Source organism: Brachybacterium sp. SYSU DS0246 (genome assembly GCF_059391765.1).
Window position 1 is genome coordinate 1 of record NZ_JBZXYT010000023.1, and the last position, 55492, is coordinate 55492.

55 protein-coding genes, 1 other RNA gene and 2 pseudogenes (1 of these 58 cut by a window edge) are annotated in these 55492 nt (G+C 69.9%); 21 read left to right on the forward strand and 37 right to left on the reverse strand.

Translation table 11 applies throughout. The features are described from left to right. Positions 1-699, forward strand: a 699-nt coding sequence (locus AC5020_RS12000; RefSeq protein ID WP_464988470.1) for an IS1634 family transposase, incomplete at its 5' end; no start/stop codon positions are given. 38 nt (positions 700-737) lie between these two features. Here the strand turns inward: AC5020_RS12000 and AC5020_RS12005 are convergent. From AC5020_RS12005 to AC5020_RS12015, 3 genes and pseudogenes are all read right to left on the reverse strand, one after another. Beyond that, complete coding sequence (locus AC5020_RS12005) at positions 738-1217, reverse strand: DUF4383 domain-containing protein (RefSeq protein WP_377017498.1); 480 nt, start codon at positions 1215-1217, stop codon at positions 738-740. Positions 1218-1439: 222 nt separating this feature from the next. Further along, entirely contained in the window at positions 1440-1625 is a 186-nt protein-coding gene (locus AC5020_RS12010; RefSeq protein ID WP_377017496.1) for a hypothetical protein, read from the reverse strand. 202 nt (positions 1626-1827) lie between these two features. After that, positions 1828-3018, reverse strand: a pseudogene (locus tag AC5020_RS12015) (IS3 family transposase). 259 nt (positions 3019-3277) lie between these two features. Between AC5020_RS12015 and AC5020_RS12020 the strand changes: the two are divergent. The 7 genes and pseudogenes from AC5020_RS12020 (at position 3278) to AC5020_RS12050 (ending at position 6770) form a co-directional block, all read left to right on the forward strand. Next, positions 3278-3889, forward strand: a complete 612-nt coding sequence (locus AC5020_RS12020) for a dihydrofolate reductase family protein (protein ID WP_464988511.1) — start codon at positions 3278-3280, stop codon at positions 3887-3889. Positions 3890-3918: 29 nt separating this feature from the next. Beyond that, positions 3919-4398, forward strand: a complete 480-nt coding sequence (locus AC5020_RS12025) for a GNAT family N-acetyltransferase (protein ID WP_464988471.1) — start codon at positions 3919-3921, stop codon at positions 4396-4398. Between the two features lie 74 nt (positions 4399-4472). After that, complete coding sequence (locus AC5020_RS12030; RefSeq protein WP_377017489.1) at positions 4473-4844, forward strand: nuclear transport factor 2 family protein; 372 nt, start codon at positions 4473-4475, stop codon at positions 4842-4844. A 47-nt stretch (positions 4845-4891) separates the two neighbouring features. Then, complete coding sequence (locus AC5020_RS12035; RefSeq protein WP_464988472.1) at positions 4892-5164, forward strand: hypothetical protein; 273 nt, start codon at positions 4892-4894, stop codon at positions 5162-5164. Between the two features lie 79 nt (positions 5165-5243). Beyond that, a pseudogene (locus AC5020_RS12040) lies at positions 5244-5393 on the forward strand (integrase core domain-containing protein); the annotation flags it as partial. A 163-nt stretch (positions 5394-5556) separates the two neighbouring features. Continuing rightward, the gene (locus AC5020_RS12045; RefSeq protein ID WP_464988473.1) at positions 5557-6231 is read left to right on the forward strand and encodes a histidine phosphatase family protein; all 675 of its coding nucleotides are present in this window, start codon (positions 5557-5559) and stop codon (positions 6229-6231) included. Next, positions 6228-6770 carry a DUF4916 domain-containing protein gene (locus AC5020_RS12050; protein ID WP_464988474.1) on the forward strand — a complete coding sequence of 181 codons (543 nt, stop codon included), beginning with the start codon at positions 6228-6230 and terminating at the stop codon, positions 6768-6770. The genes AC5020_RS12045 and AC5020_RS12050 overlap by 4 nt, the downstream gene beginning before the upstream one ends. Before the next feature lie 39 nt (positions 6771-6809). Here the strand turns inward: AC5020_RS12050 and AC5020_RS12055 are convergent, their stop codons facing one another. The 7 genes from AC5020_RS12055 to clpS form a co-directional block, all read right to left on the reverse strand. Next, positions 6810-7883, reverse strand: coding sequence for a phosphotransferase (locus AC5020_RS12055; RefSeq protein ID WP_464988475.1), 1074 nt, complete (start codon positions 7881-7883; stop codon positions 6810-6812). 19 nt (positions 7884-7902) lie between these two features. Then, a complete protein-coding gene (gene rdgB, locus AC5020_RS12060) occupies positions 7903-8541 on the reverse strand; it encodes an RdgB/HAM1 family non-canonical purine NTP pyrophosphatase (RefSeq protein WP_377017472.1) in 639 nt (212 codons plus the stop codon). After that, the gene (gene rph, locus AC5020_RS12065; protein WP_464988476.1) at positions 8538-9305 is read right to left on the reverse strand and encodes a ribonuclease PH; all 768 of its coding nucleotides are present in this window, start codon (positions 9303-9305) and stop codon (positions 8538-8540) included. The genes rdgB and rph overlap by 4 nt, the downstream gene beginning before the upstream one ends. Before the next feature lie 22 nt (positions 9306-9327). Further along, complete coding sequence (locus tag AC5020_RS12070; protein WP_377792853.1) at positions 9328-10110, reverse strand: MBL fold metallo-hydrolase; 783 nt, start codon at positions 10108-10110, stop codon at positions 9328-9330. Then, positions 10107-10919, reverse strand: a complete 813-nt coding sequence (gene murI, locus AC5020_RS12075) for a glutamate racemase (RefSeq protein WP_377017466.1) — start codon at positions 10917-10919, stop codon at positions 10107-10109. Before murI ends, AC5020_RS12070 begins: the two co-directional genes overlap by 4 nt. 220 nt (positions 10920-11139) lie before the next feature. Continuing rightward, complete coding sequence (locus AC5020_RS12080) at positions 11140-11772, reverse strand: DUF2017 domain-containing protein (RefSeq protein ID WP_377017464.1); 633 nt, start codon at positions 11770-11772, stop codon at positions 11140-11142. Then, on the reverse strand, positions 11772-12095 hold the full coding sequence (gene clpS, locus AC5020_RS12085; RefSeq protein WP_377017462.1) for an ATP-dependent Clp protease adapter ClpS: 324 nt from the start codon (positions 12093-12095) through the stop codon (positions 11772-11774). Before clpS ends, AC5020_RS12080 begins: the two co-directional genes overlap by 1 nt. A 112-nt stretch (positions 12096-12207) precedes the next feature. On the opposite strand from clpS, the gene AC5020_RS12090 reads away from it, so the two are divergent. Further along, positions 12208-13587, forward strand: coding sequence for a nicotinate phosphoribosyltransferase (locus AC5020_RS12090; RefSeq protein ID WP_464988477.1), 1380 nt, complete (start codon positions 12208-12210; stop codon positions 13585-13587). A gap of 21 nt (positions 13588-13608) precedes the next feature. Here the strand turns inward: AC5020_RS12090 and AC5020_RS12095 are convergent, their stop codons facing one another. Beyond that, on the reverse strand, positions 13609-15414 hold the full coding sequence (locus AC5020_RS12095) for a DEAD/DEAH box helicase (RefSeq protein WP_464988478.1): 1806 nt from the start codon (positions 15412-15414) through the stop codon (positions 13609-13611). Positions 15415-15485: 71 nt separating this feature from the next. Continuing rightward, entirely contained in the window at positions 15486-15860 is a 375-nt protein-coding gene (locus tag AC5020_RS12100) for a DUF3039 domain-containing protein (RefSeq protein WP_377017455.1), read from the reverse strand. 89 nt (positions 15861-15949) lie between these two features. Between AC5020_RS12100 and AC5020_RS12105 the strand changes: the two genes are divergently transcribed. Beyond that, on the forward strand, positions 15950-16432 hold the full coding sequence (locus AC5020_RS12105; RefSeq protein WP_464988479.1) for a VanZ family protein: 483 nt from the start codon (positions 15950-15952) through the stop codon (positions 16430-16432). 31 nt (positions 16433-16463) lie between these two features. Here AC5020_RS12105 and AC5020_RS12110 read toward each other — a convergent pair whose 3' ends face one another. From AC5020_RS12110 to hrpA, 3 genes are all read right to left on the reverse strand, one after another. Beyond that, positions 16464-17921: an NAD-dependent malic enzyme gene (locus tag AC5020_RS12110; RefSeq protein WP_464988480.1), complete on the reverse strand. Its 1458-nt coding sequence runs from the start codon at positions 17919-17921 to the stop codon at positions 16464-16466. Positions 17922-18006: 85 nt separating this feature from the next. Further along, a complete protein-coding gene (locus AC5020_RS12115; RefSeq protein ID WP_464988481.1) occupies positions 18007-18654 on the reverse strand; it encodes a hypothetical protein in 648 nt (215 codons plus the stop codon). A 495-nt stretch (positions 18655-19149) separates the two neighbouring features. Next, a complete protein-coding gene (hrpA, locus tag AC5020_RS12120) occupies positions 19150-23034 on the reverse strand; it encodes an ATP-dependent RNA helicase HrpA (protein ID WP_464988482.1) in 3885 nt (1294 codons plus the stop codon). 174 nt (positions 23035-23208) lie between these two features. On the opposite strand from hrpA, the gene tdh reads away from it, so the two are divergent. Further along, positions 23209-24273 (forward strand): L-threonine 3-dehydrogenase, encoded by a 1065-nt coding sequence (tdh, locus tag AC5020_RS12125; RefSeq protein ID WP_464988513.1) that lies wholly within the window; start codon positions 23209-23211, stop codon positions 24271-24273. A gap of 37 nt (positions 24274-24310) precedes the next feature. Continuing rightward, positions 24311-25525, forward strand: coding sequence for a glycine C-acetyltransferase (locus tag AC5020_RS12130; RefSeq protein ID WP_464988483.1), 1215 nt, complete (start codon positions 24311-24313; stop codon positions 25523-25525). 182 nt (positions 25526-25707) lie between these two features. On the opposite strand, the gene AC5020_RS12135 is transcribed toward AC5020_RS12130, so the two are convergent. The 3 genes from AC5020_RS12135 to AC5020_RS12145 form a co-directional block, all read right to left on the reverse strand. Further along, a complete protein-coding gene (locus tag AC5020_RS12135; RefSeq protein WP_494564433.1) occupies positions 25708-26613 on the reverse strand; it encodes an endo-beta-N-acetylglucosaminidase H in 906 nt (301 codons plus the stop codon). A gap of 126 nt (positions 26614-26739) precedes the next feature. Further along, positions 26740-27276 carry a hypothetical protein gene (locus AC5020_RS12140; protein WP_464988484.1) on the reverse strand — a complete coding sequence of 179 codons (537 nt, stop codon included), beginning with the start codon at positions 27274-27276 and terminating at the stop codon, positions 26740-26742. A gap of 84 nt (positions 27277-27360) precedes the next feature. Continuing rightward, the gene (locus AC5020_RS12145) at positions 27361-28572 is read right to left on the reverse strand and encodes a Gfo/Idh/MocA family protein (RefSeq protein ID WP_464988485.1); all 1212 of its coding nucleotides are present in this window, start codon (positions 28570-28572) and stop codon (positions 27361-27363) included. A gap of 246 nt (positions 28573-28818) precedes the next feature. On the opposite strand from AC5020_RS12145, the gene AC5020_RS12150 reads away from it, so the two are divergent. Beyond that, a complete protein-coding gene (locus AC5020_RS12150) occupies positions 28819-29688 on the forward strand; it encodes a sugar phosphate isomerase/epimerase family protein (RefSeq protein ID WP_464988486.1) in 870 nt (289 codons plus the stop codon). 123 nt (positions 29689-29811) lie between these two features. Here AC5020_RS12150 and ssrA read toward each other — a convergent pair. Beyond that, positions 29812-30182: a transfer-messenger RNA gene (gene ssrA / locus AC5020_RS12155) on the reverse strand. 212 nt (positions 30183-30394) lie between these two features. On the opposite strand from ssrA, the gene AC5020_RS12160 reads away from it, so the two are divergent. Then, positions 30395-30958, forward strand: a complete 564-nt coding sequence (locus tag AC5020_RS12160; RefSeq protein ID WP_464988487.1) for a hypothetical protein — start codon at positions 30395-30397, stop codon at positions 30956-30958. 12 nt (positions 30959-30970) lie between these two features. Here AC5020_RS12160 and AC5020_RS12165 read toward each other — a convergent pair whose 3' ends face one another. The 14 genes from AC5020_RS12165 to AC5020_RS12230 form a co-directional block, all read right to left on the reverse strand. Beyond that, positions 30971-31945, reverse strand: a complete 975-nt coding sequence (locus tag AC5020_RS12165) for a hypothetical protein (protein WP_464988488.1) — start codon at positions 31943-31945, stop codon at positions 30971-30973. 70 nt (positions 31946-32015) lie between these two features. Then, positions 32016-32522, reverse strand: coding sequence for an SsrA-binding protein SmpB (gene smpB, locus AC5020_RS12170; RefSeq protein WP_464988515.1), 507 nt, complete (start codon positions 32520-32522; stop codon positions 32016-32018). 189 nt (positions 32523-32711) lie between these two features. After that, entirely contained in the window at positions 32712-34019 is a 1308-nt protein-coding gene (locus AC5020_RS12175) for a murein hydrolase activator EnvC family protein (RefSeq protein WP_464988489.1), read from the reverse strand. A gap of 2 nt (positions 34020-34021) precedes the next feature. Further along, positions 34022-34939 (reverse strand): permease-like cell division protein FtsX, encoded by a 918-nt coding sequence (ftsX, locus tag AC5020_RS12180; protein ID WP_377017428.1) that lies wholly within the window; start codon positions 34937-34939, stop codon positions 34022-34024. Next, on the reverse strand, positions 34936-35844 hold the full coding sequence (gene ftsE / locus AC5020_RS12185) for a cell division ATP-binding protein FtsE (RefSeq protein ID WP_494564434.1): 909 nt from the start codon (positions 35842-35844) through the stop codon (positions 34936-34938). Before ftsE ends, ftsX begins: the two co-directional genes overlap by 4 nt. A 248-nt stretch (positions 35845-36092) precedes the next feature. Then, positions 36093-37208, reverse strand: a complete 1116-nt coding sequence (gene prfB, locus AC5020_RS12190) for a peptide chain release factor 2 (RefSeq protein WP_377017424.1) — start codon at positions 37206-37208, stop codon at positions 36093-36095. Between the two features lie 72 nt (positions 37209-37280). Beyond that, positions 37281-38486: a glycerate kinase gene (locus AC5020_RS12195; protein ID WP_464988490.1), complete on the reverse strand. Its 1206-nt coding sequence runs from the start codon at positions 38484-38486 to the stop codon at positions 37281-37283. Further along, positions 38483-38890, reverse strand: coding sequence for a pilus assembly protein TadG-related protein (locus tag AC5020_RS12200; RefSeq protein WP_464988491.1), 408 nt, complete (start codon positions 38888-38890; stop codon positions 38483-38485). Before AC5020_RS12200 ends, AC5020_RS12195 begins: the two co-directional genes overlap by 4 nt. A gap of 68 nt (positions 38891-38958) precedes the next feature. Continuing rightward, on the reverse strand, positions 38959-39393 hold the full coding sequence (locus tag AC5020_RS12205) for a hypothetical protein (protein ID WP_464988492.1): 435 nt from the start codon (positions 39391-39393) through the stop codon (positions 38959-38961). Continuing rightward, on the reverse strand, positions 39390-39734 hold the full coding sequence (locus tag AC5020_RS12210) for a TadE family protein (RefSeq protein WP_464988493.1): 345 nt from the start codon (positions 39732-39734) through the stop codon (positions 39390-39392). Before AC5020_RS12210 ends, AC5020_RS12205 begins: the two co-directional genes overlap by 4 nt. A gap of 139 nt (positions 39735-39873) precedes the next feature. Then, positions 39874-40158 (reverse strand): hypothetical protein, encoded by a 285-nt coding sequence (locus tag AC5020_RS12215; RefSeq protein WP_464988494.1) that lies wholly within the window; start codon positions 40156-40158, stop codon positions 39874-39876. Between the two features lie 121 nt (positions 40159-40279). Further along, on the reverse strand, positions 40280-41224 hold the full coding sequence (locus AC5020_RS12220; protein ID WP_377792845.1) for a type II secretion system F family protein: 945 nt from the start codon (positions 41222-41224) through the stop codon (positions 40280-40282). Further along, a complete protein-coding gene (locus AC5020_RS12225; protein WP_464988495.1) occupies positions 41221-42093 on the reverse strand; it encodes a type II secretion system F family protein in 873 nt (290 codons plus the stop codon). Before AC5020_RS12225 ends, AC5020_RS12220 begins: the two co-directional genes overlap by 4 nt. Further along, a complete protein-coding gene (locus AC5020_RS12230; RefSeq protein WP_377792842.1) occupies positions 42090-43316 on the reverse strand; it encodes a TadA family conjugal transfer-associated ATPase in 1227 nt (408 codons plus the stop codon). The genes AC5020_RS12225 and AC5020_RS12230 overlap by 4 nt, the downstream gene beginning before the upstream one ends. Before the next feature lie 206 nt (positions 43317-43522). Here AC5020_RS12230 and AC5020_RS12235 point away from each other — a divergent pair, with 206 nt between their 5' ends. The 5 genes from AC5020_RS12235 (at position 43523) to AC5020_RS12255 (ending at position 50353) form a co-directional block, all read left to right on the forward strand. After that, complete coding sequence (locus AC5020_RS12235; RefSeq protein WP_464988496.1) at positions 43523-44704, forward strand: YihY/virulence factor BrkB family protein; 1182 nt, start codon at positions 43523-43525, stop codon at positions 44702-44704. A gap of 124 nt (positions 44705-44828) precedes the next feature. Further along, positions 44829-46184 (forward strand): sensor histidine kinase, encoded by a 1356-nt coding sequence (locus tag AC5020_RS12240; RefSeq protein WP_464988497.1) that lies wholly within the window; start codon positions 44829-44831, stop codon positions 46182-46184. A 61-nt stretch (positions 46185-46245) separates the two neighbouring features. Continuing rightward, entirely contained in the window at positions 46246-46935 is a 690-nt protein-coding gene (locus AC5020_RS12245) for a response regulator (protein ID WP_464988498.1), read from the forward strand. Positions 46936-47102: 167 nt separating this feature from the next. Beyond that, a complete protein-coding gene (locus AC5020_RS12250) occupies positions 47103-47840 on the forward strand; it encodes an ABC transporter ATP-binding protein (RefSeq protein ID WP_377792836.1) in 738 nt (245 codons plus the stop codon). Beyond that, on the forward strand, positions 47840-50353 hold the full coding sequence (locus AC5020_RS12255; protein ID WP_464988499.1) for an ABC transporter permease: 2514 nt from the start codon (positions 47840-47842) through the stop codon (positions 50351-50353). The genes AC5020_RS12250 and AC5020_RS12255 overlap by 1 nt, the downstream gene beginning before the upstream one ends. Positions 50354-50475: 122 nt before the next feature. On the opposite strand, the gene AC5020_RS12260 is transcribed toward AC5020_RS12255, so the two are convergent. Then, positions 50476-50931: a hypothetical protein gene (locus AC5020_RS12260; RefSeq protein ID WP_464988500.1), complete on the reverse strand. Its 456-nt coding sequence runs from the start codon at positions 50929-50931 to the stop codon at positions 50476-50478. 428 nt (positions 50932-51359) lie between these two features. Here AC5020_RS12260 and AC5020_RS12265 point away from each other — a divergent pair, with 428 nt between their 5' ends. After that, entirely contained in the window at positions 51360-51608 is a 249-nt protein-coding gene (locus tag AC5020_RS12265; protein ID WP_377017376.1) for a WhiB family transcriptional regulator, read from the forward strand. Positions 51609-51692: 84 nt separating this feature from the next. Here AC5020_RS12265 and AC5020_RS12270 read toward each other — a convergent pair whose 3' ends face one another. Continuing rightward, positions 51693-53183 carry a sensor histidine kinase gene (locus AC5020_RS12270; protein WP_464988501.1) on the reverse strand — a complete coding sequence of 497 codons (1491 nt, stop codon included), beginning with the start codon at positions 53181-53183 and terminating at the stop codon, positions 51693-51695. Positions 53184-53279: 96 nt separating this feature from the next. Between AC5020_RS12270 and AC5020_RS12275 the strand changes: the two genes are divergently transcribed. Beyond that, positions 53280-53792 (forward strand): DUF2505 domain-containing protein, encoded by a 513-nt coding sequence (locus AC5020_RS12275; RefSeq protein WP_464988502.1) that lies wholly within the window; start codon positions 53280-53282, stop codon positions 53790-53792. 130 nt (positions 53793-53922) lie between these two features. Here the strand turns inward: AC5020_RS12275 and AC5020_RS12280 are convergent, their stop codons facing one another. Together AC5020_RS12280 and AC5020_RS12285 are read right to left on the reverse strand one after the other, a co-directional pair. Beyond that, positions 53923-54384: a DUF6912 family protein gene (locus AC5020_RS12280; RefSeq protein WP_464988503.1), complete on the reverse strand. Its 462-nt coding sequence runs from the start codon at positions 54382-54384 to the stop codon at positions 53923-53925. 12 nt (positions 54385-54396) lie between these two features. Next, positions 54397-55492: the 3' portion of a CpaE/TadZ family protein gene (locus AC5020_RS12285; RefSeq protein WP_464988504.1), read on the reverse strand. 131 nt of this gene lie beyond the right edge of the window; the window shows 1096 of its 1227 coding nt (coding positions 132-1227); the start codon falls outside the window, past its right edge; its stop codon occupies positions 54397-54399.

A 55492-nucleotide genomic window follows, 5' to 3' on the forward strand; every position in this document is an offset into this window, starting at 1 on the left:
GATCTCGCGAACCACTTCCACTGGCACGGGGACGCCTTCACCGATGGGCAGATCATCGACACGATCACCCCGCGCCACGGCAAGACCCGCAGCCAGGGCACCAGTCAGCGGGCCGAACCCGTCTGGGACCCGGGCGAGCATCCCGGGCATTGGCGAGCCGTGTGGGCCTACTCCCGCAAGCGCGCCGCCCGCGACGGCCGCACGCTGACCGCGCAGGAGAACCGGGCGAAAGCTGTGATCGACGGTGACGCGGCAGTGAAATCGACACGGTTCGTGAAGACCACCGCTGCTGGCCGGACCCTCGATGTCGCGTCGCTGGAGAGGGCCCGGGCACTGGTGGGGCTCAAGGGCTACGTCACCAACATCCCCGACGAGATCATGCCCGCCCCGGAGGTGATCTCCAGCTACCACGACCTGTGGCACGTGGAGCAGTCCTTCCGGATGAGCAAAACAGACCTGCAGGCCAGACCCATGTTCCACCGGCAACGCGACGCGATCGAAGCCCACCTGACCATCGTGTTCACCGCCCTCGCCGTCGCACGGCACACGCAGAAACAGACCGGCTACTCCATCCGCAAGATCACCCGCACGCTACGGCCCCTGCAGGACGTGACCATCACCCTCGCCGGCCAGCAGATCACAGCCACCCCCGAACTCACCGACGACGCCCGAACCATCCTTGATGCACTGACACACTAAAGAGGTCCAACTCAGGTCAGGCGTCGAAACCCTCTCGATTACCCGTCGTGCTGGGTCGCGGTGACGGCGCGGCCTGGTCGACGGCGAGGGAGGAACGACAGCGCGATCATGGTGACGCCGAGGACGAAATGGAGCCAGTTATCGGCGGTGTTCAGCGGCACGAAGTTGGCCATCGACTCCTCGCCGATGACGAGGCCGTAGATCCACAGCACCAGGTAGACGATGCCGCCGATCAGCAAATAGAGGCGGGCGAGGGATGCGCGGCTGGCTAGGGCGACCCCTGCGACACCGTACAGCAGGTGCACGACGTTGTGCAGGATCGATACCTGGAAAATGCCCAGTAGCATCGCTTCAGAATGATGCCCCGCAAACTGCATCGAGCCGACGTCGGTGGTCAGGCCGGGGATAAACCCGGCTATCCCGACGAGGAAAAACACGACGCCGTACACCAGAGCCGCGATCTGTACTGGAGTACGGCCGAGATCATTCACAGTGGGAGAGCGGTCAGGGGTATTCATCAACAATCCTCCGATCGCGTGACTCTCGCTCAGGTGCCGCGAGGGCACGAGAAGCGTGACGTCTACGGGAGCTTCGATGACAGCGAGTGCACACTGATCATCCTGTCGACTGCGTGTACTGAGTCACAACCTAGCCCCAGGTGGGCGGTGGGCTCAAAGGAGCCGACCGATCGGAATGAAAACGAGCCGGAAGACTGGAGATCCGGGGGCGGCCGGGAGACCTCACTGCAAGCCGACAGGGTCCAGGTCGTTGCCCTTCGGGTGGACGCACGAGATCACGTGCTGGAATCGTCCAGCGGCGGCCCCTCGGGCGAGCCAGTACGCCTCGATCAGTAGCAGCACAGCACCGAGCACTACGATCGCCCAGACAAGCAACATCGTCAGTGCCCCTACGAGTGCGGGATCCATGACGCGATCATAGCTCCACCACGCAGGACACCCCCGCTCTCCCGGCGGGGGTTCGGAGAGCGGGGGCTTCCCGGAGGACGACTCGGTCGTCGAGGGGGGGGAGACGAGTCGCACCCGCAAGAACGGCTCCGTCCTCACCGCTCTGCTGGTGCCTGATCATCGCTGGAAGGGACTGCTGCACGGATAGGTGACAGTTGCGGTGTTATGCCGCCAGGGTGACGGTCGGGTTCATGATGGTCTCGTATTCGATGGGGGTCAATCGGCCCAGGCGGGCCTGCCGGCGGCGTCGGTGATAGGTGCGTTCGATCCAGCTGATGATCGCGATCCGGAGCTCCTCGCGGGTCCGCCAGCGACGCCGGTTCAGCACGTTCTTCTGCAGTAGAGCAAAGAACGATTCCATGGCCGCGTTGTCCCCGGCGGCACCGACTTGGCCCATCGATCCGATGAGGTGATGACAGTTGAGAGCGCGCACGAACTTCCGCGCCCGAAACTGCGACCCGCGGTCGGAATGCACGATGCATTCCACTGTGTCACCGCGTCGCGATGCGGCGCTGTCCAGGGCGTTCACTGCGAGGCGGGCTTTCATCCGCGAGTCCATCGAGTAGCCGACGATCCGCCCGGAGAACGCGTCTTTGATCGCGCAGAGGTAGAGCTTGCCCTCATCGGTGGGGTGCTCGGAGGGGGCACCTCCCGCTTGCGGGAGAACGTCGGTCAGCCACAGCTCGTTGACGTCATCGGCGGTGAAGTCCCGCTTGACGAGAGGTCATCGTGCACGGGCGGGCCCGGCCTCTTGCCATTCTTCCCCCGCTTTTCCCGAAGGCGGAGTACCACTGATTGTCCCGGCAGGTCCTCCACGCGGTCCGCTCACAGACGACCTCGCCACGCTCGGCCGCTTCACCGGCGAGGAATCTGTGCCCGAACTCGGGGTCGTCGCGGTGCGCGTCGAACAGCGCGTTCGCACGGTAGGCCTCGATCAGCTCGGTCTCGGTGACCTGTTGTTTCCGCCAGCGGTAGTAGGGCTGGCGGGAGAGCTTCAGCACCCGCAGGGACACCGCGACACGGATCTTGTCGGCGGCGAGCTCGCTCACGAGCGGGTAGAGCCTTTTGACGGCAGGTTCGCCTGGGACAGCTAGGCCGCTGCGTGGCGGAGGACCTCGTTCTCCTGCTCCAGCAGCCGGATCCGGTTACGGGCATCACGCAGCTCGGCCGACTCCTCGCGGGTCTTGCCGGGCCGGTTGCCGTCCTCGATGTCGGCTTGGCGCAGCCATTTCCGCAGCGTCATCTCGTGGACGCCGAAGTCCTTGGCGATCTGCGCGATCGTGACGCCGTCCTCGCGGGACCGGGCCACTCGGACGACATCGTCGCGGAACTCCTGGGGATAGGGAGCGGGCATGGTGCACATCCTTCCAGGCCGCCCAGCGGGCAAGCCAGATCAGATGTCACCTATCCGTGCAGCAGTCCCGTGCGGCAGTCCCAGCAGTGCTTCACTATCGCCCGATTGGGGGATGCTGATCGACCTTGATGGCGGATGTTCCGGTGCGTCGCTTGCCTCAAAGTGTAGGAGCGACGTCCGTTGTGTCGCTGCGGCGATCGCGGCATGGTGTACGGCACGGCTCTCATCCAGAAGGAGTTCCACAATGAAGTTGACCGTTATGCAGTTCGTGAGTCTAGACGGGGTCTCGCAAGGCCCAGGCTCGCCGCAGGAGGATCCCAGCGGAGGATTTACACGAGGCGGGTGGCTGGTACCGCACATGGACGCAACATTCGTGGATCAGGCTTCCGACTGGTTGGAGCATGCCGATGCGCTCCTGCTCGGCAGACGCACCTACGAGGCGTTTGCTCGTGACTGGCCCCAGATCACTGATCCCGCGGACCCCTTCGCAGTGCGGATGAACAATCTGCCGAAGTATGTCGCTACGCAGACCCTTGCTGACGGCGAGTGGAGCCCCACCACCATCGTGACCGGGGATGTTGAGGCGCAGATCGCTGGCCTCAAAGCCCAACCAGGCCGCGACCTGCAGGTGCACGGTAGCTCGTCGCTGGCCCAGAGCCTATTCTCGGCCGGCCTCGTCGACGAGCTGCGGTTGGTCGTAGCGCCCGTGGTCGTAGGGCAGGGCCGACGGCTGTTCCCCGATGGCGCGGCCCCGCTCGGCTTCGAACTCATGAGCAGCCGCACGACACCTCAGGGGTTGACCATCCAGGTCTTCGAGACGCGGGGGAGGCCGGATTTCGCGGCCTACGAGGGTGTCTCGGCAGTAGGGTGAGTTGTCTCGAAGCCGCTCACGGTGCTCAGTTGCCGCTGAAGATCAGACGATATCGCGGCGCGGATGCACAGCACACCCTCAAGGTCTACGTGCGCGCCATCCGAGAGACCGCGTCGGCACACTACCGCCCCGATCAGATCAACGCATGGTGTCCTCCACAACTGGATGTGGCAACTTGGGCCCCTGCTCGCTCGCGTGCCTGGACGATCGTGGCCGAGTGGGAGGGCGCGCTCGTGGGTTTCTGCGACCTAACCGACGAAGCCGAGGTGGACATGCTGTTCGTCGCTCCCCGAGTCGGCGGACGCGGCGTCGCCCAGGAGCTGATTGCGGCGGCGCTGGCTGAAGCGCGACGGCGTGGGTGCACGCGTGTCACCACCCGAGCGAGTCGTGGCGCACGAGCTGCCTTCGCGCGGAGCGGCTTCGTGGTTGACCGTGAGAACCGTATCAACATAGTCCGTGGCATCCTGGTGCCAAACTTCGAGATGCATGTCGATTTGAACGGCGCATGAGTTGTGCCGGACACCTTTCGGCAGCCCGGTGACGACGAGGCAGCATAATCGCTGCGACGAGGAGGAAGAATCACATGGAAACGAGTCCTAACAAGCAGACCGTAGAGCGTTATCTCGATGGTTTCCGGCGCACGGATCATGATCAGATCTTGGCCTGCTTGACCGATGACATCCGTTGGACGGTATTTGGCGCTTTCGTACTGGAAGGAAAGGCTGCCTATGATGCCGCCATCGAGGGCCCGGGGTTTGCTGGAGACCCCGAGCTGGAGGTGGTGCGGATGGTGGAAGAGCACGAGACGATCATGGCTGAGCTTCGGGGGCGTGTGCCCCAACCGGATGGATCGATGAAGCGGTTGGCCATGGCAGAGGTCTTCGTGATGCGAGAAGGTCTGATCTGTGAGCGCCGGGCCTGGGTCGTTCCGCTGGCCGAGGGGGACGTCTGGTGAGTGTGGCACCCGAACTCTCCGGCGCGCGATTGTTCGCAGGCTTGGCCGTGAGCGACCTCGATGTCGCTGAAAGCGGGTGCGAGGCGTTCTTTGGTGCTCCGGCATTCGCGCCGAATGAGACCGGGCGCGTCTGGACGATGTCTGATCTATGTCACATCTACACCGAGCTCGATCCAGAAGGTGCGGGGCGCTCTCGAGTCACGCTCTTCGTCGGGGATCTGCCGGGCTTCACCGCTCGTGCGGCTCGCTACGGGATCTATGCCGCTTACGTCGCCCGTCGGGCGGCCGAAGGCAGGAGCAAGCGCGACGTCGTCCGTTGACTGAAGCGCTACGTCATCCGCGAGGTCTACCACCTCATCAAGGTCAACCCCTGAACCGGCGAGATCGCGGTTTTACAACTACCGCACCCTCGCAGGCGTCGAGAACGCAACGGCCGGATGGGTTAACTGGTACAACAACCGGCGCCTCCACGGCTCTCTCGGGATGCTCACCCCGATAGAGTTCGAGACGCTTTACTACGAGGCCCTCACCCGAGGGCCCGAACCCGCAAACCAGTGGCAGAGAACCCGGCCGGTTCACGGAGAACCCGGGGGAACGGCAGGGAGGCGTGAACCCACGGTGCCGGGCGTATACGCTGGTCCCGACGATGTGGGAGCAGGGTTCGAGTCCCTTCTCGCGCACGGAACACACCCCTTTTCCGAGGAGACGCTTCATGACCCTGTTCGGGCTCGTCCGCCATGGGCAGACGGACTACAACCGCCACAACCTGTTCCAGGGCTCCTCGGACATGCCGCTGAACGAGACCGGTGTCGAACAGGCCCACCGCGCCTTCGACGAGCTGCCCGACATGGTCTGGGACGTGGTCGTCTCCTCGCCGCTGCAGCGAGCCGAGCACACGGCGCGGATCATCGCGGCGGACCACGGCATCCCCTTCGGCGGCACCGAGGCGAAGCTGGTGGAGATCGACTGGGGCGAGGCCGAGGGCCGGCCGGTCGAGGAGATGCAGGAGCTCTACCCCGACCGGTCCTTCCCGGGCCGCGAGGACTACCAGGCCGTCGCCGATCGCGGCTATGACGCGCTCGAAGCGCTGGAGGAGCGCTTCCCCGGTCAGAAGGTGCTCGTCGTCGCGCACGGGACGCTCATCCGGTTCCTGCTGTCGGGCATCATCGAGCGGCCCCTGCCCTCGATCCCGAACGCGACCCTCTCGGTGATCGAGCTCGAGGACACCACCTGGCGGATCCGCATGATCGCGGGCAGGGCGGTCGACAACGAGGTGGAAGTCCCCTCCCGCGACCGCAACCCCCGATTCTTCGCCGAGAAGCCCGAGGCGGCCCAGGCCGTCGCCGACCAGGACCCGACCGACGCTCTCCAGGGAGGTACCCGATGACCAACCGCACCGCCGTGGACACCGAGGGCGCATGGTTCGAACCCGAGGGCATCGAGGAACTGCGTCGCCGTCTCCCGATCCCGTACGTGGACATCGTGCCGGTGCGCACCGACCTGGACGGCAGCGTCGTCGAGGTCGGACTGCTGCTGCGGGCCGACGGGGGCGGGCAGATCGTGCGCGCCATCGTCTCCGGGCGGGTGCTGATCCACGAGACGATCCGCGAGGCCATCTCCCGGCACATCGAGAAGGACCTGGGGCCGATGGCGCTGCCGCGCATCCCCGTCTCCCCCGTGCCCTTCACGGTCGCCGAGTACTTCCCCACCCCGGGGATCTCGCCGTTCCACGATCAGCGCCAGCACGCCATCTCCATGGCCTACATCGTCCCGATCGACGGGGAGACGGCCCCGCAGGAGGACGCGCTGGAGATGGCGTGGTTCGGGCTCGACGAGCTGCTGGCGGAGCCCTCTCCGCTCGAGGAGATGACCGGTGGCCGCGACCTGATCGTGCGCCGTGCCCTCGCCTACGTCGGCGCCACCTGAGGCGCTGACGGCCCGCTCGCGGGAGCTGACCTCGACCCTCTAGAGAACGCGTCGGGCCGCATCCAGCAGGATGCCGACCAGCTGCGTGAGCTCGTCGAGCGCCTGCTCGGGAGATTCCTCCGGCGCGCTCCCCCGCCGCGCCGGGCGGCCCTCCAGGGCCGTCTCGGCGACGTCGGCGGCGAGCTTCCAGCGCAGGCAGATCGCGGCGTCGCGCCCACGGCGAGCAGCAGCGACGCCGGCCTCCCCGTCTTCGGAGCGCAGCCCCTCGACGTAGGCGTCGAAGGCGTCCTCGACGAGCGAGCGGACCACGTGCGCCGACGCGTCGCCGCGCCGGACGGAGGCGAACAGCAGGGACGCGAGATCCGCGCCCACCGGGCCCGGCCCCACCGACTCCCAATCGATCAATACGCTGCGACCGCCGCTGCGCAGAGTGTTCGCGCCCACCGCGTCGTGGTGGCACAGCGTCTGCGGAAGCGCCTCGAGAATCGTGCGCACACGGGGCTGCGCGCGGATCAGCTCCTGTGCCTCGCCCACGCGGCCGGTCCACGAGAGGCTCGATGGCGTCCTCGCGCGCTCCAGAGTGGCCAGTCCGGCCTCCATCGCCTCCGGCTGCGCGTGCCGGTCGATCCAGCCGGTGAACAGCCAGGGGTGAGACGGGACCCGGTCCAGCCACCGTCCCGCCATCGCGCCGAGATCTCGCGAGATCGCCAGCAGCGACCCGGCATCCAGGGGCCGGGGCGCCTCGTCGCGGATCTCTTCGAGCCACAGCGTGATCCGGCCGTCGGCCTTGACCTGCGAGCCGTACAGGCGCGGCGCCACCAGCGACGGTGCCAGGTCCTCGAGCAGGCCGGAGGTGTAGGCGGCATGCTCGCGTCGGCCGTTGTCCAGCAGGTACGGCGAGGCCGTCGCCGGGCCCTCTGTCACCTTCTCGATCAGTGACCAGGGCCGGCGTCGAGTCCCGGTGACGGCCGCACCGCGCAGCCGGTGCACGTCACGGTGGGCCAGGAACGCGTCGTAGCCCAGGGGTTCGCGTCGAACGTCCTCGAGATCGACGCTCGAGGTGCCGATCATGGCAGCGACGGCCTCGCGCCACGGCGCCTCCGCTGGGTTCACGCCGTGCGCCATGGACTTCTCAGCCCAGGAGCTGGGCGACGTGCTCGGCGATGGCGCGGAAGGCTTCGCCGCGGTGGGAGATCGCATCCTTCTGCTCGGGGGCGAGCTCGGCGGCCGAGCGTCCCTCCCCGTCGGGCAGGAAGATCGGGTCGTACCCGAAGCCGCCCTCGCCGTGGCGCTCGCGAAGCAGCCGGCCGGTCATCACGCCGCGCTCGACGATCTCGGTGCCGTCGGGGGCCACCAGCGCCGCCGCGCACACGAACCGTGCCGTGCGGTACTCGTCGGGGATGTCCGCGAGCTGGGCGAGCAGCAGGTCGTTGTTGGCCTCGTCGTCACCGTGGCGCCCGCTCCAGCGGGCCGAGAAGATGCCCGGGCAGCCGCCGAGCACGTCGACGGAGAGACCGGAATCGTCGGCCACCGCCAGCAGGCCGGTCGCCTCGGCGGCGGAGTGCGCCTTCAGCAGGGCGTTGCCCTGGAAGGTGACCGCTTCCTCCACCACGTCCGGCAGGTCGATCCCCGCCGAGGAGATGACGGCTTCGGCCTCCAGGCCGGGGACCGCGGCCACCAGGATGCGCTGCAGCTCGTGCAGCTTCTTGGCGTTGTGGGTGGCCAGGATGACCCGGGCTCCCTCGGGCACGCCGGCGACGCTCGCGCTCATCGCGGCTGGTCCAGGGCCTCGCGCTGGAGGCCGGCGAGGGTGGTGCACCCGCCGGTGGCCAGGTCGAGCAGGGATCCGAGCTCGGTGCGGTCGAAGGGGGCGCCCTCGGCGGTTCCCTGGATCTCGACGAAGGACCCGGCGCCGGTGACCACGACGTTCATGTCGGTCTCGGCCTCGACGTCCTCGCGGTACTCCAGGTCCAGCAGCGGACGCCCGCCGACGATGCCGACGCTGATGGCGCTGACGGAGTCGGTGAGGATCTCCCGGGCGGCGGGGAGGGAGGTGTGGCGCTTGCCCCAGGCGATCGCGTCGGCCAGGGCGACGTAGGCGCCGGTGATCGCGGCGGTACGGGTGCCGCCGTCGGCCTGGAGCACGTCGCAGTCCAGCTGGATCGTGTTCTCACCCAGGGCGTCGAGGTCGATGACCGCGCGCAGGGAGCGGCCGATCAGGCGGGAGATCTCGTGGGTGCGGCCGCCGATCTTGCCCTTGACGCTCTCGCGCTGGGAGCGGGAGTTGGTCGCGCGCGGGAGCATCGCGTACTCGGCGGTGACCCAGCCCGAGCCGGAGCCCTGCTTCCACCGCGGCACGCCCTCGGTGAAGGAGGCGGCGCACAGCACACGGGTGCGGCCGAACTCGATCAGGGCGCTGCCTTCGGCGTGGTCGAGCCAGTCGCGGGTGATGCGCACCTCGCGCAGCTGATCCGGGGTGCGGCCGTCGACGCGGTCACCGGCCGGCGCGGGCTCGGTCTGGGTCTGTGAGCTCACGGAGCTCCCTTCGTGGGGATGTTCAGGCGGACACGTCGAGGATATCCATGGGACGGACCACCTGGATCGGGCCGTCGTGGGCGGCGCGGGCCTCTGCGAGGGTGACAGCGGGCTCGGTCCAGGCCGGGATGTGGGTCAGCGCCAGCTGCCCGACGCCGGCGCGGGTCGCGCACTGCCCGGCGCGGCGGCCGGTGAGGTGGACGCCGCTGAAGCGGTCGTCGCGGCCCTCGATGTACCCGGCCTCGCACAGGAAGAGGTCCGCGCCGGCGGCCAGGTCGTCCAGGGCCGGGCAGGAGTCGGTGTCCCCGGAGTAGGCGAGCACGCCGCCCCCGCCGGTGATCCGGAAGCCGTAGGCCTCGACGGGGTGGGTCACCGCGCGCACCTCGATGTCGAGGGGGCCGATGGAGAAGTCCCGGCGGTCGGCGAGGGCGTGGTAGGCGAACGGCACGCCGTCGACGCCGGCGGGGACGTACCCCTCACGGCACAGCACCGCTGAGAGCCGGTCCGGCAGCGGCTCCGGGGCGTGGATCGGCAGCTGCGGGAGGTCGTCGCGCTCGTGGTAGGCCCAGAACACCTCGAGACCGGTGAGGTCGAGGTAGTGATCGGGGTGGAGGTGGGAGATGATCACCGCGTCCAGCTCCGCCGGGTCGATCACGCGCTGGAGCGGGCCGAACGCGCCGGAGCCGAGGTCCATCAGCACCCGCCAGAGGCGGCCGCTGGAGTCCTCCTGCTCGATGAGGTAGCTGGAGGCGGCGCTGTCGGGGCCGGCGAAGCTGCCGCTGCAGCCGATGACGGTCAGCCTCATGCCGAGACCACCGGCAGGGAGGCGGTCATGTCGAGCGTCGGCCCGAGGAAGCGGCGCGAGAGGCGGGCGAAGGACTCGCTGCCGTCCCCGTCGGCCGTCTGGGCGAAGACGTGGCGCGGCGAGCGCTCCGACTGACGCAGCTGGTCGGTGCCGCGCAGCTGGCGGTAGACGTCCAGCGCGGTCTCCTCGGCGGAGGAGACCAGGGTGACGTCCGGTCCCATCGCGTAGCTGATCGGGCCGGCGAGCATCGGGTAGTGGGTGCAGCCCAGCACCAGGGTGTCCACGCCGGCCTCACGGACCGGGGCCAGGTACTCCTCGGCGACCTCCGCGACGACGTCGCCCATGGTGACCCCGTTCTCGACGAACTCGACGAAGCGGGGGCAGGCCTGGGTGACGATCTCCAGATCGGGCGCCGCGGCGAACGCGTCCTCGTAGGCACGGGAGGTCACCGTGCCCTGCGTGCCGATCACGCCGATGCGGTTGTTGCGGGTGGCGGCGACGGCGCGGCGCACAGCGGGCTGGATCACCTCGACCACCGGCAGCTGATAGCGCTCGCGGGCATCGCGCAGCACGGCGGCCGAGGCGGTGTTGCAGGCGATCACCAGCAGCTTCACGCCGTGCTCGACGAGATCGTCCATGATCCCCAGCACCAGCGCGCGCACGTCGGCGATGGGTCGGGGCCCGTACGGACTGTGCGCGGTGTCGCCGATGTAGACCAGCTCCTCCTGCGGCAGCTGGTCGAGGATGGCTCGGGCCACGGTCAGCCCGCCCACCCCTGAGTCGAGGATCCCGATCGGCGCGTTGTTCATCCCGGCAAGGCTAGTGTCGCGGGGTCCCCGAAACACTCGTGGCGCGCTCACTGGGTGCAGTTTCACAGTCGCGCCCCTGCGCGGCCCGCTCGTTCCTCGCGGACCACTGCGGGTTCGCCGGTCGTCGTTCAGTCCTCTCTCCAAGCGACTGAGCTCCTCCCGCTCACCCCGCGCGGCCCGCTCGTTCCTCGCAGACCACGACGGGCTCACAGTTCGTCGCTCAGTCCAACGCCCGCAGCAGGCTCTCCTGCAGCCACGACAGCAGCTCGTAGACGGCGATGACGATGTCGGAGCCGACGGTGTCGTCGTCGGTCTCGCTCGCCCCCTCCACGCGCTCGCCGATCTGCTGCAGCATCCGCACGGTGTCGAAGTCGCCGTCGCGCTGGAGGTCCAGACGGTCCGCGAGCACGATCCGCACGTCGTTCAGCGCGCGCAGCACCGCCAGGGCGTCGTCATCGTCCAGCACGACCTCGCTGTGCTCGCTGCCGCTGGCGTCCAGGATCGCCATCACGCGGCGGAGGTCGGCGAGCTTGCCGTCGGCGAGGTCCTGCTGACCCAGCCGGCGGTACTCGGCGGCGAGCGTCGGATCCTCCGAGGCCGCCGGGAACAGGCGCTTGACGGCGGAGTCCGCGGGCTCGCGGGCATCGCGGCCTGCGAACTCGGCCTCCAGCCGGCGCAGCGGGTCCTCGCTCTCGGCGGCACGACGCAGCGGATCGGCATCCGAGTCGATCCCGAGGTCGCCGCGGATCAGCTCCGCGGTCTCCTGGGCGACCTGGGCGATGATCGCCTTCTCCTCGCCGTCGAGCCGGCAGGCCAGGGAGCCGTCGGGCCGACGGCGGAACGCATGCGCCATCAGTCCTCCTCCGCCTTCTCCAGCGTGGCCCGCAGGCCGTAGGAATGCATGGCCTGCACGTCGGTCTCCATGCGTTCGCGGGACCCGCGCGAGACGATCGCCCGCCCCTCCTCATGGACCTGTGTCATGAGCTGCTCGGCGACCAGGCGCGAGTACCCGAAGTAGCGGCGGAAGACGAAGGTGACGTAGCTCATCAGGTTCACGGGGTCGTTCCAGACCACCGTGCACCAGGGCCCCTCGGCATCCATCGTCAACTGGTTGCTGTGGGAGAGATCGGTCAGCGAGCCCGTGTCGGGCTCAGCCCGCGGCAGCTCGACCGGCATTCGTGCTCCTCCTGTGTCCCGCCACGTCCCGATCTGCCGGGACGCGGTGCCCGTCGAGTCTACGGGGCGCGCCCGGCGATCTGCTGGCCCGGCACGCATTACGGTGGACACTGTGACTTCCGCCCTGCTCACCGACCTCTACGAGCTGACGATGGTGCAAGCTGCCCGCCGGGCCGGCACCGCGTCGCGACGCTGCGTCTTCGAGGTGTTCACCCGTTCCCTGCCCGAGGGCCGCCGCTACGGCGTCCTCGCCGGCACCGGCCGCGTGCTCGACGCGATCGCCGACTTCCGTTTCGACGACGCCGATCTGCGCTATCTGCGCGGGGCGGGCGTGCTGGACGAGGACACGCTGGAGCATCTGGCCCGGTACCGCTTCTCCGGTGACGTCCACGGCTACGAGGAAGGTGAGCTGTTCTTCCCCAGCTCCCCCGTGCTGCGCGTCGAGGGCACCTTCGAGGACGCGGTGATCCTGGAGACGGTGGTGCTCTCGATCCTCAACCACGACAGCGGGATCGCCTCGGCCGGCTCGCGCATGATCACCGCCGCCCGCGGCCGCCCCTGCATCGAGATGGGTGGGCGCCGCGTCCACGAGGACGCCGCCATCGCCGCCGCTCGAGCCGCCTACGTCGTCGGCTTCGCCTCCACCTCCAACCTCGCGGCCGGGGCGCACTACCGGATCCCGGTGGCCGGGACCGCGGCGCACTCCTTCACGCTGCTGTTCGACAGCGAGGAGGAGGCCTTCCGCGCCCAGCTGGTCTCCCAGGGAACCGGCACGACGGTGCTGGTGGACACCTACGACGTGGAGACCGCGATCCGCACCGCGGTGGACCTCGCCGGGCCGGAGCTCGGAGCGGTGAGACTCGATTCCGGCGATCTCGCCGAGCAGGCCGGCGAGGTCCGTCGACTGCTCGATTCGCTCGGGGCGACGACGACCCGCGTCACCGCCACCGGGGATCTGGACGAGTACCGCGTCGAGGAGCTGGCCTCCTCCCCGCTGGACGGCTACGGCATCGGCACCCGCCTGGTCACCGGCGGCGGCCACCCCGCGCCCGGGTTCGTGTACAAGCTGGTCGAGCGCGAGGGGGCCGACGGGCAGATGCACCCCGTCGGCAAGCAGTCGCTGGACAAGGCGACGCTCGGCGCCGGCAAGCGTGCCTTCCGGATGCTGGTGGGCGACCGCGCCCACGCGGAGCTGGTGCTGCCCGGCGAGGCGGAGATCGCCGAGTTCGAACGGGAGCTGACCGCGGAGCTGCTGGCGGCCGAGGCCAACCCGGACTGGAGCCGCACGAATCTGCGCCCCCTGCAGGTCCCGATGATCCTCGGCGGCGAGCCGACGGACCCGTTGCCTCCCCCGGAGCGGGTCGAGAAGGCGCGTCAGCGGCACGCGGACTCAATCCGCGAACTGGATCTGCCGGCCGACGACGGGCCCGACGGCCCGATCGCCATCCCCACCGTCACCGACGGCGTCGAGGCGGCACGGGTTCTGCGCTGACGGGCTGACCGGCAGCGCCCCTCAGCGACGGCCGACGAACCAGCCGCGCACGATGTCGATGCGCGCCTGGATCTGCTCGGCACTGGCCTGGGCGACCGCCGGCCCGCCGCTGCGGCTGCGCAGCGTGTTGTGCACCGAACCGTGGGGAGTGCCGGACTTCCGCGACCAGGCCGAGACCAGGGTGCTGAGCTCCTTGCGCAGTTCCATGAGCCGGCGATGATCCACCACGCCCGGCGTCTGCGGCTGCTCGGCGGGCCCGCTGCGCTGACGGCGGGCCTGCTGCTCGGCCTGCTGCTGCTGGAGGACGGTGCGCATCTGGTCCGCATCCAGCAGGCCCGGGATGCCGAGGAATCCTTGCTCGTCCTCGCTGCCGGCCACGCCCCCGGCGCCGTACTCGCCGCCGTCGAACAGGACCCGGTCGAAGGACGCCTCGGACTCCAGCGCCTCGAAGGACATCTCGAGGTCCTCGCTGGCCTTCTCGGAGCGGTTCGCCTGCTCGATGAGGCTCTCGTCGAGGCCCGTGACCTCGTCGCCCTCGTCGGGCCGACGGTCCAGCACGTGATCGCGCTCGGCCTCGAGCTCGCCGGCGTGGGCCATCAGGATCGGCACCGTCGGCAGGAACACGCTGGCCGTCTCGCCGCGGGTCCGAGAGCGCACGAAGCGGCCCACGGCCTGGGCGAAGAACATGGGGGTCGCCGTGGAGGTGGCGTAGACGCCCACGGCCAGGCGCGGCACGTCCACGCCCTCGGAGACCATGCGCACCGCGACCATCCAGCGATCGTCGGACTCGGAGAAGGCCTCGATGCGCCGGCCGGCGCCGGCATCGTCGGACAGGACGACAGTGGGTTCCTGGCCGCAGATCTCCTGCAGGGTCGCGGCGTAGGCGCGGGCGGCCTTCTGGTCGGTCGCGATCACCAGGCCGCCGGCGTCGGGGACGTGGCGGCGCAGCTCGGTCAGCCGTCGGTCCGCGGCCGAGAGCACCGACTGGATCCACTCCCCCTTGGGGTCCAGCGCGGTGCGCCAGGCCTGCTGGGTGATGTCCTTGGTCTCCATCGCCCCGAGCTGCGCGGAGACCTCGTCACCGGCCTTGGTGCGCCAGTGCATCCGGCCCGAGTAGGTCATGAACAGCACGGGGCGGACCACGTGATCGCGCAGCGCCTCCCCGTATCCGTAGACGTAATCCGCCTTGGAGCGCAAGAAGCCCTGGCCGTCGTCCTCGTAGGTGACGAACGGGATCTGCGAGGAGTCGGAGCGGAAGGGCGTACCGGTCAGCGCCAGGCGCCTCGTCGCGGGGTCGAACGCCTCGCGCACGCCGTCGCCCCAGGTCAGTGAGTCGCCGGCGTGGTGGATCTCGTCGAGGATCACCAGGGTGCGATCGGCCTCGGTGCGGGCCCGATGCAGCGCGGGATGCATGCCCACCTGGGCGTACGTCACCGCGACGCCCTGGTAGTGGGAGCCGTGAGCGCCCTGGGCATTGGTGAAGTTCGGGTCCAGGGAGATGCCGACGCGGGCGGCGGCGTCGGCCCACTGCGTCTTCAGATGCTCCGTCGGCGCGACCACCGTGATGCGCCGGACGGTGCCCTCGGAGAGCAGGCCGGCGGCGACCTGCAGGGCGAAGGTGGTCTTACCGGCGCCCGGGGTCGCGACGGCCAGGAAGTCCTTCGGGGCGGTGCTGCGGTAGAGCTCGAGCGCCTCGGACTGCCAGGCGCGCAGCTTGGGAACCGTGCCCCAGGCGGCGCGTTCGGGGTAGGCCGGCGGCAGCGATCGCGCGGCCGCCTCGGAGGGCTGGCGGGGATCGTTCGCGGAGAACAGGGGGGAGGTATTCACAGCGTGCACCACGGTACCGCCGCAGTATGACGACCCGCCGCCGGGTCCGGTGTGAGGAAGTCAGCTCTCCCTCAGCGCCGCCCGCCGAAGAAGCCGCGGAAGCCGCCGCCGCGCCCGGAGCCGCCCTTGCCGTCGCCGCCGCCGTCCTGCGGTTCGCGCATGCCCTCGTAGATCTCCTTGCACTCGGGGCACACCGGGTACTTGTCGGGCGAGCGCCCGGGGACCCACACCTTGCCGCACAGCGCGATCACGGGCGTGCCGTCCAGCGCCGCCTGAGTGATCTTGTCCTTGCGCACGTAGTGGGCGAACCGGTCGTGGTCACCGTCGTCGGTGGTCTGCTCCTGCTCCTGCAGCTGCCGGTCGAGGACCGCGGTGCTGCCCGGTGACGCGCCCGGGTCATCGCTGTACGGGTCCATCCGGGACGGATCGGACGTGCTGGAGGACATGGCAACTCCCTCGGTCGATGTCGTGCTGGGGCGAGCTTAGCGGCCCAGCCTCCACGGAGACAGGCGTCACCCCTGGAACAATGCCCGCCATGGACGCTGTCGCCGAGTTCCTCCGCCGTCTCCCGCACGAGGTCCGACGGGTGGGCGGCTCCCTGCCGTGGCGCGTCGGCCTGCTCGCCCTGGCGATCGTGGCGAACGCCAGCTTCTATCTGCCCTCGATCCCCGCGGGCACCCCGGGCGCCGGCGTCCCCGGCCTGGACAAGGCAGTCCACCTGCTGCTCTTCGCCCTGCTCGTGTGGACCGCCGGTCGCCTACTGGCACCGCACAGACGATTCCCCATGGGATGGGTGGTGATCGCCGCGTTCGTCCACGCGCTGCTGATCGAGCTCATCCAGCTGATCGCCCTGCCCGAACGCGCCGCGGAGGGCGGCGACCTCCTCGCCGACGTCATCGGCATCGCCCTCGGCGTGGGCCTGTGGCTCGCAGAGCGTCGGCGCCACCGGGACGCCGCGCAGCACGATCCTCGCGGCGAGAGGGACCAGGAGCGCGGGGAGACCGCCTCCCAGCACTGACGCCTCGGCGGAGGGTCAGCCGTTCGGCAGCTCAGCCGTTCAGCGTGATCTCGTCCGCGTAGACCGTGGGCATAGCGCCCGTGATCGTGTCCACCGTGCCGGCGTCCTCCCGGGCCACCTGCTCCACCGCCCCCGCGACGGACTTGGTGACCCCGTCGTGGAAGACGCTGGGCACGATATAGGTCGGATTCAGCTCCTCGGCGGTGACGACGTCGGCCAGGGCGTTGGCCGCCGCCAGCAGCATCCGGTCGGTGACCCGCGTGGCATGGGCATCCAGCAGTCCCCGGAATACCCCGGGGAAGGCGAGCACGTTGTTGATCTGGTTGGCGAAGTCACTGCGGCCCGTGGCGACCACTTCGGCGTACTTCGCGGCCTCGGACGGGTCGATCTCCGGGGTGGGGTTGGCCATCGCGAAGACGACCGAGCGCTCGGCCATGGTCGAGACGTCCTGTGCGGTGAGGATGTTGCCGGCACTGACGCCGATGAAGACGTCGGCCCCCTCGATCGCGTCACCGATGGTCCCGGTGAGCTCGCGAGGATTGGTGACCTCCGCGATCCACGGCAGGCGACCGGCGAGGTTCTCACGGCCCTCATGGATGATGCCGTCGATGTCGGTGACCACGACGTCGCGCGCGCCGGCGGCGCGCAGCAGGCGCAGGATCGCGGTACCGGCCGCGCCGGCCCCGGCCAGGACGATGCGAGCGGTGGTCAGGTCCTTCTCGACGACGCGGAGGGCGTTTCGCAGGGCGGCCACGACGACGATCGCAGTGCCGTGCTGGTCGTCGTGGAAGACGGGGATGTCCAGCTCGGCGCGCAGACGGTCCTCGATCTCGAAGCAGCGCGGGGCGGAGATGTCCTCGAGGTTGATGCCCGCGAACACGGGGGCGATCGCCTTGACATGGGCGACGATGTCGTCGACCGAGTGCGCGTCCAGGCAGATCGGGAAGGCGTCGATGCCGGCGAACCGCTTGAACAGCGCGGCCTTGCCCTCCATCACGGGCATCGCGGCCAGCGGGCCGAGGTCTCCCAGCCCGAGGATCGCGGAGCCGTCGGAGACGACGGCGACGGTGTTGCGCTTGATGGTCAGTCGCCGGGCGTCCTCGGGGTTCTCGGCGATGGCCTTGACCACGCGGGCGACGCCCGGCGTGTAGACCATCGAGAGGTCGTCGCGATGCCGGATCGGCATCTTCGACTCGACGGTGAGCTTGCCGCCGAGGTGGGCCAGGAAGGTGCGATCCGAGACCTTGCCGAGCTCGACGCCCTCGATCGTCCGGAGATCATCGACGACCTCCATGGCGTGGTCATGGCCGGCGGTCAGCACGGTGATGTCGGCGCGCATGCGCTCCGGCCCGGAGGCGGAGACATCGAGCGCGGTCACGGAACCGCCGTGTTTCTCGATGCGCCCGGTGATGTCGCTGACCGCGGCGGATCGCGCCGCGAACTCGAGGCGGATGGTGATGGAGTAGCTCACGGAGGGCATCGGTGACATGAGGCACAGCCTAACGATGTCGGCGGCTCAACGGCGCACGCACCGACCCGCGGCGGAGCGACGGTTCCGGCCGCCGCTCACGATCTCAGGCGGTGAACGGCGCGACCTTGCGCGAGTACCGGTCCATGATCGTCCGTGCGCTGGTGACCTGCTCGGCGTAGCGCTCGGGGTGGGCCGAGGCCTGCACCGTCTGAGCGGCCTGACCGGGCTCCCAGTTCGCGACGTCCGGCACCGCCTGGAGGAGGCCCGGCGCGGACGAGATCTCGCCGAGGCCGAGGAAGGCGTCGATGGCCTTCTTCTTGTGCCGCACGTCGGCCGCGCTCCCCCAGCCCATCGAGGGCCGCTGCTGGAACAGACCGCCGGAGTCGAGGTCGACGGCGGGCTCGTAGTTGTACAGCCAGGACTCCACGATGGCGGTGATCAGCGTGACCGTGGTGACTGCCTCCTCGAGGCCGTGGCCCTTGCAGACGGCGATGATGAACTGCGCGTTCTCCACCTGCCACTGGTCCATGGCACCGATCTCGAAGCCCTCGCGGGTCTCCTCACGGGTCATGAACGCCTCTGTCCACGTCTCGCCCTGCGCGGAGGCGGGTGCGGCGACGGCGAGAGAGGTCAGCGAGGCGAGCCCGACCGTCCCGGCGGCGAACAGGCCGCGGCGGGACAGCGGTGCGGAGGCCGCGGCGGACCGGCCGGCGGAGGACGAAGCAGGCAGGAACGAAGACAGAGAAGACAAGAGAGCGGCACCCTTCGGGCTCGAACAACAGTGGAAGGCGCTCGGCACCTTCCGAGCTCCGCCAACGTAACGGGATGATCACGGGGTGTGAATACCCGGCGCAGCGCCAGGGTTTTCACCGCGACCTCGAGTTTCCCTTCCCATGACTGTGCGACAAACTCCTGCACACTTTCATCACGTGACGTCTGGGCAGGCCACGCGGTGATTGCACCGACCCCCGGCCCAGAAGTTCCGGCACCGCCGTCACCACTCACACAAAAAGGCAAAGCTTCCGAATGCGTCGTGGAACACGCTGCCGAGGTGGTCTGCACCACGGCGGATATATGCGCTCCGGCACACAGGAGGTCATATCTCCGCGCCGGGATCCCGAGTGCGGCGTATTCGGGCATATGCCCGTGAGTCGCCGCGGCATTCGGGTCGATGCCGAGCCGTGCGAGAACGCCCCACGGGGACGGTGAGGCCCCCGGGCCCGGCGGCTCCGGAGCGCGCCTGCGTTCAGCGACCGTCGCCGGTGGACAGCTCGGCGATCGCCTTGCGGATCCGCTTGTCCGAGACGGTCTGCTTGGTGCCGAGCTGCTGGGCGAACAGGCTCACGCGCAGCTCCTCGAGCATCCAGTCGATCTCGCGGGCGTCGGGCTGGGCGCGCCGACGGGGCGAGAGCTTGGCCCGCTCGGTGTGCCAGTAGTTCGTCAGATCGGCGATCTGCCAGGCCAGCTGCTCGTCGCGGCGCGGGTTCTCCGGCAGCTTCTCCAGGCGGATCGCATCGGCTTCGAGGTACCGGCGCAGGTCAGGCAGGTGATCGATGCCGGTGCGGGAGATGAACCCGTCACCGAGCAGCGAGGCGGCGTGCTCTCGGATCTGCGTGAGGTGGGAGAGCACGGCCAGGGACGGGACCCGGCTGAGCTCCTTGTGCAGGCGCGCGTTGACGGCGAGGGCCGAGGCGGCATCCTTCACCGCCTGGGCGGCCAGAGCGTCGTGCTCGCTGCGCACCCGCTCCAGCAGCTGGTCGTACTCGGCGCGCGTACGCACCTGGGCCTCACCCGCCAGATGCGAGGTGGCGGCGCGGGACGCGTCGGCCAGCATCGACGCCGTCGAGGAGTAGTCGGAGCCAGAGACGGCGAGCTTGGTGGGGTTGGGCAGCGCGTTCAGCACGGACGAGAGATCCGCGCCCAGCTCGCGGTCCAGCAGCGCGATCACGCCCTCGCGATGGGCGAGTGCCTGTTCGTCGGCGGTGGTCAGCACCGCCAGGTCCACGCGCTCGAGCCGCCCGTCGGCGCCCCGCCGCGCCACGAGGGAGGGGTACCCGGTGACCTTGAGCCCGCCGACGGTGGATTCGTGGACGGCCGGGATCCCCTGCTCGGGGAACGTGGGCAGGTCGGTCCGGGCGAGGTCATCGCCCTGGGACGAGACGGAGGCCTCGACCCGCTTCTGCAGTCGCTGCTTCAGAGCCTCGAGGTCATCGCCCGACCCGATCTCGCGGCCCTTGGCATCGACCACCCGGAAATGCATCCGCAGGTGGGCCGGCAGCTTGGTGAGGTCGAACTCCGGGCCGTACAGCGGGAGGTCGTCGGGGACGCCCGGCAGGTCCACGAGTTCGTCGGCCGCGGCCTCGACGAACGGCTCACCGCTGTCGGGATCGTCGTCGTGGAGTTTCGCGGCCACCGCCTTCGCCCGCTCCGGAGCCGGGACGAGATGGCGACGGATCTGCTTGGGCAGGGAACGGATCAGCTCGGTGACCAGCTCCTCGCGCATCCCCGGGACCAGCCAGTCGAACCCGCGCGGTTCGAGGCGGTTCAGCACCGCCAGCGGCACGGTGGCGGTGACCCCGTCGGCGCCCTTCGCACCGAGCTCGCCGAAGGAATAGCTCAGCGGCAGGGTGATGTCGCCCTGGACCCAGGTGTCCGGGAAGTCCGCGCGGATCGCCTCGGTGACATCCTCGTCCGCGGCCAGCAGGTCCCCTTCGGTGAGGGTGAGCAGGTCCGGGGTCTCGTGGCGCTGCTTCTTCCACCAGGAGTCGAAGTGCCTACCGGAGACGACGTGAGCGGGGATCCGCTCGTCGTAGAAGCGGAACAGCTGCTCGTCCGAGACCAGGAGATCCCGGCGGCGGGTCTTGGCCTCGAGCTCCTCCAGGTCGCTGATCAGGGCGCGGTTGTCACGGAAGAAGTGGTGGCGGGTGCGCCAGTCCCCCTCGATCAGCGCGTTCTGGATGAAGATCTCGCGGGCCGCGACCGGGTCGATGCGGCCGTAGCCGACGACGCGATCGGCGACGAGGGGCACCCCGTACAGGGTGACCTTCTCGTGCGCCATGGCGCTGGCACGCTTGGAGGACCAGTGCGGGGCAGAGTACGAGCGCTTGACCACGTGCGCGCCCGTCTCCTCGGCCCAGGCGGGATCGATGCGGGCGGCGGTGCGGCCCCACAGGCGGGAGGTCTCCACGAGCTCCGCGACCATCACGTAGTCGGGGCGCTTCTTGGCCAGCGCCGATCCCGGCCACACCGCGAATTTCGCACCGCGGGCGCCGCTGTACTCGCGGGTGCGCTCGTCGTGGAGGCCGACGTGGGAGAGCAGCCCGGCCAGCAAGGACTGGTGGATGGCCTGCGGGGAGGCGTCGTTGTCGTTCGTCGAGAGATCGACGTCCTTGGCCATGTCCCGCAGTTGGGAGTGCAGATCCCACCATTCGCGGATGCGCAGGTAGTGAAGGTGCTCGGCGCGCACCTCGCGGCGGAACGCGCTGCCGGAGAGCTCCTTGCGGCGCGCCTGGAGATGGTTCCACAGGTTCAGAAAGGCCAGGAAGTCGCTGGTCTCGTCCTCGAAGCGCTTGTGCTTCTCCTTGGCCTGCTGCTCCTGGCCGAGCGGCCGCTCACGCGGATCCTGGATGGACAGTGCCGCCACGATGATCAGCACCTCGCGCAGGGCGCCCAGACGGTGCGCCTCGATCAGCATGCGGGCCATCCGCGGATCCAGCGGGAAGCGGGCGAGGGTGCGGCCGACGGAGGTCAGCTGCCGCCCGCCGGGCTGATCGGGGGCGGCTTCGAGGGCGCCGAGCTCGTCGAGCAGACGCACGCCATCGGTGATGGCGCGGGAAGCGGGCGGCTCGACGAACGGGAAGGACTCCACATCCCCCAGCCCGAGGCTGGTCATCAGCAGCACGACGGAGGCGAGCGAGGTGCGCAGGATCTCCGGTTCGGTGAACTCGGGCCGTCCCTCGAAGTCCTCTTCGGAGTAGAGGCGGATCGCGATGCCGGGGGCGGTACGGCCGGAGCGGCCGGAGCGCTGGTTCGCGCTGGCCTGCGAGATCGGTTCGATCGGCAGGCGCTGGACCTTGGTGCGCTGGGAGTAGCGGGAGATGCGGGCCAGGCCCGAGTCGATGACGTAGGTGATGCCCGGGACCGTCAGCGAGGTCTCGGCGACGTTGGTCGACAGGATGATCCGACGGTAGGTGCCCGATGGCGGCGGGGAGAAGATCTTCTGCTGGTCCTGCGCGGACAGCCGCCCGAACAGGGGCAGCACCTCGACCGGCAGGGCGCTGCGGCCCCTCGTGCCGCGATCGAGGTGCGTGCTCAGGGCATCGGAGATCTCGCGGATCTCGCGCTCTCCCGGGAGGAAGACGAGCATGTCGCCGGGGCCCTCGGCGGCGAGTTCGTCGACGGCGTCGATGATGGCCTGGGTGAGGTCGCGCTCGATCGAGTGGACGTCCTCGAGCTCGTCGTCCTCCTCGACCTCCGCCTCCAGCACCAGCGGCCGGTAGCGGACCTCGACCGGGTAGGTGCGCCCGGAGACCTCGATGATCGGAGCCGGTTCCGTCTCGCCGGAGGGCAGGCGCTGCCCGAAGTGCTCGGCGAAGCGCTCGGGGTCGATGGTCGCCGAGGTGATGATGACTTTGAGATCCGGGCGCTGCGGGAGGATCTGCCGCAGGTACCCGAGGATCACGTCGATGTTCAGCGAGCGCTCGTGGGCCTCGTCGATGATGATCGCGTCGTAGCGCTTCAGCAGCCGGTCGCGACCGATCTCCGCCAGCAGGATGCCGTCGGTCATCAGCTTCAGCCGGGTGCCGCGACCGGTCTCACGGGTGAAGCGGACCTGGAAGCCAACGGTCCCCTCCCCCAGCTTCTCGCCCATCTCGCTCGCGATGCGCTGGGCGACCGAGCGCGCGGCGATGCGTCGTGGCTGGGTGTGGCCGATCAGCCGCTTGCCCTGCCCGTAGCCGAGCTCGAGCAGCATCTTGGGGATCTGGGTGGTCTTGCCGGAGCCGGTGGCGCCCGCGATCACGACGACCTGGTTCTCGCGGATCGCCGTCATGATGTCCTCGCGGCGCCCGGAGACGGGCAGCTCGGCGGGATAGGACAGGCGCGAGCCGGCGGCGGTGGAGGGCGTGGTCATGGCGCCTCCACTCTACGGGGCGGAAGGCCTGCAGCCCCTCGTGATTTTCGTCGGCCCGTCGACGCCTCGACCCGCGAGCAGCCGCCGCGAGCCGGGATGCCCCGACGCGGTCTACCATCGACGGGCGGGCCCGCGGCGGCGGGCCATGACCCGAGGAGGACTGCTGCCGCGATGATGCGTGCCCTGCGCAAGACCGAGCCCGGCCCGGGCCTGACCATGGTGGAGCTGCCCGAACCGGAGTGCGGCCCCTGGGACGTGAAGATCCGCGTGCTGCGCGCCGGCATCTGCGGCACCGACCTGCACATCCTCAGCTGGGACTCCTCGGCCGAGGCCATGTGCGACACCGTCCCCTTCACGCCCGGCCACGAGTTCTACGGCGAGGTCACCGCGGTCGGCGGGGAGGTCAGCGACGTGCGGGTCGGTGACCGGGTCTCCGGAGAGGGCCACGTGGTGTGCGGGACGTGCCGCAACTGCCGCGCCGGGCGCAAGCAGATGTGCATCCGCACCCGCTCGGTGGGCGTCCAGCGCGACGGCGCGTTCGCCGAGTACGTCGTGGTCCCGCACCTGAACGTGTGGGTCCATGAGCACGACGCAGGCACCGAGGTCATCACCCCGGAGCTCGGAGCGGTGTTCGACCCGTTCGGCAACGCCGTCCACACGGCCCTGAAGTTCCCCCTGATCGGTGAGGACGTCCTGATCACCGGCGCGGGGCCGATCGGTCTGATGGCGGCTGCCGTCGCCCGCCACGCCGGCGCCCGCTACATCGCGATCACCGACCTGCACGAGCACCGCCTCGAACTGGCGCGCTCGATGGGCGTGGACCTGGCGGTCAACGTCGGCCGCACCACCATGACCCAGGCGCAGCGGGAGCTGGGCATGAAGGAGGGCTTCGACGTGGGCCTGGAGATCTCCGGCCAGCCCAGCGCCCTGCAGGAGATGATCGCCAACATGAACCACGGCGGCCGGGTCGCGCTGCTCGGGCTGCCCTCGCGGCACTTCGAGCTGGACTGGACCACCGTGATCACCCACATGCTCACGCTGCAGGGCATCTACGGGCGCGAGATGTTCGAGACCTGGAACGCGATGAGCGCGATGATCTCGACCAGCCCCCTGCTGCGCGAACGCGTTCTGGCGACCGTCTCGGACGTGCTGCCCGCCTCGCAGTGGGAGCGCGCCTACGACATCGCCGGGTCCGGCAGCGGCGGCAAGGTGCTGCTGGACTGGCAGAACCTCGACTGACGTGCCGCTGAAGAGCGGCCGAGAGATAGGGAGCACCGTGTACTCGGACCTCAAGGACCAGCTGACCGCCGAGCTCGCCGAGATCGACGAGGCCGGCACGCTCAAGCGTGAACGGGTGATCTCGAGCCCGCAGAGCAACCGCATCACCGCCGGCCCGATCGGGCAGGAGGGCGCGGAGGTGCTGAACTTCTGCGCGAACAACTACCTGGGCCTGGCCGATCATCCGGAGATCATCGCGGCCGCGAAGCGAGCCCTGGACGAGCGCGGATTCGGTATGGCCTCGGTACGGTTCATCTGTGGCACGCAGGATCTCCATCTCGAGCTGGAGCGCGCCGTGTCCGGATTCCTCGGCACCGAGGACACCATCTTGTTCTCCTCCTGCTTCGACGCCAACGGCGCCGTCTTCGAGCCGTTGTTCGGCGCGCAGGACGCGATCATCTCCGATGAGCTGAACCACGCATCCCTCATCGACGGCATCCGACTGTCGAAGGCGGCTCGCTACCGGTACCGCAACGCCGACCTGGAGGATCTGCGCGCTCAGCTCGAGGCGACGCGGGCCCAGAACGATGGCTCGGGCGCACGGCGCACCATCATCGTCACCGACGGGGTGTTCTCGATGGACGGCTACCTCGCGCCGCTGCCGGGCATCTGCGACCTTGCCGACGAGTACGGCGCCCTGGTGCTGGTCGACGACTCCCATGCCGTCGGGTTCATGGGAGCCACCGGCGCCGGCACGCCCGAGCACTTCGGGGTCTCCGACCGGATCGACCTCTACACCGGGACCTTCGGCAAGGCCCTCGGCGGGGCCAGCGGCGGCTACGTCTCCGGGCGGGCCGAGATCGTGGCGCTGCTGCGGCAGAAGGGACGGCCCTACCTCTTCTCGAACTCGCTGGCCCCCTCGATCGTCGCCGCGACCCTGACCGCGCTCGAGCTGGTCGAGGGCAGCGCGGACCTGCGGGCGACGCTGATGCGCAACACCGAGCTCTTCCGGCGCCGGATGAGTGAGGAGGGCTTCGACCTGCTCGAGGGCGAGCACGCGATCGTCCCGGTGATGTTCGGCGACGCCGCGCTGGCCGGCCGGATCGCCGACGCCATGCTCGAGCGCGGCGTCTACGTCGCGGCGTTCTCCTACCCCGTCGTCCCCCGGGGCAAGGCCCGCATCCGCGTGCAGCTCTCCGCTGCTCACCGCGAGGCCGACGTCGAGGCCGCCGTGGCCGCGTTCGTCGACTCCCGGGCGGCGGTGCAGGGCTGACCGTCCCCGGCAGGACGTTCCCGCGGGAACGCCTCGGCAGCCTCACGGATCGTTCCCGCGGCGGCCCCGCGCGAGGGAAGAACGTTCCCGCGGGAACGTCTCGCCGCGGTCGTGGCCCCTGAGCGGGCGCCGGTCTCCGGTGGGCGCCGGGCTCCGCGTGCCACGGGCTCGTGGTCCCCGGGTCAGCCCTCGTAGTGCGCCGCGCTGCCGTACAGGGGTTCGGTGAAGGCGGAGACCTGGTCACTGCGGTCCCCCGCCTGCAGCTGGTAGGTCACGAACGCCCCGAACCCGTCGGCCGCCGTCCGCTCGGCCAGGTCCCGCACGAACGCCGGTTCGTCCGAGCCGGAACCGGGGGTGAGGTCGACGGCTGCGGCCCCGTAGCGATCGCGCGGCAGGCCCGGCACCGGGTAGTCGCGGTACGCCCCGTAATAGGGATTCCACGCGTAGTCGATCATGTCGCCGACGCGCACGCCCTCGTACTCCTGGCGCTCGGCGGAGGGCCCGATGACGTAGAACGTGATCAGCCGGTTCGGCAGTCGCTTGCGCAGAGCCTCGACGAAGTGCACGAAGGAGTGGTCGTTGGGCTGACCGGTCCCGTTCTCGCCGTACCGGGACCACTCGTCATCGATGTCCACGCCGTCCAGCCCGTACCGGCGCACCGTCCCGGCGACCTGCTGGGCGAAGCGGTCCGCGGCGGCCCGGTCCGGGAAGTTCGCGAAACCCGCCCCCTGGTGATTGCCCAGCAGCGAGAGAACCACCTTGATCCCCTTCTCCTGCAACGGGCCGATCGTGGTCTCGGCCTCGTCGAGCACGTGCTGCACGTTCTCGTTGCAGTGGAGGTAGGCGGAGGTGCCGTCGTAGTTGATGTTGGCCGCGAAGATGGAGGCGATGTCGAAGGCCGCGGTGCCGTCATCCAGGGTGTACGCGCCGGCGTTCTCCAGACTGTTGTGGTTGACCTCGATGTAGGCGACCGAGGCGATGCGGCCCGGATCCCGACGCGGCGGGGCGGCGAGGGCGGGCGCGGAGAGCGCCGCGCCTCCGAGGGCGACTCCCCCCAGTCCGGCGAGCAGTGTTCGGCGATGCACCATGGGAACGATGACCTCTCGACGTGTCCGACCGGTCCGCGGCAGCGCGGCGGTCCCGGCGCGATGGGTGGAAGCACAGTAGCAACCGCGCGCGAGAGCGTTCCCGCGGGAACGTCTCCGCGCCTCCGCTCAGCTGTACTGAGTGGCCAGCCCCTTGTCCTTGGCGGCGTGGAAGGCCTCGTGCCGATCGTCCCGCAGTTCGATGATCTCGGTAGCCCGGTCGTTGCGGCCGTCGACGATGACCACGTAGGTGACCGGCTCGTCCTCGGGCCAGTACGCCTCGAGGGTCTGCTGCGTATGCTCGGTGGCGTCCCGGACCTCCAGCGGGGTGTATACCGCCGGGTCGCCGGTGGACAGGCGGCGCCAGGCCTCCCCCGCGTCCTCGCGCAGGTCGAGCATCAGGGTCTCGAGCGGCCGGCCGTCACGCAGCCGCCACACTCGGTTGCGCCCCGCCAGCCACAGCATCGTCGCCGGGGAGCCCACGAGCAGCACGCCGGCACCGATCACCAGGGGCCACATCCCCTCCACCAGGCCCCAGATCACCAGCGCGAGCATGATGACGGCGGAGAGCAGGGCGTTGAGGAGGAAGAAGCGCGACTGCGGGTGCGTGGCGAGCTCGAAGCGGTCGGGGCGGCTGGCGAGTGCCGGGTCACCGGGGCGGGGCATGAACGTCTCCTGGTCGAGTGAGTAGTCCTCCGCGGCAGTGTAGGGCCGGGTGAGGCTCGGGGAGGCTGATTCCGCCCGATCGACTCAGCCCTGCTGCTGGGGGTACTTGCCCTCGGCGGCGATCCGCTTGTTGAGCTCGGCGAGGTACTCACTCTCGTCGAAATCCAAGGGCACCTCGCGCCCGGTCCAGGCCGAAAGGTGGATCGCGTTGGCCAGGCGCACCCCATGGATGCCGTCGGAGCCGGGAGCGAGGAGATCCTCTCCGAAGAGCACGTGGCGGGCGAAGTTCTCCAGCACGCCGGCATGCTGGCCGCCCCAGACCGAAGAATCCTCGATCGTCTCGGTGCTGACCAGGTCGCCCTGCCCGGCGGTGTTCCCGCGCATCAGCTCGCGGGCGCTCTCGGGGGTGGTGGCGTCGGAGATCTCCTTCTCGCTCTTGGCGTAGCGGTGCACGGTGGCCGTCTTCGATCCCTCGACGAGGATCTTGCCGCGGCTGCCCAGGATCTCCAGCCGGTCGGTCCCCTTCATGTCGTGGGTGCAGGTGATGAAGGTGCCGGTGCGACCGTCGCCGTAGTCCACCAGCGCCGTGACCTCGTCCTCGACGGCGATGTCGCGGCGGAATCCGAAGCCGGCCTTGGCGAACACGGACTTCGGGATGCCGCAGATCCACTGCCACAGGTCCAGCTGGTGCGGCGACTGGTTCACGAGGACCCCGCCGCCCTCTCCGCCCCAGGTGGCGCGCCACGCGGACTGCTCGAAGTAGCCCTGCGGACGCCACCAGGTGGTGATGATCCACGTCGAGCGCAGCACCTCACCGATCTCGCCGGCCTCCACGATCTCCTTGATGCGCCGGTACAGCGGGTTGTTGCGCTGGTTGAACATGATCGCGAACGGCACCTCCGGGTGCGCGGCCGCGACCTCGTTCATCGTCCGCACCTGGCTCGTGTGCACGGCGGCCGGCTTCTCCACCAGGGTCGGGAAGCCTGCCTCGATCGACGTGATCGCGGCCGCGGGGTGCTCATAGTGCGGGATGGTAGTGACGACCGCGTCGACGGACCCCGAGGCGAGCATCTCGTGCAGGGTCGCGAACGTCGGCACCCCGGGGTGCGTCTCGCTCGCCGCGGCACGTGCTGCCGGATCGGTGTCGCTCAGGGCGCCGAGGCTCATGTGCGGCACGAGACCCTCGGCGATGAACCGCGCGTAGGCGGAGCCCTGCGTGCCCGTTCCGAGGATGCCCAGGCGCACCACCGGCTCGGTTCGGGGGGCTTCCGCACCGGAAGTGGACGTCGTCGTCATGTGCTGCGCCTTTCATCTCGCCTCTGCCGCAGCGACCGGAGCAGGTCGCCATCAACCAGAGTCCTGCAGGACTGACCCGAGACTGGGGTCACATCACAGGATTCCACAGCAGTTGCACGCCGTTGCACGGGCAACCTGCGGCAAACCTCCGATATGACCCGCGCCACTGGATACCGTGGCGGCGATGAGCGGCGGTCGGACCGCCGTCCCCGGGCGATGCGGCCCGGACCGACCCAGGAGGTTCCCATGGCACGAATCGGCATCCAGCTCATGATGCTCAAGGACCACGTCGCCCGCGACGGCATCACGGCCGTCCTGGAGCGCGTGAAGAACACCGGATTCCAGGTCGTGGAGGTCTCGCAGATCCCGATGACCGAGGACAACGTGGCCGGCATGGAGGCCGCGCGCGAGAGTCTGGGCATCGAGTACGCCGCGATCTCCGGCAAGACGTCCGTCCCCGCCGGCAGCGACGACCTCAGCCTCGCCGAGCACTTCGATCGTCATGTCGAGCATGCGCGGCGCCTGGGCACCTCTCTGATCCGCATCGGGATGATGCCGCGGGAGGCGATGCGCTCCCGCGACGCTCTCCTGGCCTTCTGCCGGGAGGCCGACAACTACGCCCGGCGCCTCGCGGACGAAGGGCTCAGCCTCAGCTATCACAATCACCACGTCGAGTTCGCCACGATCGATGGCACGACGGTGCTCGACATCATCCGCGAGCAGGCCCCGCATCTGCGCTTCGAGATCGACTGCCACTGGGTCCAGCGCGGCGGGCGGGATCCTGAGCGCACCCTGGCGGCTTTCGAGGGCGTCCTCGACCTCGTCCATCTCAAGGATTACCGCATCGTGCTGCCCGGTCAGGAGCTCTTCGACCGGCTGGACAGCGGCGACGGCGCCGCCTGGGGCGAGTACTGGGCCCGCGACATCGTCCAGTTCGCAGAGGTCGGTCAGGGCACGCTGGACTGGAAGCCGGTCATCGAGCAGGGCATCGCCTCCGGCGCGCAGCACCTGCTGATCGAGCAGGATCAGACCTACGGGCGAGACATCTTCGAGTCGCTGGCGATGAGCCGGGCCCACCTGGTCGAGCTCGGCTACGAAGAGCTCATCACCGGCTGACGGCGAGGCTGGCCGCAGGACATGAGAGCAGGGCATGAGAGCAGGACATGAGAGCCGGGCATGAAAAAGGCCCCCTCCCCCGCACATCAGTGCAGGTGAGGGGGCCTTTCATCGTGAGTGCAATGGTGGAGACGGCGGGAATCGAACCCGCGTCCGATAGTGCGGAGCGAGGGCTTCTCCGGGCGCAGTCCGTAGTAACGCTTTCTCAGTCCCGACGCTCGCACGGACACGTCGTCGGCGGACTCAGTCACTCTGAGTTGTTCACCCGACCCCGATGACGAGGGCCGGAAGCAGTGGCTCCTTAGATGATGGAACGACCCGGGTCAGGAGCAAGCCCGGGGTTCCAGACTGCTATCGCTGATCAGGCAGCGAGAGCGAAGTCAGTGCGCTTGGGTTCGGCACTTATTGGTTTCCAGAGGACATTAACGAGACGACTCTGGGTTCTCGGCCCGCTTCCCCTCGCTGGACAACTACCGTCGAAACCGATCGTCCCCCAGCGTGGGTGGCAGCACAGATTGTGACGGCCTCGAAGGCCGCCCATGCACTCACTCTGTAGTTGTCAAACACCCACGAACGACGGGTCTCCCCGTGCGTCGTGCATCTACTCTACAGGGCCCAACCCCGCAGCCGAAGAGTTTATTCCTCAGCTCACGGCGAACTGCGGCCGGGCTGGACGGCGCAGCCGAGCCCGCGAGACGATACGGCGATGATCGGGTTCTCGGCGGCAGGCGTGCAGGTTCGGCTCGACGACGACACCCTGCGGGAGGTCGTGGAGGATCCGACGGCATTGGCCCAGTGGTGCGAGTCGAACCCGGAGGATCCCCGCACAGCCGCCTACCTGCGGATGCTCGGCCGGCTCGAGGAGGCCGCCGTCGCGGCACGCCGGAGTCTCGAGAGCACCGGCCTACCACCGCTGGTCCGAGCCGTCCGGCGGGTGCGCTACGGACACGTCCTGCAGTGGCAGGGGGCCTTCGTCCCCGCCGAGGAGCAGTTCGACCTCGCCGCGGAGGAGACGGGGCTCGACGATCCGACGTCCCCGTCGTCGCTGTCGGTCCTCGCCTCCGTGTTCCAGCACCGTGCGAAGTGCCGGTTCGAGCATGCCGCGCACGAGCTGGCGGCCGACCGGCCGCGTGCCGCGGGGATGCTGAGACAGCGTGCGCTCGAGGACGCCCGGCGTGCTCTGCTGATGCGGGAGAACCTCAGCGGTACCGATGATGCGTCCTTGGACGCCAGCCGACAGGTCGTCGCGCGGCTCGAGCGCGCTGACTGAGAGCAGCGGATATCAGTCCTTGTCACCGGCGGCATCGGCCTCGGCGACGTCCAGCGCGACCAGCAGACCGGGCTCCGAGTCGAGGTACCACACGCCCATCGCCTCGGCCCCGAAGGTCGCCTCGGGGTCGTGCTCCCAGGCGACGGTGCACTCGACGGGCTCGGTCGATCCTGCCGGCAGCGGCTCAGAGCATTCCGGGGCGACCATGGGTGCATCCAGCACCCCGTAACCGTTCTGGCTGTTGACCGTGGACTCGACCGTGGCGGCGAGTTCGTCGGCGGGGATCTCCTCCGCGTTGAACATCGAGCCCTGGCCGACGCCGACCAGGTTGCTGCCCTGATCCGTGAAGACCTCGAGGGCGTCGTCGGACGGGGGGTCGCCCACGCTGACCAAGAGCGCCGGCGAACCGGCGGGATCGTACCCGGAGGGCGCCCGGACGGCCATGACCGTCAGGTCCTGCTGCCCGTCCAGGCCTTCGATCGCGAACTCCGCGGTGCAGTCGACGGACGCCCCGTCCTCGTAGGTGAGGTCCCCGTTGCACGAGGGTTCGGATGCCCCGCTGACCGCGGTGTGGTCGGCGAGGATCTCCGCGATGTCTCCTGCTGCGGCGCTCCAGGTCTCCTGGTCCGTGTCGACCACGTCCGAGACGCCGTCGACGATGTACAGCACTGCGGGTGGGCGGTTCATCGCCGCGCCACCGGCCCCGTCCCCGTCGGAGGGCTCCGCGCCCTCCTCTCCGTCCGACGGCTCGGTGTCCTCGCCGCTCGCAGCGGGGTCCTGACCATCGCTGGCCGAGGTGCCGTCGTTCGAGGTCGGGGCCGCGTCCTCGCCGGCTGATGTGCAGGCGGCGCTGGTGGTTGCCAGCGCTAGGGCAGCGGCGGCGACCAGAGCTCGACGCAGGGGCAGGCTCGAACGCATGGACAGGCCTCTCGTGATCGACCGCAGGAAGATCCGCGATGCATCGGTGGCGTCGGTGATCACCGACACATCGCGACGCTATCCAGCGGACACGAGCAAAGTCAAAAGAGGGTAAAGCCTCGCGTCAGGCGAGCTCGGCTCAGGCGAGCTCGCGTCGCCGCATCGCGCGCTCGGCCTCACGCATGTCCTGCTTCTCGCGCAGCGTCTGGCGCTTGTCGTACTCCTTCTTGCCGCGTGCCAGGCCGATGAGCACCTTGGCATGCGATCCGAGGAAGTACAGCTCCAGCGGCACGATCGTGAATCCCTTCTCGCGGGACTTGCTCGCCAGCTTCACGATCTCCTGCTTGTGCAGCAGCAGCTTGCGCTTGCGGCGGGTGGCGTGGTTCGTCCAGGTGCCCTTCACGTACGGCGCGATATGCACAGCGTCCATCCACACCTCGCCGCCGTCCACGTAGCAGTAGCCGTCGACCAGAGACGCTCCCCGCTCGCGCAGCGACTTCACCTCGGTGCCCGTCAGCGCGATCCCGGCTTCCCAGGTGGCGTCGATGAAGTAGTCGTGACGTGCCCGCTTGTTCGAGGCGATGAGCTTCTTCTCGGGACCGTCGACCGTGCCGGTCTTCTTCGCCGCAGCCTTCTTCGCCGCCATGATGTCCCTCCGACCTGCCATCGATCCACTGTGCATGCCCGGCTGCGCTCTGGGTGCAACCGGACGTCCCAGCTTACGCCGGGGCGTCTGTGCGACGCGAGCGAATATGGCCGGTCAGTCACGCCCGGCCGGAGGGCCGGGCCGATCGGGCCGGAATCGCCGCCTGAGCTTCCGGGCCGACGGGACGCCTCACATGTACTTGGTGGGGTTGACGGCGTTGCCGTCCTCATGGATCTCGAAGTGCAGGTGGCAGCCCGTCGAGGAGCCGGTGGTGCCCACGTACCCCACCGTGTCCCCGGCAGAGACCTGCGCGCCCACGGGCAGGGCGTAGCTCTGCAGGTGGTGGTAGGAGCTGGTGATCAGGTGGCCGTTGTGGATGCCGTGGCTGAGGATGATCTTGTTCCCGGCTCCGCTGTTCCAGGTGCGCTGGATGACGCGCCCGGAGTGGGTGGCTCCCACCGGGGTTCCGCAGGCCGACGGGAAGTCGACACCGGCGTGGAGCTTGCGGGTGCCGTAGATGGGGTGGACGCGCCAGCCGAAGTTCGAGTTCAGGCGGCCGCCGACCGGGTGCTGCCAGGCGCCGCCGGTGTTCGCAGAGCCGCTGGAGGAGTCGCCTCCGCTGCTCTGTGCCTTCTGCTGCGCCCGCTCCTCACGCTCGCGCTCCTGCTGCGCGAGCTCCTCGATCTCGTCGTCCAGCGTGCTGCTGCGCGTCTCGAGCTCGGACTCCTGGTCCTCGTACTCGGTCTTCTTGTCCTCGAGCTCGTCCCGCTGGCGCTTCTGGTCCGCGTAGAGGTCATCGAGGTCCTGCTTCGCCTGCGCGGCCTCATCCTCGGCGTCCTCTCGGCGCTGGACGGCCTCCTCGGCCTCCTGCTTGAGGTCGTCGATCTCCTCGCGCACGGCGGTGAGCCGGTCCGCCGAGTTCTCGGTGACGGACTGGTCGGTGCGCAGCGTGTCCAGCCGCGACCCCTGCGAGGAGAGCGTCAGCCGGTAGTTCATCGAGCGGTCGACGGTGTCCTGCGGTTCCTGCCCGCCGACGTAGACGCTGGAGGGGTTGGGGACGCCGCCCCCCTTGTACGCGGCGATCGCGACCTCGGCGAGTTCCTCGTCGCTGCGGTCGACCTCTTCCTGACCGGACTTGACCTCGCCCGAGAGCTCTTCTTCCTCCTCCTGGGCCGCGTCCAGCCGCTCCCCGGTCTCGAGGTCCTCCTCGCGCGCCGCTTCCAGCTCCTCCTGAGCATCCTCGAGATCCTGCTGGGCCTGAGGGATCAGCAGTTCGGTCTCGGCGAGCGCGAGGTAGGTGTCGGCCAGGTCCTCGTTGACACCTTCGAGTTCGAGGCGCAGGTCCTCGAGCTGCTGATCGACCTCCTCGCGCTCGGCGATCTTCTCGTCCTTGTCCCCGTCGGCCGCGGCCGGCGGGAGAGGGGACAGAAGCGGGACGAGGGCCAGGGCCGCGACCGCGAGGAAGCCGGCCGGACGCCGCAGGATGTTCTGGGACATGCTCACACCTTCAGATAGCGGTTCAGGGAGACCACGGACGAGGCGATGGACAGGACGGCGCCCAGCGCGATCAGGATCGGCGCGGCCCAGATCAGGTCCTCGGCGCCGACCGTGACGAGCTGCTGACCGAGGGTCGGGGCGAGCCAGCCCTGGACGATGTAGTGCAAGCCGACCCAGAGCATCCCGGAGGCGATCACCCCGCCGATGATCGCGGCGACGGCTCCCTCCAGCAGGAACGGCAGACGGATGAAGAGGTTGGAGGCGCCGACCAGGCGCATGATCGCGATCTCCCGGCGCCGGTTGGCGACGGACATGCGAATCGTCGTGGCCACCAGCAGCAGGGCGGCGATGAGCATGAGAACGGCCAGTCCCAGCGCGAACATGGTCGACTGGTTCAGCACGTCGATGAATGGCGCGAATGCGCTGAGCAGGTCGGTGACCTCGTCGACGCCGTCGCGGCCCTGGAAGAACTCGACCACCGCAGCGGATTCATCGGCGTTCTCGAGGGTGATGTGGAAGGAGACGGGCATGTCCTCCGCGGTGAAGTTGGAGACGAATCCCTCCCCCGCGAACTGCTCCTGGTAGATCGACAGCGCCTCGTCCTGACTGCGCTCGGTGTACGAGGAGATGTACGGGGAGAGCACATCGCCCTCCAGCGCCTGCCGCACGGAGTCGATCTGCGCATCGGTCGCCGCGCCACCGGCGCACGAGGAGGAGGTCGAATGCGGCGAGCACAGGAAGATCGTCACCTGGGACTGCTCGACCAAGGTCGACTTCATGTCCATGATCTGCTTCTGCATCAGCAATCCGGTGCCGACGAAGGTCAGCGAGACCGCGGTGACGATGACGACGGAGATGACCATGGCGATGTTCCGCCACAGGCCCGTGAAGATCTCGCCGAGGATGTACCGCGCCCTCATCGCCGCCTCCCCTCGTCCTCATGCTCATGCTCGTGTCCGTCCTCGGCGAAGGGATCCTCCTCCTGGGCGCGGCGGGCGTCGCGCTCGTCGATCAGCTCCTCCTCCAGGACGTCGCCGGAGCGCGCGTCCTCACCGGTCGCCATGGCGTCATCGCTCAGCGGATGCTCGCCGCGACGACTGGAGTCGTCCGGCAGGTTGCCGGAGATGACGCTGTGCGGCACGACGGTCTCGTACAGCCCGGCGGCCTCGTCGCGAACCACCCTGCCGCCGACCATCTCGACCACGCGGCGACGCATCCGGTCCACGGCCGCCTGGTCGTGCGTGGCCATGACCACGGTGGTGCCGCGCTCGTTGATCTCGGCGAGCAGGTCGAGGATTCCTTCGGCGGTCGAGGGGTCGAGGTTGCCGGTGGGCTCGTCGGCCAGCAGGATCGAGGGCCGGTTCACGTAGGCGCGAGCGATGGCCACACGCTGCTGCTCACCACCGGAGAGCTCATGGGGCATCCGACGCCCCTTGTCCTCCAGGCCCACCATCTCGAGCATCTCGGGGACCAGGCGGCGCACGACCTTGCGAGGCGTGCCGATCACCGCGAGGGCGAATTCGATGTTCTGGTAGGCCGTCTTCGACGGCAGCAGCCGGAAGTCCTGGAAGACCATGCCGATATCGCGGCGCAGCGACGGCACCTTCCACGACGGGATGCGCGAGAGGTCCTTGCCGGCCACGTACACCGTGCCGCGACTGGGCGCGGTCTCCTTGAGGACCATCCGCATCATGGTCGACTTCCCGGATCCGGAGGCCCCGACCAGGAACACGAATTCCCCGCGGGTGAACTCGATGTCGAGATTCTCCACCGCGGGGTGCTGACCTCGCATGTACGTCTTGGTGACGTTGTCGAAACGGATCACGGGAGCCTGTCACATCGGGGGAACGTGGTGCCGTTCCAGAGTAGGGCCGCACTGCCGCGACGCGCCGCAGGCGCGATGAGCTGACGAGTCAAAACCTGGTCAAAGGCGGGTGCGGCCGCTCACCGTCGCCGATCCGGGGCCTCACCGGCCCGTGCAGCTGACCGGCCCCGTACAGCTCGCCGGGCCGGTGGAGCCCGTCGGTCCGGTGGATCTCGTCGGGCCCGGGGCAGGCGGCGGGTCTGCCCGCCTCAGTCGGCGAGCTTGCCCTGCTCGGCGCGCCAGCGGATGCCCGCGTCGATGAACTCGTCGATCTGCCCGTCGAACACTGCGGAGGGGTTGCCCTCCTGGTGCTCGGTCCGCAGGTCCTTGACCATCTGATACGGGTTCAGCACGTAGGAGCGCATCTGGTCGCCCCAGCTGGCCTTGACGTCGCCGGCCAGCTCCTTGCGCTCGGCGGCCTCCTCGGCCTTCTTCAGCAGCAGCAGCCGCGACTGCATGACGCGCAGGGCGGCGGCGCGGTTCTGGATCTGGGACTTCTCGTCCTGCATCGAGACCACGGTGCCGGTGGGGATATGGGTCATGCGGACTGCGGAGTCCGTCGTGTTCACGGACTGCCCGCCGGGGCCGGAGGAGCGGAACACGTCGATCTTCAGTTCGTTCTCGGGGATCTCGATGGAGTCGGTGGACTCGATCAGCGGGATCACCTCGACGGCGGCGAACGAGGTCTGGCGGCGGCCCTGGTTGTCGAAGGGGCTGATGCGCACCAGGCGGTGGGTGCCGCCCTCGACGGAGAGGGTCCCGTAGGCGAACGGAGCGGTGACCTCGAAGGTGACGGACTTCAGCCCGGCCTCCTCCGCGTAGGAGGTGTCCATCACCTTGGTCGGGTAGTTGTGGCGCTCGGCCCAGCGCAGGTACATGCGCATGAGCATCTCGGCGAAGTCCGCCGCGTCCACCCCGCCGGCGCCGGCGCGGATGGTCACCACGGCGCTGCGCTCGTCGTACTCGCCGGAGAGCAGGGTGCGCACCTCGAGCTCGTCGAGGGTGCGGTGGATCGAGGTGAGTTCGCGCTCGGCCTCGGCGAGGGTGTCGGCGTCGTCCTCCTCCTCGGCGAGCTGGACCATCACCTCGATGTCCTCGATGCGCTGGGACAGCTCGCTGATGCGGCGCCGCTCGGACTGGGCGTGGGAGAGATTCGAGGAGACCCGCTGCGCGTTCTCGACGTCGTCCCAGAGGTCCTGGGCCGAGGCCTGCTTCTCCAGGTCGGCGATCTTGGCGTCGAGCGCCTCGATGTCGGTCACCTGCTCGATCGACGACAGGGTCGACCGCAGACGGGGGATCTCTTCGGAGAAGTTGATGGAAGCCACGAGGGGTGAGTCTACGGCAGAGGTCCGGATCGGGCCGAGGCGATCGCCCTGTTCAGCAGTGTCCGCCGTGATTCATGTCCTGCCCGGCTCCGCATCCGGCGCCGAGCTCGCGTCCCCGTCGCCGGAGTCGGAGACCGAGCCGCTGGACAGCCATGCTCCGACGTCGCGGCCCACGTCCACCAGCCATACCGGCGCATTCTCCATCGCCTGCTGCGCCGAGCCGGCCCGCGAGAGCAGGTCCCAGGCCCGGGTGATGCCCGCCTCCCGCAGTTCGTGGGCGCTCAGGGTGATGGCACCGGCCACGGCGGCCACGGGCAGGCCTCTGTCCCGGGCGCGGCGCGCGACCTCGGCGGGCCCCTTGCCCTGCAGGGTCTGTGCGTCGAGTTTTCCCTCGCCGGTGATCACGACGTCTGCGCGTTCCAGGAGACCGTCGACCCCGGCCAGCTCGAACACGGCGTCGGCTCCGGAGCGCTGCTCGGCGCCCAACAGGAACAAGGCGTACCCGGTCCCGCCCGCCGCGCCGGCCCCGGACAGGTCGAGACGGGTGTGCTCAGGGTCCAGCAGGGCTGCGGCGCGGGCGAGGATCCCGTCGGCGTGTTCGATGTCCGCGGCCGGGAGGCCCTTCTGCGGTCCGTAGACGGCGGCAGCGCCGTCCGGCCCCAGCAGGGGGTTGGTGACATCGCTCGCCGCGACGAGGGTGACGCCGTCGAGAGCGGCGCGCGCCGGGCCGAGATCGACCGAGGCGAGGATGGCCAGGCCGTCGAGGCCAGGGCCGATCTCGAGCCCCGCGGAGGTGCGCAGGCGTGCCCCGAGGCCTTGCAGCATCCCGGCTCCGGCGTCGGTCGAGGAGCTGCCTCCGAGGCCGACGGTGATCGTGCGGGCTCCGGCGTCGACGGCCGCGAGGATCAGCTCGCCCAGCCCCCTGGTGGACGCGGTGCGCGGTGCGAGCGTCCCGCCCGGCAGGGCGCGCAGGCCGACGACCTCGGCGAGCTCGACCACGGCATCGTCCCCGTGCAGTGCCCACTGCGCCGGGCGCAGCTCGCCGGTCGGTCCCGTCGCGGTGGTGATGCGAGGCTGCGCACCGGCGGCGATGGCGGCGTCGACGGTGCCGTCCCCGCCGTCGGCGATGGGGCAGCGCAGAACCGTCGCTCGGGGTGCCGTCTCGGTGATCCCGAGGCTGAGGGCGTCCGCGACGTCGGCGGCGCTGAGGCTTCCCTTGAACTTGTCCGGGGCGATGAGAACGGTGGGGGCGGGAGGTCGGGGCGGCACGGCGGTCATCGGGCTCTGGCTTCTCCTTCGACTCTCAGGGGGATGGACGTCCCGCTCCCCCGGGTGAACCATCCCACCAGAGGCGGGTTCGTGGTCGCGACCAGCGTGACCCGGACCGTGCCGTCCGCATCGACCGAGACGTCCGCGACGTGCAGGTCCTCGGTCCGGTCGCTGCGCAGCGGATAGTCGCGCAGCTGGTCCTGCGCGGCCCGGCGCGCGGAGCCGGCATGGATGGCCGCGCCGTCATCGGGATCGTAGATGCGGGCGGGGTCGACCGCCTGGGACGCGGCCAGGGCCGCGCTGTCCGCGGCGTCCTGGAGCCCGTTGCGCTCGAGATGGACCCCTGTGACCGCTGCGCCGACGCCGGTCACCATCAGGATGACCACCAGCACACCAGTGGTCAGGACGGTCATCGATCCTCTCGCATCCCGCAACCGGGCGGCGAGGCATGTGCCCGGGCCCGTCCGGCCGTGCCCCGCCATCAGGACCCCGCCCGGTACCGGTCGACCTGGACGGCGTGCGCTGCTCCCACGGCGACCGGGCCGTTGTTGCCGAGCACCGGGCCGAGCCCTGGCACCTGGACGGGGATCCGCACCTGTGCAGTCACGGTGCCTCCTGGCGTCGCGCACGGGTCCTCGCTGCAGCTGATCTCCACCACGTCGCTCGCGGCGAGCCGGTAGTCCCCCAGCACCAGCGCAGCGTGCTCTTCGCTGCGGGCCGCCGCGACCCGGGGGTCGGACTGGGTCGCGTGGATGCGGGCAGCGTCCCGTGCGATCGTGTCGGCTGCGAACACAGCGGACTGGACCGAGCCGAGTGTGAGCACGAGATAGAGCGACGGGATCAGGAGAGCTGCGGCGAGCACGACGAATTCGACCAGAGCGTTGCCGTCCTCGTCGGCCGGCCGGCCGACGCTCACCACGATTCCTCGTCGATCGAGCGGCCCTGGACGGTGAGGCCCGCAGACGGTCCGAAGAGCCCCACCAGCGGCAGTTCCGCGGTGACCTCGACGTGGATGGTGCCGTCGGGGTCCTGGACCGCGGTGGACTCCGCCTCGAGTGCTGAGCCGAAACGATCCTCGATCAAGCGCTCCGTGCGATCGGCACCGTCCTGGGGCGTCGAACCGACCAGAGCGGCGTGATGCGCTCCCTGCACGGCTGCGTCGATGAGCGTGTTGCGGGTGTGGACGATGAGTGCAGCCTGGACGACTCCCAGCGCGATCATGATCACCAGCAAGGCGACCATGGGGAACTCGGCCACCGCGGCGCCGTGCTCTCCTCGCAGCCGCTCCGCCACGTGCTGCCGAGGGCGTGCAGAACGGCCCTGCCATCGGTGCGAGGGCAGGTCAGGGAGAGAGCGGGCCGAGGCGTTCACGCTGGTGAGAGTTCGCTCTGGTCGGTCACATCGACCCGTCGAGGAACGGGGCCATGGCGTTCTGGAAGATCTGGACGATCTGCTCGGAGGCGACGGCCCACAGCGCCACCACGATGCCGGCAGTCATCAGCGTGATGAGAACCCAGCCCGGTACGTCCCCGCGTGTGGAGCTGAGCCGGGCGAGCAGCCGGGCGGTGAGCGTGGGCCGGCTCCGATCGACCCGGGGGCCCGATCGCGGGATCGCGCGGGTGGGGTCGCTTTCGCAGGCCGGGCGGGCGCGGCGGTGAAGCGTGGTGCGGTGGATGGTCATGCGTGCCTCCTCGGGCTGGGCCGGGCAGAGCGCCCGGATGGGATGACAGATGGGAAGTCAGTCGTCGGGCTCAGGCGCTTGACCTGAACGGCGGATGGGTGGCGGCAGGCCCCGGAGGCGGTCACAGCGAGATCTCCAGTACGGCGAGGCCCGGGAAGATGGCGAAGACGATCACCAGGGGAAGCACGAAGAACACGACGGGCATCAGCATGTAGATCTCGCGCCGGCCCGCGGTCTCCATGAGCTCGCGTTTGGAGGACTCACGGGCATCCTGCGCCTGGGCACGCAGCACGTCGGCCAGAGGCGTCCCACGCTCGATGGCGATCGAGACACCCTCACCGAACCGCCCCAGCGATGGCAGCGGCGTGCGAGTGCCCAGCGAGGTGAGCGCCTGGGAGATGGTCGTGCCGGCCCGGATGTCGGCGACGGTGGCGGCGAACTCGTCCGGCAGGGCTCCGGAGGATGTGCGGGCGACACGCTCCATGGCGGCGATCGGGCTCTCCCCGGCTGCCACCGCGAGGGCCAGGAGATCGGCGACCGTGGGGAACTCGCGGATCATCCGCGAGGCTCGGCGCTTGATCTCGACGCCCAGGAGGTAGTCCCGCAGCAGCACTCCGCTGAGCGCGCCGAGTGCGACGATCAGAAGCCCCAGCAGCGGACTGGCCCCGCGCAGGCCGATGGCGCCGAGGGCGAGGACGATCCCGGCCGCCAGGCCGATCACTCCGAAGACGACCTGCTCGATGCGGAACGAGTCGGCGGAAGCGCGTCGCCCGGCCAGTCGCAGGCGCCGCTCGAGCTGGTCCGCTCCCCCGGTGAGACGTTCGAGAACGCCGAGGACCCGGTGGGCGACCGGCCCCAGCAGGTTCTCCGCGACGATACGGGCACGACTGGTCGCAGCCGGTGCCTCGAACAGCGATGTGGACCGTGAACTGCGGAGGTAGGGGTCGATGCGTGCCGCCAGGTCGCGCGAGCGGAGCCACGGAAGCTGCCCGGCCACCAGCGCCAGGCCCATGCCGAGCACCAGGCCCAGTGCCGCGCCGACCAGTACAGTTCCGGACCCGGTCATCGCAGCACCCGCTCATCCTGCGGCAGTCGCGCGATCTGGATCATGATCCGGTAGGCGATCAGGGAGACCGCCGCACCGACGAGGATCATCACCATCCCCATCGGGGAGTCGTAGGCCTGCGCCGCCTGCGGCCTGGTCGCCATCAGCGCCAGCACCACCCACGGGGCGGCGAGCGCGAGACGTGCCGCGTTGACCGTCCAGGACTGGCGGGCCTCGAGCTCGGCCCGCGTCCGGGCGTCCTCCCGCAGGAATGCGGCGAGGGTGCGCAGAAGACCGCCGAGGTCCGTGCCGCCGACGTCGCGCGTGATCCGCAGCGCCTCGACGATGCGGTCGCCGACGGGGTCTGCCAGGCGCACCTTCAGCCGATCGAGACAGGCGGCGAAGTCGCCGCTGGCCTGGTAGTCCAAGGAGAACTCGACGAAAGCGGGGCGAAGCTCCTCCGGACCCTTGCGGCTGAGCTGGACGAGGGCTTCAGGCAGCGAGAGCCCGGCGCGGATAGCGGAGTTGATGTGGTCGACTGCCTCCGGCCACACTTCGCGCATCGCCGTGGCGCGACGGCGGGCAGCGGAGTGCAGCAGCACCGGGGGAAGAATCATGGTCGCCGTCCCGATCGTCACGGAGGGGACCACGGCGGCGGAGACGGCCCACAGCGCGGCCGCGACCACCAGGCCGAGGCCTGCGCTGAGTGCGGGCACCGCGGCCGGCGGGACGGAGGCGAGGCCGACGGCGATGAGATCGTCGCGGAGCCGTTCTGTCACGGCAGTGACCAGACCGCGACGGGTCGGGCGGGAGTCCTGCTCCCACAGCGACCACCAGATCGCGAGCAGGCCGAGCCCGAGGACCAGCCCGAGGAATGCGCCGTCGCTCATGCCGCCTCCGCACGCCCCAGCAGTGCCGTCAGATCGAAGCCGGCACGTGCGAAGCGGTCCGGATGCGGCGGGCGTCCGTCCCCGCGCATGAGCCGATCGCCGCGCAGGGAGAACAGGTCGGAGACCTCGATGACGTCGTCCTCCACCCGTCCGCTGAGGCCGGCGATCTCCCGAACGCGACGACGGCCGTCGGCCATGATGTCCAGGTGCACCACGAGGTCGATGGCGCTGGCCACCGTGGGCACGACGAAACGACTAGAGACGTTCTCCCCGGCCAGCAGCGGCAGGGTGCACAGCTTGGTGACAGCGTCGCGGGCCGAGTTCGCATGTATCGACGCGAGACCCGGCAAGCCGCTGTTCAGCGCGATCAGCATGTCCAGCGACTCGGCCTCGCGCACCTCGCCGACGATGACGCGGCTGGGGCGCATCCGCAGCGCCTCCTTCACCAGACGCCGCATGGAGATCTCCCCCGTCCCCTCGAGGTTCGCCTGGCGGGTCTGCATGGCGACCACATCGCGAAGCCCGAGGTCGAGCTCGAAGACCTCCTCGATGGTCACCACGCGCTCCCGTGCGCCCACGGATTGTGCGAGACAGCGCAGGAACGTCGTCTTGCCCGCGCCGGTAGCGCCGCTGGCGATGACGTTCAGGCCGGAGGCGATGGCCGCGTCGAGGAAATCTGCCGCCTGGGGCGTGAGCGATCCCAGTGCGACCAGCCCCTGCAGATCCTGTGCCTTCGCGACGAACTTCCTGATGTTGATCGCCCAGTGCGTGCGGGTCACGCTCGGGATCACCACGTGCAGGCGCGAGCCATCGGGCAGCAGCGCGTCGACGAACGGGGTGCTCATGTCCAGCCGGCGGCCGGAGCTGACGAGCATGCGTTCGACGATCCCGCGCACCTCGGCGTCCCCCAGGACGATGGTGGTCAGCTCACTGCGGCCGTTGCGGGCGCAGAACACCTGGCTGGGCGAGTTCAGCCAGATCTCCTCGATGGTCGGATCATCGAGCATCTCCTGGAGCGCGCCGAAGCCGCCGATCCTCGCGGCGATCTCGGCGACCGTGGAGTCATCGCCGTGCAGTACGGGCACCTCGCCGGAGGATGAGCGCCGGTCGTAGTCGGCGACCACCTCGCGGATCAGCGGCTCGAGCTGGTCGGCGTGCGCATCGAGGCCGCGGCGGCGTATCAGCTCGCGCGACTCGCTCTCGATGATGGTGGCGGCATCCATCCAGTCCCCTCCCGGCCCCGTGTCCCCGGACCCCTCGTCCCCGGCCCGGTGTGTGCTGCATCTCGCACACGACCGCCACTGTATGCATGAAGGCAGATCCCCTGCTCGCTTCTCCCGAGAATTGTGGACAACTCTCTCAGCTCGCACTCATGGCAGGATGACAATGCATCCGCCCGCGAGATCGCCACACCCCAGGAGGCCTCCTCATGGCCGAGTCCCCCGGCACCAAGGCCCCGCGCCTGAGCGTTCCCACCCTCAAGTACATGGCCAAGCGCGTCCTCGCGGAGTTCTCGCGCGACGGCGGGACGGATCAGGCGGCCAAGCTCACCTACTACATGGTGCTCTCCATCGCACCGACGCTGCTGGCCCTGTTCTCCCTGGCCACGCTGCTGCTGAGAGGGTTCCAGGAGCAGATCGCCGATCTGCTCAAGGACACGATCCAGGCCGCCGTCGGCGGCAGCGGCATGCAGATGGGCGATGCCGTGGACTCGACGGTGGAGTCGCTGATGGGTTCCTCCACCGGTGGCACGATCGGTCTGATCATCGGTGTCGCCACGGCACTGTGGTCGGCGTCGGCCTATGTGAAGGCCTACGGGCGGGTGGCCAACCTGATCTACGAGATCCCCGAGGGCCGCGGCGCGATCCGGATGAACGCCTGGATGCTGGGGCTGACCGTGGTGATGATCCTGGGCATCCTTCTGATGCTCGTCTCCCTGCTGCTGAGCCAGTCCATCATCGAAGGCCTACTGGGCCCGATCGCCACCCCGCTGGGCATGAATGATCTGCTGATCTTCCTCACCCAGTCGTTCCTGCCCATCTGGGCGTGGGCGAAGTGGCCGGTGATCCTCCTGCTCGCCTTCGCGCTGATCTCGATCCTGTACTGGGGCGCGCCGAACGTGGACAAGCCGTTCCGGCTCATCTCGCCCGGCGGCGTGGTCGCGATCCTGGGCATCGCGTTCGCGGCCGTGGCGCTGTCGCTCTACATGACCACGGTCGCGGGCTACTCCAGCTACGGCGCGATCGGCGGCATCATGGCGGTGCTGTTCGCCCTGTGGGTCATGAACATCGTCGTGCTGATCGGCGCGGAGGTCGACGCCGAGTTCGAGCGCGCCCGGGAGCTGGAGGCCGGGAAGCCGGCCGAGGAGAGCCTGGACCTGCCCCTGCGCGAGGACAAGGGCGCCCAGAAGGCCGAGGCGAAGCACGAGGACCTCATCGACCAGGGGCGCGACATCCGCCTGCGTAATCTCCATCGCGACGCGGACGCCTACACGGGCGAGGACGCCCGGCTCACTCCGCGCCACGGCGTGCCGACCGTGACGGCCGACCATGAGGGGACCGGTGGGTCCGATCGGTCCGACGGGGCGAACGGGACCGACCGGCAGCACTGACGCAGTCGACGACACGCGGTCTGTGAGCGGCCCGCGGGAAGGGTTCTGAGCCCAGCAGGCCTGTCCCGCGGGATCCGACCGCGGTCTGACGCGCCCGCTGCCCCGCCCCCGTACCCTCGTGGCCATGACGAACGGACCCGATGCACGGCCGGACGCGCCGGCCAGGCGCGTCCGGTTCCGCGACCCGTTCCGCTGGATCATCGAGAATCCCGGCAAGGTCGATGCGATCGTCTTCTCCGCTGCCGCATTCCTCGTGCTGCTGTTCGCCGCGGGCTCCGGAGGCATCGGCTGGTGGACCCTGTTCTCGCTGCCGATGATCGTCTCGGCCGCCGTCTGCCGGGTCCGGCCCGGGCTCGGCGTGATCCTCATCGGGTGCCTGGCCGTGATGCACGTCCCGGTCGTCCCGGTCGTCCTCGGAGACGTCCTCACGTTCTACGCGATGTTCTGCGCCGTCGCGTACGGCAGGCCGGCGGTCCACGCCCTGGGCATGGCGGCGGGGTTCCTCGGCGTACTGGTCCAGTCGGGGTACTGGGGCATATTCCTCGCGCGCGACCCGTACGGGGATCCGCTCCAGGCGGCCGGGACATCCGCGGGCCTGTTCGTCGTCGGCATCGTCACCATCACCGCGATCTGGGCCCTGGCCAACCTTCAGCGTGCCCGGGTGCGCCAGCTGGCCCTCACCCGTGAGCGCGCCGAGCAGGCCATGCGTGAGCGCGAGCAGCGCACGGCGCTCGCGGTCGCCGACGAGCGTGCCCGCATCGCCCGCGAGATGCACGACGTCGTCGCCCACTCGCTCTCGGTGATCATCGCCCAGGCCGACGGCGGCCGCTTCATCGCCTCCCAGCAACCCGAGAAGGCAGGCGAGGTGCTGAGCACCATCGGGGAGACCGGCCGCGCCGCACTGTCGGACATGCGCTCGCTGCTGGGCGTGCTGCGCCAGGAGGACGAGACCGGGTACGGACCCCAACCCGGACCCGAGATGCTCCAGGACCTCACCGAGCGGGTGCGCGCCGCAGGCCTCGAGGTCAGCCTCGAGATCGAGGGCCGGCTGGACGACCTGCCCCAGGCGCTGGGGATGTCACTGTTCCGCCTGGTCCAAGAAGCACTGACCAACGTCCTCAAGCACGCCGGGCCCGGTGCCACCGCCGCGGTGCGGATCACCCGGAGCCCCCAGCGCCTCCAGGTCGAGATCGTCGACGACGGCCAGGGCGCCGCTGCCGGCTCCGACGGGCAGGGCCATGGGCTCACCGGGATGCGTGAGCGCGTCGCCGTGTTCGGCGGGGCCCTGCAGGCCGGGCCCCTGCCGGGACACGGATACCGGGTGCTCGCCACCGTGCCTCTGGACGGCGCCGCGCCCTCTTCCGGCACGATCCCATCGGCGCCCGCCCGGTCTGCGCTGAGCCGCTCCTCGCCGAGTCGGTCCCCGCAGAACCGATCCGTGCCGCCCCCTCCCGGGCAGGCTCCCTCCCCGAACCCCTGACGCATAGAGCCCCTGAATCCCTGAACCCCTGAACCATCCGCATTCCTCCGGAGGAGACCCCATGACCGAGCCCCTCGACCGCCCCCTGCGCATCGCTCTGGTCGATGACCAGCCGCTGGTGCGCGCCGGGTTCGCCATGGTCATCGACTCGCAGCAGGACATGGAGGTCGTCGTCCAGGCGGCCGACGGCGCCGCCGCCGTCGACCAGCTCCGCGCCCGCACCGTCGACGTCGTGCTGATGGACGTGCGCATGCCCCGGATGGACGGGATCGAGGCCACCGAGAAGATCCTCGCCCAGGCCCCCGAAGGACGCGCCCCGCGCGTGGTGGTGCTGACGACCTTCGACCTCGACGAATACGTGGTCGCTGCGATCCGGGCCGGAGCCAGCGGGTTCCTGCTCAAGGACGCCCAGCCCGAAGATCTGCTCGGGGCCATCCGCACCGTGCACAGAGGGGACGCGGTGATCGCCCCGTCGGCCACCCGCCGACTGCTGGCCCGTGTGGTCGCCACCCCCGAGCCGCAGCAGAAGGACACCTCCGTCCTGGACGAGCTCACCGACCGCGAGCGCGAGGTGCTCACGCTCATGGGGCGCGGCTTCTCCAACCAGGAGATCGGCGCCGAGCTGTTCGTCGCGGAGGCGACGGTGAAGACCCACGTCGGACGGGTGCTGGCCAAGCTCGGCGCCCGCGACCGGGTCCAGGCCGTGATCATCGCGTTCGAGACCGGACTGGTCGCTCCCGGCGCCGACTGAGATGCCCGCCCCTGCCCGGATGGCCCGGCGAGTCAGCCTCCGGTATGACACCGCCCCATCCCGAGGTCGCGGCCCCCTCGCAGCGTCGAGACCGCAGGAGGACGTCGGCCCTGGCCCCGGTACGGAAACATCGGTGGTGACCGCACACCTCCTCGCGAAGGACACCGATGACCGCCGAACCTCAGGCCGCCCCCGCCGCACCCACCGGAGACGCCGCCCCCGCCATCGTCGCCCGGAACGTCACCCGCACCTACGGCACCGGTGCCGGCACGGTCACCGCCCTGGACGCGGTGGACCTCGACATCGCCCGCGGCGCATTCACCGCGATCATGGGCCCTTCCGGGTCGGGCAAGTCCACTCTCCTGCACACCCTGGCCGGTCTCGACGTCGTCGACCACGGCTCCATCCGGCTGGACGGCACCGAGATCACCGGCCTGGGCGATGACGCGCTGACCAAGCTGCGCCGCGAGCGCATCGGTTTCGTGTTCCAGTCCTTCAACCTGCTGCCGATGCTGAGCGCGGAGCAGAACATCCTGCTGCCGCTCGAGCTCGCCGGCAAACGGGTGGACCGGGCCTGGTTGGAGACGATCACCTCCGCCTTCGGACTCACCGATCGTCTCTCCCACCTGCCCTCGCAGCTCTCGGGCGGGCAGGTCCAGCGGGTGGCGATCTCCCGCGCGCTGGTCACCTCCCCCGCCGTCGTCTTCGCCGACGAGCCCACCGGCAACCTCGACTCGCACACCACCGAGGAAGTGCTCTCCTTCCTGCGGCTGTCGGTCGACGAGTTCGGCCAGACCGTCGTGATGGTCACCCACGAGCGCGAGGCCGCCGAGCGCGCCGACCGCATCGTGACCCTCGCCGACGGCCGCATCGCCAGCGACGAAGACCTGCGAGGGCAGCGCTGATGGCACTGCGGACCTCCGTGAAGCTGACCCCGCTGCGGCGGCACCTGGCCGCCGTCATCACCATCGCCCTGTCCTGCGCGTTCGTCGCCGTCATGGTGGTCGCCGGAAACCTCATGACTTCGGCGATGTCCACCCTGACCGCCCAGGACTACGAGGGCGCGGACCTCGAGATCCAGCGCCCGCTCTCCGACGAGGACTACGAGTCCCAGCAGCCTCTCGAGGCGCCGCAGGTCGAGGGCACAGAGGCCGTATGGCCCCAGCTGAGCAGCTCCCTCGTCCTCACCTCCGACTCCGGCGAGGACATCTTCCTCACCTCCACGATGCTCCCGCCGGACGGGACCGGCCAGGAGCGCCTGTCCGAGGGACGGCTGCCGAGCTCGGAGTCCGAGATCGTGCTCGATACGGCCGCCGCCGAGCAGCTGGGCGTGGGCCTCGGCGACACCGTCACCATGCCCGCGGACATGTCCATGGACGGGCAGGAAGCCACCTTCACCGTGGTCGGCCTCGCCCCCGCGGCCGACGGGTCGGTGTTCGGCGCGACGCCGCGCGTGCTCGTCTCCGACGTCAACGCCGAGAAGCTGAACGGTCCGACCGAGGGGACGCTGACCGAGTCCTGGCTGGCGACCGTCCCCGAGGGCACCGACCCCTCGGAGGTGGCTGCGAACGCCGACTCCGGAGACGTCACCGTGCGCACGGTCGAGGAGGCCGAGGCGGAGGCCACCCGGCAGGCCCTCGCCGGGTTCGGGGCCGTCGGCCTGATCCTCGCGGTGTTCGTGGTGATCGCCCTGTTCACCAGCGCCGTCGTCATCGCCAACACGTTCGCCGTCACGATCGCCCAGCGCACCCGCAGCCTCGCGCTGCTGCGCACTCTCGGCGCCACCCGTTCCCAGGTGCGCGGTGTGGTGCTGCGCGAGTCGCTGGCGGTGGGACTGATCGGCGGGGTCGCCGGTGCTCTCGGCGGGCACCTGCTGGTCCAGGCCGCGCTCGCCGCGGCCGCCGCTCTGGGCTGGCTCGACGGGGTCGCCCTGGTGCCCGTCAGCGTGCTCTCGGTGGCGCTCCCGCTGCTCGCGGGGATGCTGATCACCCTGGTGGCGAGCCTGGCGCCGATGCGTGCGGCGACACGGGTCGCCCCGCTGCAGGCGCTGCGCCCGGCCCCACCCGTTCAGCACCGGGGTCTCGGCGTGCAAGGAGTGCTGGGGCTGGTCGCCGTCGTCCTCGGGATCGCAGCGCTGGCCGGAGGCACTGCTCTGGCCCTCAGCGGTACCGCAGGGCCGGGCATCCTGCTCGCCATGGCCGGCGGCGTGATCAGCTTCAGCGGTGTGCTGGCCTCGCTGATCGTCCTCACCCGCCCCCTGTCGGCTCTCGTGGCCCGGGTGATGGCCCGGATCGGCGGCCTGCCCGCGAGGATCGCCGGAGCCAATGTGGCCCGCAATCCCAAGCGCAGCGCCGCCACGGTCGCTGCCCTGCTGATTGGCACCACCCTGATGACGATGATGGCCGTCGGCGCACGCAGCGCCGAGGCGACCCTGACCTCCGAGCTCGACTCGCGTCGGCCCATCGACATGGTCCTGTCCGCCGAGCAGATGCCCGACGACGCCGCCGAGCAGGTGGCCGCGATCGACGGGATGGACGCCACGCACACCGCCGCGCGCGGGGACGTCGAGGTGGGAGCCGATATCCCGATGACGCTGTACGGGGCCGACCCGGAGGCGGTGCGCGAGACCTCGCACCGTCCGGAGATGGCCGACGAGCTCCGCGACGGAGTCGTCCTGCTCGGGCAGGATCGCGCCGAGGAGTTCGGGCTCGCCGACGGCCAGGTGCTGGAGATCGAGGGCGCCGACGGTTCCATGCACGAGCTGCGCGTCCAGGTCGATGCCAATCTCCAGATGTCGCTGGTCACCCCGGGCACGCTCGAGGAGCTGGTGGGAGATGCGGCCACGCCGGTGGTCCTCGGCGACTTCGCCGACCCCGGCTCCCCCGAGCGGGACGGCGTGGGCATGACCAATCTTGCGCGGGACATCCGGGACACGGCCGCCAGCGACGGCTTCGTCCAGGGCCAGGCCGACATGGGCGGTCTGGAGCGGGAGTCCTACGCACAGATCCTGAACGTCCTGCTGGGCATCACCATCGGGCTGCTCGCGGTGGCCGTGCTGGTGGCGCTGGTCGGGGTGGCCAACACTCTGAGCCTCGGCGTCATCGAACGCACCGGCGAGAATGCGCTGCTGCGGGCCCTGGGCACCACCAAGCGTCAGATGCGCTCCATGCTGGGCTGGGAGGGCGTGCTGCTCGCTCTGGTCGGGGCGGTCCTTGGCATCGTCATCGGCACCGTCTACGGCGTTCTGGGCATCAATGCCCTGCTGGGCTCGACCTACCCGGTCTCGGTCACGGTCCCGTGGGGCCAGGTGGGACTGGTGCTGCTGCTGGCGATCGTCTCCGGCGGGGTGGCCTCGGTGCTGCCGGGGCGAGCCGCCGCCCGCACGGCCCCGGCCGCTGCTCTCGCCGGTGGCGAGTGAACTGACGGGCGTGAGCTGACGCCGGAGGGGCCGGCGGCTCGAGAACAGCCGACTGCTCGAGGCAGGAGGGACTCGTACCGGACCGTTCCGGTGCGAGTCCCTTCGTGATCGGTCCGGCCCGCTCAGTCCTCGCGCCGCGGCAGCGGTGTAGAACGCACAAGTCGGGTCAGCAGCACGAAGAGGGCTATCGCCAGCACCAGAGCGAGGGTGCCCTGCCAATACATCTGGCTGCGCAGCATGCTCGCGCCGACGAGAGCCTGGAACATCTGCCAGGTGAGGCCGAAGCCGAGTCCGAACCGTCCCCGGGCGAGCACGGAGCGAGCCGCGACCGCGCAGGCGATCGCGAAGAGCACGAGGAACAGCCCCAGTCCCGTGCCGAGACGGGCCTGGAGCTGACCGGCAGCGACCATGACGAAGCAGAAGGTGGCGGCCCCGGTCAGCATCAGGGCTTCGACCACCAGCAGCACTGCGGCGCCCGGCCGGGTCCGGGGACCCGGGTCGGCGGCGTCGGCGGGGCCGGACACGCCGGTGCCGGTGTCCGAGGCGGCGGAGCTGCGTGCACGGGCATCTCGGGGCATGGGGGAACTGTATCCGGCATCCCCCTCGCCCGATCTCTCATCGCAGCTCGCGAGAGGCCCGGGAGGTCGCGGCGTGCCCGGGGCGCGTCCACGGGCCGCTGCCCGGCGGCGCGAGGATCGGCCCGCCGAAGCACTCCATCGGCTCGAGCGCAACGCCTCCGTGCCGGGCATCACGCCCGCGATGGCTCGGGATCGCGCCGTGTGGGAAGTACCACCCAGGTCGAGGACGTAGGCCCTTGTCGGCGCCGCGACCGGCTCAGACAATGGATTACGGCTCGAAACCGCCACCGTGACCCGCAGCAGCCTGTGCCGCTCACGGGTTCGTGGCGGCGAGCCGGTGACCCGACAACGCCCCACCCGGAGCGAACCTCGCCGCGTCGCACCCCCTACGGGGGCGAGGCGTGGCGTTCTGGAAAGAGAGAGTGACGATGGACTGGCGCCACCGTGCCGAGTGCCTCAACCATGATCCCGAGCTGTTCTTCCCGATCGGGAACACAGGGCCGGCGATCACGCAGATCCAGGAGGCGAAGGCGGTGTGCCAGCGGTGCGACGTCATGACGGCGTGCCTGAAGTTCGCTCTCGAGACCGGCCAGGACTCCGGCGTCTGGGGCGGCCTCTCCGAGGATGAGCGCCGCTCGCTCAAGCGCCGCAACGCGCGCGCCCGCCGCGCCAGCTGACTCGCGCTCCTGCGGCCCGCTCCCGGCTGCGCCGGTGACAGAGCCGCGGGAGAACAGGCTCGAGCCTCAGACGGTCAGCGGATCTCAGACGGTCAGCGGGTCCAAGTAGACGTCGATCGTGGCCCGGGTCCCGCCCTCGGGCCGTCCCTGCCAGGTCAGCGTCCCGCCGAGCTGACCCTGCACGAGCGTGTGGGCGATGTTCGTGCCCAGCCCGGTCGGTTTCGACCCGGCCATGCCGGTCCCGTCGTCCTCGATATCGATGACGAGATGCGAACCGGTCCGTTCGCTGCGGACGGTCAGGGTCCCGCCGGATTCCGACAAGCCGTGCTCGACGGCATTCGTGGCCAGCTCGGTCACCACCAGGGCCAGCGGCGTGGCCTCCTCCGCCCGGATCGACCCGACCCGGCCGATCTTCTCGGTGCGCACCTCCACCTGGGTCTCCGTCAGCCGCGGGGTCCCGGCGCGATGGACGGTGGCACTGGCGGCGTCGACGGCCAGGCGCAGGCAACGATCGATCACCTCGTCGAAGTGGACCGCTTCCTGGGAGCCCTGGAGCAGCGACTCATGGACCAGGGCGATCGTCGAGACCCTTCGCATGGCCTCCGTGAGAGCGTCGCGCGCCTCGTCCGTCTTCATCCGCCGCGACTGCATCCGTAGCAGCGCCGCCACCGTCTGCAGGTTGTTCTTGACGCGATGATGGACCTCGCGGATCGTCGCATCTTTGGTGATCAGCTCGCGCTCCCGGCGCCGCAGCTCCGTCACGTCGCGCACCAGGACGATCGCCCCGGTGCGCTGGCCACGCTCGGTCAGCGGCACCGCGCGCAGCGAGAGGGTCCCGCCGCGTGCCTGCATGTCCGAGCGCCAGGCGGCCCGACCCATCAGCACCAGCGGCAACGACTCATCCACCGGTGCTCGCGACTGCAGCACGTCGGTCGAGAGCTCGGCCAGGGTGATGCCCTCCATGTCCCCTTCGATCCCGAAGCGGTGGAAGGCCGACAGCGCGTTCGGGGAGGTCCATTGGACGACACCGGCGCCGTCGAGCTCGACGACCCCGTCCCCGACGCGTGGGGCTCCGCGGCGCGGCGGGATCGGGGCGCCATCGATGGGGAACGCGCCGTTCTCGAGCATCGTCAGCAGCCGCATGCCGAGCTGGCGCTCCCTCACCGCGCTCGAGGACGGTGCCCCGTCCGCGACGGGCGATTCGACGGCCAGGACCGCGAGGGTCCGCCCGCTCTTGCGCACGGGCACCACCAGGCCCGTGGCCTCACGGCCCTCGCGCTCGATCGGGACCATCTCGCCGGACGGCTCGGCGCCATCCAGCAGTGCGGCGATCTCGGAGTCGCCGGCATCCTCGAGGCCACTGCCCACAGGATCCTCGTAGTACACGGTGGAACCGGTCGCAGGGCGGCAGTGGGCGACGGCGAGCGGGCCGTCCTCCCCCTTGATCCACAGCACGAGGTCGGATCGGAGCAGATCGGAGACCAGATTCCAGTCTCCGACCAGGTGCTGCAACCAGTCGGCCTCCTTCTCGGAGAGATCGCGATTGTCAGCGAGGAATTTGGACAGGCTCGGCATGGTCCCAGGGTAGTGCGCTGCGCTGAAAGCTCGTGTCGTACCGGGTGCGGAGCTGGCCTAGGCTGAGGGCTGACGAAACCCCTGGGGAGGACGAGGATGAAGCTTCGCGAGACACTGAACCTGCCGTTGTCGGCCCGTGCCGCTGCCGCCATGTACACCGATCCGGCATATGCCGAGATCCGCAAGCAGACGCTCGGCGCCACCCGCGCCGAGGCCACGGCCGACGGCGATCCGGCCGGCGCTTTCACCGTGCGTACCGAGCTCGCCATGCCGACCGACCGGGTCCCGGACGTCGTGCGTCCGTTCGTGGGGTCGTCGGTCACCATCCACGAGGTCCAGACCTGGTCCGCGCCGGAGGCCGACGGCAGCCGCAATGGCACCACGAAGCTCGAAGTCGCAGGCACTCCCGCAGGGATGACCGCGTCACTGCGCCTGACCCCGGCGGGCGAGCAGGCCAGCGGCGTCGTCATCGACGGGGAGCTGACGGCGAAGATTCCGCTGCTGGGTTCGCGATTGGAGAAGGCCGCCGCGCCCTACGTCACCAAGGTGCTCCGCGCGGAGGAGAAATCTGCTGCGAAGTACCAGGCGAGCGCCGCGCAGACGGACTGAACCGGCGGCGCGTCCAGCTGAGTGACGGCCACGAGACGCTCGGCCGAGTGGCCGACGACGGGACGCTCCGCGCCGCGGCAGTCCGGCCCCGACGTGTCAGACACTCCGGTTGTCGACAGCTCCGGTCGTTTCAGCTCTCGAGCGTGCCGTCGTCCGCCGCGCCGTCGAGGAATGCCAGCGCCTCGGGCCCTTCCGACGCGTCGAACCACAGCAGGGCCGGGTCGGTGTCGTCGGCTTCGGCCGAGGCGGCATCCAGCTCGGTGACGTGGAGGCTCGCGATCCTCGCGCGCGTGGACCCGCTCAGGACGATTCCGAACGCGCCGCCCTCCTCGTCGGCGGGCCGGGTGATCCTGTCGGGCACGTCGGCCGCGATCACGAGTGCCCGGTCTGACGCGGCACCCGCGCTGAAGGCGACGTGCACGGCGTCCTGCAGCGCCTCGTACTCCAGGTCCTCCTCGTCCTCGTCGGGACGATCCGCTCGGGCCGGGGTCGTCACGGCCCACGCGGCGCGCCCGGGTGCCAGCTCGAGGTCCGAGGCAGCGCTCTCCAGTGCGCGGCGGTCCCCGGTGGTCAGCGGCAGATAGATCCTCATACGGTCATCTTCTCACCCGGGCGACGGGATGGATTCCCCGGCGAGCGCCGGGGCACTCTGCCCGAGCACGGTCGGGGACGCCGCGATCTCCTGCAGCCCTTTGCGCAGGGCGGACCGCGGGGCGGCCTCGGCCAGCAGGGCTCCGTCCCAGGTCGCGGTGCGGCACGAGACCGGATCGTCCGGCAGCAGGCTCAGCGTGGTCACCGACACCCGCGACGTGATCAGGTCGCGGACCTTGTCTCCCGGGATCGGCGCTCCCACGCGATTGACGATCACGTGCAGCTCGTCCACTCCGAGCTCCTCGAGTCGCGCGTGGTCGCGCAGGAAGCGGGTGATGCTCACGGGGTCCGCCGTCACGACCGCGACCACCGCGTCGGCACTCTCCAGCGCGCTGATCGCCGCCGCATTGCGCTGCGGCGCCGCGGTGTCGTAGCTGAGCTCCTCGTCCTCTTCGAGCACAGCTGCCACGTCAGCGACCACGAGCCCTCCCCGACGGGCGAGAGCGTGCCAGACGCCGTCCATCGAGGTGCGCCGCAGCTCGGCCCAGCGAGCTGGGACCCCGATTCCGCTGAGCAGCCGCAGGCGCGGTTGTGCCAGCGGCAGGAGAGACTCCAGGGTCTCCTCGTCGAGGGTGTCCCGATCGTGGGCGCGGCAGGCGGCGACGAGGCCGGGAGTCTCGTCCAGGACGCCCAGCATCTGGCTCTGCGATGGCCCATAGGTATCGGCATCGACCAGGACTGTCTCCTGACTGGCGAGCGCCGCCTCTGCGGCGAGGTTGACCGCGATCGTCGAACGGCCGCTGGAGCCCGTCGGTCCCCAGACGGCGACCAGCCGGCCGACGCGCTGCGCAGTCTCCGTGGCCGCCTCCTGCACCCAGGCGGTCGCGTCCTCCTCATCCGAGGCGACCGCTGCGGTCAGCGCCGCAAGGATCTCCTCACTCGGGGTGTCGGAGGGCAGGATGTGCCGCAGACCCAGACTGGTGCGTTCCGCGGTGTCCTGCGAACGCAGACCCACGACGGCGGCGTCCCGGAGCATCGCAGCGATCGAGTCACGCCCGAGCCCGCGCACGGAGACATCGATCAGCACGACATCACCGATACCCGCTGCG

Excerpts from the sequence above, each read along its gene's own strand:
- AC5020_RS12005 (WP_377017498.1), bottom strand. The coding sequence starts at position 1,217 with ATGAATACCCCTGACCGCTCTCCCACTGTGAATGATCTCGGCCGTACT.
- AC5020_RS12010 (WP_377017496.1), bottom strand. The coding sequence starts at position 1,625 with ATGGATCCCGCACTCGTAGGGGCACTGACGATGTTGCTTGTCTGGGCG.
- AC5020_RS12020 (WP_464988511.1), top strand. The coding sequence starts at position 3,278 with ATGCAGTTCGTGAGTCTAGACGGGGTCTCGCAAGGCCCAGGCTCGCCG.
- AC5020_RS12030 (WP_377017489.1), top strand. The coding sequence starts at position 4,473 with ATGGAAACGAGTCCTAACAAGCAGACCGTAGAGCGTTATCTCGATGGT.
- AC5020_RS12045 (WP_464988473.1), top strand. The coding sequence starts at position 5,557 with ATGACCCTGTTCGGGCTCGTCCGCCATGGGCAGACGGACTACAACCGC.
- AC5020_RS12050 (WP_464988474.1), top strand. The coding sequence starts at position 6,228 with ATGACCAACCGCACCGCCGTGGACACCGAGGGCGCATGGTTCGAACCC.
- rdgB (WP_377017472.1), bottom strand. The coding sequence starts at position 8,541 with ATGAGCGCGAGCGTCGCCGGCGTGCCCGAGGGAGCCCGGGTCATCCTG.
- AC5020_RS12070 (WP_377792853.1), bottom strand. The coding sequence starts at position 10,110 with ATGAGGCTGACCGTCATCGGCTGCAGCGGCAGCTTCGCCGGCCCCGAC.
- murI (WP_377017466.1), bottom strand. The coding sequence starts at position 10,919 with ATGAACAACGCGCCGATCGGGATCCTCGACTCAGGGGTGGGCGGGCTG.
- AC5020_RS12080 (WP_377017464.1), bottom strand. The coding sequence starts at position 11,772 with ATGGCGCATGCGTTCCGCCGTCGGCCCGACGGCTCCCTGGCCTGCCGG.
- clpS (WP_377017462.1), bottom strand. The coding sequence starts at position 12,095 with ATGCCGGTCGAGCTGCCGCGGGCTGAGCCCGACACGGGCTCGCTGACC.
- AC5020_RS12100 (WP_377017455.1), bottom strand. The coding sequence starts at position 15,860 with ATGTCCTCCAGCACGTCCGATCCGTCCCGGATGGACCCGTACAGCGAT.
- AC5020_RS12105 (WP_464988479.1), top strand. The coding sequence starts at position 15,950 with ATGGACGCTGTCGCCGAGTTCCTCCGCCGTCTCCCGCACGAGGTCCGA.
- AC5020_RS12110 (WP_464988480.1), bottom strand. The coding sequence starts at position 17,921 with ATGTCACCGATGCCCTCCGTGAGCTACTCCATCACCATCCGCCTCGAG.
- hrpA (WP_464988482.1), bottom strand. The coding sequence starts at position 23,034 with ATGACCACGCCCTCCACCGCCGCCGGCTCGCGCCTGTCCTATCCCGCC.
- tdh (WP_464988513.1), top strand. The coding sequence starts at position 23,209 with ATGCGTGCCCTGCGCAAGACCGAGCCCGGCCCGGGCCTGACCATGGTG.
- AC5020_RS12135 (WP_494564433.1), bottom strand. The coding sequence starts at position 26,613 with ATGGTGCATCGCCGAACACTGCTCGCCGGACTGGGGGGAGTCGCCCTC.
- AC5020_RS12140 (WP_464988484.1), bottom strand. The coding sequence starts at position 27,276 with ATGCCCCGCCCCGGTGACCCGGCACTCGCCAGCCGCCCCGACCGCTTC.
- AC5020_RS12145 (WP_464988485.1), bottom strand. The coding sequence starts at position 28,572 with ATGACGACGACGTCCACTTCCGGTGCGGAAGCCCCCCGAACCGAGCCG.
- AC5020_RS12150 (WP_464988486.1), top strand. The coding sequence starts at position 28,819 with ATGGCACGAATCGGCATCCAGCTCATGATGCTCAAGGACCACGTCGCC.
- AC5020_RS12160 (WP_464988487.1), top strand. The coding sequence starts at position 30,395 with ATGATCGGGTTCTCGGCGGCAGGCGTGCAGGTTCGGCTCGACGACGAC.
- smpB (WP_464988515.1), bottom strand. The coding sequence starts at position 32,522 with ATGGCGGCGAAGAAGGCTGCGGCGAAGAAGACCGGCACGGTCGACGGT.
- AC5020_RS12175 (WP_464988489.1), bottom strand. The coding sequence starts at position 34,019 with ATGTCCCAGAACATCCTGCGGCGTCCGGCCGGCTTCCTCGCGGTCGCG.
- ftsX (WP_377017428.1), bottom strand. The coding sequence starts at position 34,939 with ATGAGGGCGCGGTACATCCTCGGCGAGATCTTCACGGGCCTGTGGCGG.
- AC5020_RS12195 (WP_464988490.1), bottom strand. The coding sequence starts at position 38,486 with ATGACCGCCGTGCCGCCCCGACCTCCCGCCCCCACCGTTCTCATCGCC.
- AC5020_RS12200 (WP_464988491.1), bottom strand. The coding sequence starts at position 38,890 with ATGACCGTCCTGACCACTGGTGTGCTGGTGGTCATCCTGATGGTGACC.
- AC5020_RS12215 (WP_464988494.1), bottom strand. The coding sequence starts at position 40,158 with ATGACCATCCACCGCACCACGCTTCACCGCCGCGCCCGCCCGGCCTGC.
- AC5020_RS12220 (WP_377792845.1), bottom strand. The coding sequence starts at position 41,224 with ATGACCGGGTCCGGAACTGTACTGGTCGGCGCGGCACTGGGCCTGGTG.
- AC5020_RS12225 (WP_464988495.1), bottom strand. The coding sequence starts at position 42,093 with ATGAGCGACGGCGCATTCCTCGGGCTGGTCCTCGGGCTCGGCCTGCTC.
- AC5020_RS12230 (WP_377792842.1), bottom strand. The coding sequence starts at position 43,316 with ATGGATGCCGCCACCATCATCGAGAGCGAGTCGCGCGAGCTGATACGC.
- AC5020_RS12235 (WP_464988496.1), top strand. The coding sequence starts at position 43,523 with ATGGCCGAGTCCCCCGGCACCAAGGCCCCGCGCCTGAGCGTTCCCACC.
- AC5020_RS12240 (WP_464988497.1), top strand. The coding sequence starts at position 44,829 with ATGACGAACGGACCCGATGCACGGCCGGACGCGCCGGCCAGGCGCGTC.
- AC5020_RS12245 (WP_464988498.1), top strand. The coding sequence starts at position 46,246 with ATGACCGAGCCCCTCGACCGCCCCCTGCGCATCGCTCTGGTCGATGAC.
- AC5020_RS12250 (WP_377792836.1), top strand. The coding sequence starts at position 47,103 with ATGACCGCCGAACCTCAGGCCGCCCCCGCCGCACCCACCGGAGACGCC.
- AC5020_RS12255 (WP_464988499.1), top strand. The coding sequence starts at position 47,840 with ATGGCACTGCGGACCTCCGTGAAGCTGACCCCGCTGCGGCGGCACCTG.
- AC5020_RS12260 (WP_464988500.1), bottom strand. The coding sequence starts at position 50,931 with ATGCCCCGAGATGCCCGTGCACGCAGCTCCGCCGCCTCGGACACCGGC.
- AC5020_RS12265 (WP_377017376.1), top strand. The coding sequence starts at position 51,360 with ATGGACTGGCGCCACCGTGCCGAGTGCCTCAACCATGATCCCGAGCTG.
- AC5020_RS12270 (WP_464988501.1), bottom strand. The coding sequence starts at position 53,183 with ATGCCGAGCCTGTCCAAATTCCTCGCTGACAATCGCGATCTCTCCGAG.
- AC5020_RS12275 (WP_464988502.1), top strand. The coding sequence starts at position 53,280 with ATGAAGCTTCGCGAGACACTGAACCTGCCGTTGTCGGCCCGTGCCGCT.
- AC5020_RS12280 (WP_464988503.1), bottom strand. The coding sequence starts at position 54,384 with ATGAGGATCTATCTGCCGCTGACCACCGGGGACCGCCGCGCACTGGAG.